Origin of the sequence: Legionella gresilensis, assembly GCF_900639865.1 — a bacterium.
Taxonomy (GTDB): Bacteria; Pseudomonadota; Gammaproteobacteria; order Legionellales; family Legionellaceae; genus Legionella_C; species Legionella_C gresilensis.
This window is the reverse complement of sequence record NZ_CAAAHX010000008.1, coordinates 115,344-173,014: the sequence shown is the minus strand read 5'-3', so window position 1 is coordinate 173,014 and position 57,671 is coordinate 115,344. Positions and strand designations below refer to the sequence as shown.

Below are 57,671 nucleotides of genomic sequence, written 5' to 3'. Positions count from 1 at the left end.
TACTCATAATTAGTCCTTACTAGATAAAATCTTACCGTGATAAACGGCATAAATGATCAAAAAAAAGCATATAAAGGGTAATATTGAATAAAATAAATAAAGAACAAAATTGGAATTAAAAATACCATCTCGAACTTGCTGTCCTGTTTCAGTAAGACAAATTGGGCAAGCAAGTGAAAATTTTGTAACTATCATACTGAAAGTAAAAACTAGATTTTTAAATACTTTCATTAACTATCCTTATTATAAGTAGAAGTTATGAGATAAAAATCTCAGATTAACTCTTTTTTCGTATAAAAGGTAGGAAGATTAGGCGTCGTAAGTTGAATTCATAGAGTAAACCGTTAATTTACGAGATTCAGTACCTAATCTGGGCTAGGTTACAGAAAGTAAAAATGCGAATTAACATCCAAATTAATATTTAACCTTAGCTGAGACTAACGTGTAATTTTTAAGCCTATGGAACGTAAAATACAACACATAGACTTATCAACATCTGTAACAACTTAATTAAAGCCAAAGTCACTTGAAATATTAGCAATTACTAATATAATTAAAATATGAATACTATTTCTTCTAATCCAAGCCTTGAGGTCATGATAAAAAGTGCCAATAAGGCAGAAACAATGCTTAAGCTTCTTGCTAATGGGAGAAGGCTTTTAATTTTATGTCATTTGCTAAAAAGAGAGTGTTCAGTTAACGAGTTGGCTGAAAGTATTAACTTATCTCAGTCAGCAATTTCTCAACATTTAGCAAAAATGCGCAATGAGGGCCTTGTTAAAACGAAAAAAGAAGGTACCACTATCTACTATCGTATTGGTCGACCAGAAGTAGAAGCCATTTTAGCTACGTTATATTTGATTTACTGTAAAGAGTAAAAAATTTATTTATTATATTAGGATTTGCTAATATTTTGGAGGTTATATGACTATAAAAAATGTTGATGCAAAAACAGTCAAGCAGTGGTTAGAAGAAGACAAAGCCGTATTACTTGACGTAAGAGAACCAGCAGAGCATGCCACTAAAAAAATTGCTGGAGCGCATCTTTTTCCTTTAAGCCAAATTGAAACAGGACAATTACCCAATATTGACTCTAAAAAGCTGGTGCTGCACTGTCAAGCAGGAAAACGAAGCACTACAGCCTGTCAAAAACTGATGCTTAAGCATCCTGAGGTTGACATCTATAATCTTGAAGGCGGCATTGGTGGTTGGATTGATTCAGGCTTCCCGGTGGACAAATCAAACCAATTTCCACTTCCTCTGGAACAACAAGTCCAGGTTTTTGTAGGAACACTTCTCGTTCTCTTTAGCATTCTAGCTTGGCTAATTTCACCATTTTTTATTGCCTTTACCATGTTTTTAGGCATTGGATTAGTGTTTGCAGGCATTAGCGGCTATTGTGGTCTCGCTTATGTCTTGGCCAAAATGCCATGGAATCAATCAAGCAGGAATTATGTCACTTGCAAAAAGGCTTAAAGAATGCTGTTTTTAGGTTATTCGTTAGCCTGCTGATTGGCCTAATATTAGGAATAATTGGCGCAGGCGGGGGCTTTTTAATAGTTCCTGCTTAATAACATTCTTCGATTTAGATGTTAAGAAAGCCATCGGGACATCGCTAGCCATCCTTACTATTAATGCATTCGCTGGTATTCATGGCGATATTGTAGCGGGCGTCGTTTTCGATTGGAGTTTACTGCTCTTTTTTACAGCGCTAGCCCTGTTAGGCTTAATAGTGGGCATGTTTATAGGCAGTAAATTGCAGGCTAAAAAGTTGCGAAATCTATTTGGCATATTTACTCTTTTTATAGGCATTAGCATTTTAATAAAAGAATTTATCTCATTATTTAGTGTTTAATTATTCACGGAGGCTGCCATGCACATTGAACCATTTTTTGATCCTATTACAGCCACTTATACGTATGTCGTGGTTGACGAAAAAACAAAACGTTGCGCTATTATCGATTCTGTTCTTGACTTCGACATATTCTCGGGAAGGTTAACGACTGCATCAGCAGACAAGGTCATTACATTTATCCAGCAAAATCAGTTACAAGTAGAATGGATTTTAGAAACCCATGCCCATGCTGATCATCTCACTGCCTCACAATATCTTAAAAAACAATTAGGCGGGAAAACAGCCATAGGCGAACACATTAAAAAAGTCCTAGAATTTTGGGTTCCTCTTTTTAACCTTTCAAAAAAACAATTACTGGAGGGAAAACAATTTGATCATTTATTCCAAGATGAGGAAATTTTTAACATAGGCACTATTCCTGTTCGTGTAATGTATACCCCTGGGCATACGCCTGCTTGTGTGACTTATCTTTTAGAAGACGCTGCTTTTGTGGGAGACACAATATTTATGCCTTATGTAGGAACTGCACGAACGGATTTTCCTGGCGGAAGCGCTGCCGAACTTTACGATTCCATTCAAAAAATTCTTTCCCTTCCAACTGATACAAGACTTTTTATGTGTCATGATTATCCGCCTGAAGGGCAACCACCCCAATATCTCTCCACTGTTGGCCAGCAAAAACAACAAAATTCCATGATAGCACATGGGGTTTCTAAAGAAAATTATGTCGCTGCCCGTTTAGCAAAAGATAAAGGAAAGCCTGTTCCCAAATTACTGCTACCTTCTCTACAAGTTAATATTAGGGCAGGCCACTTAGGTGAGACCGAAGAAAATGGCGTGCAATATCTAAAAACCCCCCTTAATCGCTTGTAGTGGCATTATATTTAACACTTACTTAGCATTATTTTGATAAATTGCTAAATAAACTCTTACCTAGTGATGATATCGTCATTACTTTAGGCATGTTTTAATACGTTCAATCGGAAAAAAGGTTCTTGTGAACTATGTATTAACTAAATTCACAATCAAATAAATTGCTAAAATAAACCCTGTTAAAAAAATGATTAAAGTTAAAGTGAAATTAAGAAAATTAGTAGGCTTAAATTGATTACTACTGATTTGCTCTCGAATTTGTTTATATTTAAGAAAAGCCAGTAAGCTTATTAAGGTGCCTAAGATAACAAGAGCTATACCAAAGCTTGCAGAGTAACTAGGAAGATGTTGATATAATGAAAGATTGTACTGTGGTGGTAATGATATAGAGGATTTTGTTAAAATAATTCTAAGTTGCTTAAGGAATAATGAAAATTTTTCTACTACAAACCCAAACGCAATTAAACCGATGCTCGTTCTTATCCATGCAAGAAAAGTTCGTTCATTGGCCAGGTGGTCTCTAATCTTACTCATCTCAGAGGTAGATTTGTCACTTGTGCAGTCCCTTGTTTTCATAACCGTAATTATCCGCTAATAACTTTATGTGCGCAAACAATAAAACAACAAGTCCGATATTGAATAAATCTAAAATAAAGAAAAAGGAATGCAGAAAATAGACATTATAGTTGCTTATATTTTAATCAAAATATCAACAAGTAGTTTACATTTAATAGTGGACTCATCTTGAATAAGTAGCTGTGAAGTACTAACTTTAATTAAAACATTTAAGGAGAAGGGTTATGGAACAAGACCACGTGAGGGCTAATACTTCATCTGCTGCTAATCAAGCTATTGATAATCAAATGGTAGCAACCCTTCAGACTTTTTCTACAGCAAGTTCAAATGAGATAAGCGAAAGAATTGATAAAATTGAAAAAGAATATAATGTAGAAAGAGTATTAGAGTTAAACGCTTCTATCTTGGCTTTTATTGGTGTTTTATTAGGCGCATTTGTAAATATCTATTGGCTTATCCTTCCAGGCTTAGTACTCCCATTTTTAGCTCTGCATGCAGTTCAAGGGTGGTGTCCTCCTCTGCCTATTTTAAGAGCATTAAAAGTTCGAACTCAGAAGGAAATTGATGTTGAAAAATATTCTCTAAAATTTTTAAGAGGTGACTTTGATAATTTGCAAAGGGAAAAGGACATACAAAAAATTTTACAAATAATATGGAAATAACTGTAGTTTGCTGATGAATAAGCTAAGTTACTCTAAAAAACAGTTTGTTCAGCTTTGTTTGCAGAATTTATTAAATCGAGAAGGGCTAGATTTGTCAGTTAGCGTTGAGAATGTGGCTTAAATATTGAGGGTGGATTATGGATGAATAGTTAATCTTCCCCACACAGGTGTGGGTGTTTCTAAGTCTTACTCACCGATTGAAATCACCGAAGAGTCTTCCTCACACTGCCGGGGCCTTTTAAACTTACATGCTTATCAATATTAGCAAAAAGTCTTACTTAATCAGTTGATGGTTTACAATTGTAATACTGGATTCAAGGAATGTAATACAAAGGCTTGAAAAATATTTTAAATGAGGTGATACAGATATTTTTCGCTAGCCTGATTAAGTTATATTTTGGCAAGTTGGCATGTTCAAAATGGAACAAGCTTACAAGAGTTACAGCAGCTAGGCGGATGGTCAAATTTTGAAATGTTGTTGCAATATGCACATCTTTCAAGTGCTCATTTACAAATAGCTGCAAATAGAATTAGTTCGTTAGCTTGTGGTACACATGGTTAAGTGTAACCAGTGTAGAAAAAGAAGTGTTACAATTTTGCTACACCACTTTTTTTACAAGTTTAAGTATTTTTATAACTTATTGATTATTAAGGCAAAAATGGCGCGCCCGGAAGGATTCGAACCTCCGACCTCCTGGTTCGTAGCCAGATACTCTATCCAACTGAGCTACGGGCGCGTAAACGACTGGCGGAGAGAGAGGGATTCGAACCCTCGATGGGATTTCTCCCATACTCCCTTAGCAGGGGAGCGCCTTCGACCACTCGGCCATCTCTCCAGGTAATGCGGCGAGTATATCAGTTATTTTGCTTACGTCAATCGCAGGTATAAAATTCATGATAAAAAATATTAATTTTTAATGATTATGTGGCATTTACATATTATTTAATTAACTGCTATCTTTCATATATAGTAATGAATAAGTTAAACTTAGCGCCATATCGATTTTCTGTATGTTGGACCTTGGCTCAACAAACGATTGCTCTTAAGAATCCATTTCATTCTGATTTTAACAAAATTTAGTGTAAACTCCTGATATTAAAAAATTAGTTTGGGGTACATCTTTATAAATTGAATGACTGGCTGTTACTTTGTGGCGCAGGATGAATGATAGGAGGATTAATGAAACACAAATCGTATTTAGATGGTAGAGAAGTATATGTTGTTGATGGGAATCGTACCCCTTTTCTTAAGGCTAAAAATATTGGACCCTTTAGCGGCTCGGACCTAGCTGTTGCCGCAGGTATGTCCCTGTTAAGCCGTCAACCTTTTTCTCCTACTGATCTAGATGAAGTTATTATTGGCGCTGCAATGCCAGGTCCTGATGAAGCGAATATTGCACGCGTAATCTCTTTACGCTTAGGCTGCGGCGAACGTATGCCTGCTTTTACTGTCATGCGTAATTGTGCTTCTGGCATGCAAGCATTAGATAATGCTGCCTTACAAATTGCTTCAGGCCGAAGTGATTTAGTTTTAGCTGGTGGGACTGAAGCAATGAGTCATGCTCCCTTGCTATTTAATCAAAAAATGGCTGCTTGGCTAGGTAATTGGATGGGCGCTAAAAGCACAGGACAGCGTGCACGGCTAATTATGCAGTTTAAACCTGGCTATTTAGCACCTGTTATTGCTCTTATGCGTGGTTTAACCGATCCAATAGTTGGTCTAAATATGGGCCAGACTGCTGAGAAGGTTGCTTATCGTTTTAATATTACTCGGGAGCAAATGGATGCGTTTGCCTATGAAAGCCATCAGCGTTTAGCACGTGCTTATGATGAAGGAAGGATGACTGAGATTACGCCAATTATTGATAATAAAGGGCAAGTCTATACTCAAGATACTGGTTTAAGAAAAGATTCAACACCGGAGAAGCTTGCCACGCTTAAGCCTTTCTTCGATAAAAAATACGGTATGGTGACGCCAGGTAATAGTTCTCAAGTAACAGATGGAGCTTGCTTATTAATTTTAGCGAGCGCTGATGCAGTTAAGAAATATAATTTACCTGTACTTGGCCGTATTGTTGATGTTCACTGGGCCGCTTTAGATCCCGCTCATATGGGATTAGGGCCTGTTCATGCAGCAACACCTATTTTAGAGCGCCATAATTTAAAACCTGCGGATTTAGATTGCTGGGAAATTAATGAAGCATTTGCAGCGCAAGTTCTAGGATGTTTGAGAGCCTGGGATGATGAAGATTATTGCCGTACGCAGCTAGGTTTAAAACAGGCATTAGGTGCACCATCTCTAGATAAAGTAAACAAAGATGGTGGGGCAATTGCTGTTGGCCACCCAATTGGTGCAAGTGGCGCAAGAATTGTTTTACATACTTTACAATCCTTACAACAAACAAATGGTACGCATGGTATGGCTGCAATTTGCATTGGCGGTGGCCAAGGCGGCGCAATGTATTTAGAAAGAGTGACCGGGGTGAAAGGATAATGAATAATTACAAACACTGGGAAATTGAAACTGACGCAGAGAATATTATTTGGTTAGGTCTTAATCGTGCTGATGCAGCATTAAATTCTATCAACTCAGAAGTCTTAGATGAATTAAATAGTATTTTACAAGAGGCTGTTAACCAACCTTCAGCCCAAGGATTAGTTATCTATTCAACCAAAGATAAAGGCTTTATTGCTGGCGCTGATATTAATGCATTTTCTAAATTCCAAACTCCTGATGAGGCAGTTGACTTTTTAAGAAAGGGACAAACTGTTTTTGCTCGTTTAGAGGGATTAAAAATACCTACGGTCGCTATGATTGATGGTTTTTGTATGGGCGGTGGTCTAGAGTTAGCTCTAGCTTGCGATTACCGCATAGCGTCTGATGAACCTGATACTCGCCTAGGTTTGCCAGAAATTTTATTAGGTATTCATCCAGGTTGGGGCGGAACAGTTCGCTTAGTACAATTAATTGGTGGCTTTGACGCATTAACAAAAGTCATTTTAACAGGGGCGCCTATTGCGGCTTACAAAGCGAAATCCATGGGTTTTGTGGATGATGTTGTCCCTATACGCCAATTAAAGCGTGCTGCGGTTTATTTTATTAAAAATAAACCTAAAAAACATCAACCCACTTTTATGCAATCTCTTACTAATTATGCTTGGGTTCGACCTATAGTTGCGCCAATCATACGCTATAACGTAGCAAAACGAGTTCGCAAACAGCATTATCCTGCGCCCTATGCTGTGATTGATTTATGGGAAAAGGAAGGAGGGTATGGGGAGCGGGCTTATTTAAAGGAAATAGATTCAGTTGAGCAACTAATTACACGTAATGAAACCGCTAAAAATTTAATTCGTGCGTTTTTACTAAGAGAACGTATGAAGGGTTTTGCAAAAGCTAGTGATTTTAAAGCAGAGCATGTTCATGTGATTGGTGCAGGTGTCATGGGCGGCGATATTGCGGCTTGGTGTGCATTGCGTGGGCTTAGAGTTACTTTACAAGATAAATCTTATGCACAAATCGGCGCAGCGAAAGCACGAGCTTATTCGTTATTTAAAAAGAAATTAAAGCAACCGCGCCTAATTCAAGCAGCAATGGATAGATTAATTGCTGATCCAGAAGGTTTTGGCGTAGCAGGTGCTGATGTAATTATTGAGGCAGTGTTTGAGAATTTAGAAGTCAAACAAACTATTATGAAGCACGTAGAAGAAAAGGCAAAAGCAGATGCTATCATAGCAACAAATACTTCAAGTATTCCTTTAGATGAAATTAGTCAAGTGATGACTAACCCAAGTCGTCTGGTTGGTATTCATTATTTTAATCCTGTTGCCAAAATGGAGTTAGTTGAAGTCGTCAGTAGTAATAAAACAGCAAGTGAGATCCGTGACAAGGCTTGTGCTTTTGTCAATCAAATTAGCCGGCTTCCATTACCTGTAAAATCAAGCCCTGGCTTCTTAGTGAATCGAGTTCTTATGCCTTATTTAATGGAATGTGTGCAATTACTTGAAGAAGGGTACGCAGGCGAAACCATTGATGAAGCAGCGAAAGAATTTGGTATGTTTATGGGGCCTGTTGAATTAGCAGATACCGTAGGTATGGATGTATGTCTAGCAGTAGCTGAGAATTTAACTAAATATTACGGTGGTAGTGTTCCGCAAAAATTACGTGATATGGTTAAGGCAGGTAAACTCGGTCGTAAAACAGGGGAAGGTTTTTATAAGTATAAAGATGGTAAGCCCATTAAGAAAAAGCCACAAACCGATAAATCTTATCCTGAAATTGCTAACCGTTTAATTTTGCGAATGGTCAATGAGTCAGCTGCGTGTTTACGAGAGGGCGTCGTAGCAGATAGTGATCTTTTAGATGGTGCAATGATTTTTGCGGCAGGGTTTGCTCCATTCCGTGGTGGGCCGATGAATTATGCCAAGCACTTTGGTCATGATAAATTAAATGAATTATTTGCTAAACTAGAAAATCAATATGGTCAGCGTTTTAAGCTTGATAAGCAATTTAGTAAGAGTTCAAATTAAAAGTAGTTAGGAAACCTGAATGCTGGAATTTTTCCAGTATTCAGGTTGGGCTATGACAAAGAGAGCAGCTTCAATGATACCTATCAAATATCTTATCTGCTTGTTGTTTTTAGTAATCACCTCTATTAATTACGCCTCGACTTGGGTTTTTTCAACGCATAGTGATTTAATTGGCAAAATACAGTATGCAACTGTACAAGCCGGAGAAACATTAAGTGATGTAGGAATACGTTACGATATTGGCTATCATGAGATGATACAGGCTAATCCTAAACTCGATCCATTGCGGCCACTATATCCTCAAACCCAAGTTATTATTCCCTCACAATATATTTTACCGCCTGGACCGCGCCAAGGTTTAGTTATCAACTTAGCTGAATTTAGGCTCTATTATTATGTACCAGGCGATAATATTGTTATCACGATGCCAGTAGGTATTGGTCGGGAAGGTTGGAAAACGCCTCTTGGCTTTACTAGAATTATTGCAAAAGAACGCGATCCTCATTGGCGGCCAACCGCAAATGTAAGGGCAGAAGCTGCACGGCATGGTACTCCAATTCCTGAAGAGTTTCCTCCCGGTGAGGGAAATCCTCTTGGTAGGCATGTATTAAGGTTAGGTTGGCCCACTTATTTAATCCATGGTACTAACCGCCGTGATATTGTTGGATCGCGTGTAAGTGCTGGATGTATTCGTATGATGCCAGAAGATATTGAATCTTTATTTGATTACGTAAAAGTAGGCACCTCAGTGAGAGTCATTAATGAACCTGTTAAACTAGGCTATGCTAGCGGTGCAATTTTTCTGGAAGCACATCCACTTTTAATAGAGCATAGAGGCACTAATTTAAGTAAATTAGTGGCTAATTTGCTAGCTAAACAAAGCAATATACGTGATAAGAATAATAAAGTAATTCAAACCGAAGTTAGTTTTCCTTCTGGTATTCCAGTAAAGATCGGCTGAGGTGATTTTTCTCTTTAAGATAATTATAAATAAAGTGGGTAATAAGGAGTACAACAATACTCCCAACTAAATCTAAGGGGTAATGCCAGCCTAATAAAATACAAGATAAAGCAAGAAAAAAATTAATAATTAGCATCATTATAAATAATGGCTTAAAACCTCTGACTACGTATAAGCATAACCAAGCCCAAATAAAATGAAAGGAAGGGAGAGCTATCATACCTCCTTCAAGTGAAGTAGGTTGTTGATGGTGGTGAATTTGCATAAATTTTATGCCAGTAATATATTGTTCAGGTAAAAAAAAAGGACTTTTTAAGATACTAGCTGGTGCAGTAGTTGGAAAAAAATAGTAAAACGTAAAGCCAATCAAAGCTGAAATTAATAATAAACAAAAATATTCCCAAACTTTAGAAAATTGACCTAATAAGGCAACTAACAGAGGTAGAAAACCCATTTGCCAAGCCAAGCTATCATAAGCCAAACCAAGTATTAATTTAAAATTAGGATATTGGTTGGTCCAAGCCATTAAAGCAGGTAAATCAATATAGAATTTAGATTCTAATGCAACGATATATTTGTCGATAGGAGGAAAGGGACTATATTGTGCAGCATTTGTTGCTAGAGCAACAAATAACATAGAAAAATAAATACCAGCAAAGGCACGTGTAATTTCAATGAAATAATCATTATGGCTAAATAGTAATCTTAAGCCGATTAAAATTAGACATAAACTAATTCCAGCCCATAACGTGAAAGGCGGGAGATAGTTATTACCTTTGTAATGGTAATAATGGGAGTTAACATAAAAAGCAAGACTTGAAAGTATAACTATTAATAAGCTTGTTATAATCGAGCAGGCTCTAGCAGGATGTTTAAAAACTGTAAAGTCAAGTAACTTCACTTTGTTTCTCTTTTAATTGAATAGCTTGATAAATCTCTTCTCGATGAATTTTTACTGAGCGGGGTGCTTCGACACCAAATTTAATGTTGCCATGTTCCAGGGTTTTAAACGCTACCAGTAAGATATTTGTATTTTTTACATTAATCACTAACGTTTCTTCAAAGTCTACTGTAATGATATCCATATAAAATCTCTTTTTTTTAAGACGTTATATCGTATGGATTAGGTAAAAGCAATGTTTTTGCAAGCAGAACATATACAGCCTGAAAAAAATTTATAGAAAATTTTTTGTCATATAAACTTATTTTTATTATTTTTATGATATAAAGAGGGTGCTTTGTGTAAGTTTATTTTTGCAATTGTCTTATAAATAAACGTTTTGTTTTCTTTCTGCATTTGCCTTTTAAATCATCATCTTAAATTCAGTAAATTATTTAATAAATTCATTTGTGAGATTTTTGCTACAATTAATTAAAATTATTGCAGTTTTTTCGCTGGTATCGAAGTTTGCTCCGTGCACAAAAATAAGTTAAAATCGCCCACTTTAAAACCTTGCCTTACTTTATCTTATTAAAGAAGGCTTTAATCCATAAGGAGAATTCATGAGACATTATGAAATAGTGTTCCTCGTTCACCCTGATCAAAGTGAACAAGTGCCAGGTATGATTGAACGTTACGAAGGTATTATTACCAAGCAAGATGGGGTTATCCATCGTCGAGAAGATTGGGGCCGTCGTCAATTAGCTTATTCAATTAAAGATGTTCATAAAGCGCATTACATTTTAATGAATGTTGAATGTAATCAAGCTGCAATTGATGAATTAAAAAACGCTTTTAAATTTAATGATGCTATCATCCGTAATCTTATTATCCTTAAGAAGGAAGCAGTAACGGGTGAATCGGCATTAATGAAAAAAGATAAAGATAAAGAAAAAGATACGAGAGCAGCCTAAGGAGAATTGAGATGTCAACTTATTTCCGTCGTAAAAAAATGTGTCGTTTCAATGCCGAAGGCTCTAGCGAAATCGATTACAAGGATATTAATTTATTAAAAAATTATATTACCGAAACTGGGAAAATTGTACCAAGCCGAATTACTGGTGTACCCACTCGTTTTCAGCGACAATTAGCACAGGCAATTAAACGTGCTCGATTTTTAGGTCTATTGCCTTATTGTGACAGTCATCGATAACAGAAATTTATGAATACCTTTTTGCGTAATCAAGGTCAATATATATTAAAAAATGAGATTTGTGCATTTTTTGTAGCTGCAATATTGGCCCTAATACCCCTTACTACTTGGTTATCATTAGCAGTGATAGCCTTAGTTACCTTACGGAAAGGAGTTGTTGATGGTGCTAAGGTATTTATTTGTGGAATTATTGCAAGTTACATTTCTTATCAGTTTAATACTAATTTAGGGCACGCTTTTTCTATGACTATAATAACATTTATTATAGGTTTTAGCGCTGCCTTAATATTAAGGTTAACTGCAAATTGGAAAATAGTAATATTTGGAATTTTAATTGCTGCATTAATAATTATTAGTTTGGTTCATGGGTTTTTACCGAATTATGCTAATGAACAATATGTTCTATTACTTGCTGCATTAAAAGAAGTAGATCCAAATCATATGCTGGTGCAACTTTTAGAAAGCCAGCAACGCACTAATCCAAATTTGATCATTAATTCTTTACTGGGTATTCGAGTATTAAGCCTCGTTTTTTCTGCCCTAGGCTCATTAATGCTAGCGCGAGGCATTCAATCGCTGTTGTTTTATCCAGGTGGTTTTAGAGAAGAAATGCTTGCTTTTCGAGCTAGTCGTGTCGGTGTATTGTTATTGATTGTTGCTGCTTTTGGAGTATATCAAAGTAATCCTATTGCCATTAGTTGTCTACCACTTTTAGTAGTTTACCTAATGTTTGCTGGGATTAGCTTATTTTTTAATATAATGGCTAGAAAAAGAGATTTAGTGACTATTTTTCTATTATTTGTGCCACTTATAATCGTGCCTTATATAATGCTCCCAATCTATGTATTTTTCGGCTCATTAGATAGTTTATTTAATCTAAGGTTACATTTATCCTTAGATAGAAAATTCAAGAATTAAGAGGTGAATGATGGAAGTTATTTTATTAGAGAAAGTAAGAAATTTAGGTAATTTAGGTGATAGAGTTGATGTCAAAGCAGGTTATGGCCGCAACTACTTAATCCCTCAGAATAAGGCTGTTTTTGCAACAGAGAAAAATATTGAATATTTTGAAAAACGCCGTACTGAATTAGAAAAGAAAGCTCAACAAGAGCAAGCCCGTGCTGAACAACGTGCAGCTAAGCTAAATGATACTTCAATTGTTATCTCTGCATTAGCTAGTGATGAAGGTAAGCTTTATGGCTCTATTGGTGCTAGTGAAATTAGAGATGCATTAGTTGCTAAAGATGTTGAAGTTAGTAAACGTGAAATCTCTTTACCCGAAGGCCCAATTCATTCTGTTGGTGACTATGTCATTGATATCCATGTACATAGCGATGTCACAGCTCAAGTTCAAGTACAGGTTGTTTCTGCAAAATAAAAGATGAAAGATGCCCGGAAATAATTATCCGGGCATCGTTTTTAATTCTGTCAGCCTTGATGTTGCTTTTTTAGTCGATGTTTCTGACTCTATTTCTACTCTTTCAGTTTCAGTAATTGGGCGTTCTCTTACTTGCGAGCTAAACATTGTATTATTCCCATTATTTTTATAAATAAAGGGAGGATCATGGTAGTTTTCTAATCATTTTTCGGGTATAGCGTTAAGGTTAATATCTCTTAAATGCTTGAACTTAAAAAATTGATTAGTCCTTGATAATGATTCTAAATATTGCATTAAGCTATTTTCATCTACCTCTAACATTTCTGCGATTTGATTTATATTTTTAGAAGTAATTTCTCTAAACAAAACCACAGCTTGTCATTAATGACCATCCGTGACATTTCCCTCTCCCGCAAAAAGTATCATCATACGAGCAAAACTCTTAGCGCGGGAGAGGGACGGATCGAAGTGAAATTGAAAAATCTATGCTCAATTCAAAATTAAATCTTGTCTAACAAAACTTCAGGGGCGTTGCCTAATTCTCCAATAGAAACTAATGCTTACTTATCTATTCCATGATTAAGGATAATACTTATGTAAATATTAGAAGCTTAAGTTGGATATATTATTTCTAGGAATGTAGTTACTAGAAAAGTAATTTCCTAAACTTAATAAAGATTTTATTTTTTACGCTTATTAGATTAAGTCTTAAAAATTTTCAATATAAACAACATCATAAGCGGGTTCTTCATAAGGATGATTTTCACGTAGTGCCTGGATAGCTTTTTTTATAATATTGCAATTACACAAAATTTCAACTTTATATTCAGGCACATAATTTAATTTATTGACTTCGCCGATACTGGGATTTGCATTACCTGTAGGGTGAAACTGACCTTGACCTAAGCATTGCCAACATGTTTTCTCATAATTGCCTTTCCTACCTGCCCCTACAGCAAATAATGCTTCCTTTACTATTTCTAAATGACTTTCTGGAACATAAAAAGATAACTTGTAATTAAAGTTTACCTTTTCCATTTAATGTTACACCCTAAACTAGGTTTTTGGATTTCAGAAACAGGTTGGTCAGCTAAAAGACAGTCAATGACTTGACGTAAAGATTCGCCCGTAACAGGAATTTGATTTCCTGGCCGTGAATCATCAAATTGACCACGATAAACTAAATTTAAATTTGTATCATAAACAAAGAAATCAGGCGTACAAGCAGCTTGATATGCTTTTGCAATTTCTTGAGTTTCATCGAAAAGATAAGGGAATGAATACCCCTCTTTTAAGGCTGTCAATTTCATATGTTCCGGCGAATCATCAGGATAGCTCTCAATATCATTAGAATTAATCGCAATAAACCGTACCTTATTTTGATAAGAGTTTGTTAGTTGAACGAGGCCTTTATTAAGATGTTTAACATAAGGGCAATGATTACAAATAAACATAATGACAGTACATTTAATATTTTCTCGTTTGTCTAAACTAATATTTTTTCCGCTAATAACATCTAGCAAACAGAAGGCAGGCGCTGTGCTGCCTAGAGGTACCATTTTAGAAGCTGTTTTAACCATTTTTTATCCTAATTAACTATGAAAAAAAATAATTCTAATAAGTGCCGTTAAAGCAAAAATTGTATTCATAATTGCCCATATTAAAGCAGGTGGCTTTTTGTATGAATACGAATAGGCAAAAATTGCAATTGCTGTACTACCAAGAAAGAAAATTCGCTGATCTTCATAGGATAATCCAATAGATAAAGCGGCAATACCCATAATTCCCATAAATAATAAAATATTACTTAATCGCCCACTTAAAAAATAAAAAACTAATAATTGAATACAAAGTAATATAGGTATAGCTGCTTGTACAATAGAGCCTATACCTAATAATTGTGCGCCATGCCCTGCGGCCATAATAATTTCAAGTGCAATAAAATAAAATAACTTAAAAAAAATAGCTGTAATAAGTAATAGGGTTGATCCAATAACATAAAAAATAGCTGCAAAGTTTTGTGTTAAGCCAATAAGTGAAATAAGCGCACCTAAAATTCCAATGCAAAGAAAAACAACCTCCTTTTTTAACATTGTATTCCTTTGTCTTTCCTCTACCATAAACACTATTTACTAAAGTTTATTGAAAATAATAGCTAGTTAATTAGGTTTATAATAGCTTTTCTAATATTAGCAGCGTAATTTAAATTTAAAATTACCAACGTAAATAGATGCCTTTAGCTGTTGAATCATTAATTACATTACGCTGTGCTTTATTAACAGAAACCCAATAATTGCCCATATTACTAAGTGCAAATTTTACTCGTGGATACTGACAGACATCTAAAACTTCCCTACAATCAACCTGTTTTGCATTATTTTCTTCAATATGAAAGCATTGAAAATATAAATTTTCTATGTCTGATGCAAAAGCTGCCCAGTTTTTGGGATTTATTTTAGCTGTTAGTGATGGGCTCATGAAGATATCTTCTGTTTCTACCCGCTTTAGCTCAATAAGATGCTCACTGCGATTTTGCATTAAATAGAAAGTTTGCCCACCCTTATCATTTACTACAAGATTTGGGCCATTGTAACCAAAACCTGTTACTTCACAGCCACGAGGAAAATTAGCATGAGTTAGTGTATTTAATGTTAAAAGTGCCGCCAGTAACGCTAATCTATTTATAAACATAATACCCTTTTTATTTTTACTTTAAGTAATGTTGTTATTTTAATGTGATTGAAAGTATTTTCAATGGCTGCTTACTAGTGAAAGCCTCTTTAAATAATAAGAGCCTAACCCCTTAAATTAATCTTTATAGGAGGCAATTTTTGAAAGCAACATAGGTGAGTAAGTTCGATAAACACTTAAAGTCAAATACATTATAATATAACCTAACGACAACACTAAACAGAGTCGATTAATAGTAGGGTAAGTCCATAAAACAACCCCGGAACAAATCCCATATAATAGAGAAAAACTATGCATTAATACTTTTAATAATTTTGACTCAGTAAGGTAATCTAATCGAGAAGGGTAAACGTATTTAATAGGCACAAAGATTAAAATACAAAGAATTGATAAAATTAGAGCATTCGTATTCATTGAGGTGTCAAAAATAAACATATAGAAAAGGGCAATATTCCAATAGCACGGAAACCCTTTGAAAAAATGATCCGGTGTTTTCGCATCAGCTTGGCAAAATTGATAAGAAGAAGTAATAATAATTGCCACAATAATTATAATTGCTAAATCTGGTGGCAGCATATCTGCTTTAACAAAGAGAAAAAAGCAAGGTGTAATGACATAATTTAAATAGTCAACTATATTGTCTAGCAAAGCGCCATCAAAGTAGGGTAGAACTCTTTTAACACCTACCAATCTGGCTAAAGTTCCATCCACAGCATCAATAACGACAGCAGCTGCCATAAACCAAAGAGCATGAATGTATTCATGTTGATAAATTTTGATAAGAGTAAAAAGCCCAGCACAGGCAGCACTTGCCGTAAAAGCATGTACAGCCCAAGCAGCTAGGTAATGAGTCGGATGGTAGCTTAGCGTTTTGTTGGTCATTTTATCCTAAGCTCCTAAGCAGTCGTTTTAATTGTCTAATTTTCATGCAGTTTTTAATTAAAATTATCTATTATAAAGTTATTCAAACAATTTGATTAAAAAATAATTTTTACAAAATAATGTTATTTTTCTAAAATATAAATTATTTTAAGTACAAATAATTCAACACGCAAAATAGTAACAACAATTAAATCGAATACGCAAGAATTTGCAAAGGGGAAGAATGATTTAATAAATTAATTGTTATATTTTAGTCAACTTATCACTTTTATCTATAGGACTTACGAAAAATACCAAGGTCAAGGCAAAAAATATTTTTAACAAAGAGCTTTGGGTTTTTCGTAAGTCTTAATTTATTGTTTACTTATTGCTCTTCTATTGGCTTCAGCTGACGCCTGGTCTACACTTTAAAAATAATTTGAAAGGATGAACTATGATTATTCAAACTATCAATCCGGCAACCGAAGATGTGTTACAAAGCTATACTGCTCTTAATGAAGATGAGATGTATCAGGTTATTGACCAAGGTTATGCGGCTTTTGAAGAATGGCGACAAGTACCTTTTTCAAAACGTAGTTTATTAATGACTAATTTAATAAATTTATTGCAAGCAAAGAAAGAAACTTTAAGTAACCTTATTACTCAAGAAATGGGTAAACCAATTTGTCAAAGTCAAGCAGAAATTGAAAAATGTGCATGGGTTTGTCAATACTATGCTGAACATGCAGAAGAATTTTTGAAGCCTCGTATTGTTCAAACAGAAATGACCAAAACATTTGTTGCTCATGAACCTATTGGTGTTATTTTAGCGATCATGCCGTGGAATTTTCCTTTTTGGCAGGTTTTTCGTTTTGCAATTCCCACCATTATGGCAGGTAACGCTGCTATTTTAAAACATGCACCAAACTCTATCGGTGCAGGAAACGCAATTGCGCAATTATTTAAGGAGGCTGGTTTTTTACCTAACTTATTTCAGCATATGATTTTAGAAAATGAAGTTACCGCAAAAGCAATTTCTCATCCTAAAATTGCAGCATTAAGCTTTACAGGGAGTGAAAAAACAGGCCGTTTAGTTGCAAGCCTTGCTGCGGCAAATTTAAAAAAATCTGTTTTAGAACTTGGCGGTAATGATCCTTATTTAATTTTGGCTGATGCAGATATTGAGTTAGCTGCGCAAAATATTTTGACATCACGTTTAAATAACTGCGGGCAAGTCTGTATTGCGGCAAAGCGTATTATTGTAGAAGAAAATATTCATGATGAATTAGTTGAAGAAATTTTGTCTTTATTACCGACTTATACATCAGGTGATCCTAAAAGTCATTCGACTAAGCTTGGCCCCATGGCGCGTAAAGACTTACGAGATACGCTACATAATCAAGTAGAAGAAAGTATTAAAAAAGGTGCTGTTTTGCTGGCTGGTGGGAAAATTCCTTCTGGAAAGGGCTATTATTATCCGCCTACTCTACTTATAGATGTAAAACCTGGTATGCCGGCTTTTGATGAAGAATTATTTGGCCCTGTGATTGCTATTAGTCGATGTAAAAATGAAGAAGAAGCGATTTCGCTTGCTAATAAAAGTCGTTATGGTTTAGCAGCTGCCATTTTTACACGGGACTTAGAACGCGGTGAAGTGATTGCTAAGAACAAGATAAATACGGGTGTTTGTTTTGTAAATGCTTTTGTTTCATCAGATCCTAGAGTGCCTTTTGGTGGTGTGAAATCTTCTGGTTATGGAAGAGAGTTATCAAGAGAAGGTATTCTTGAGTTTGTTAATACTAAAACGGTTTCAATTAAGTAGTGCTTAACTATTTATGGATAGATAATTAAATGACAAATCAGTTTATTTTCATTTCAATTAAAAAACAGCAATTATATTGCTATGATAATGATATCCTTTTAGAAATCTATGCTGTTTCAACAGCAAAAAATGGACTAGGGGAGTTAATGGGTACTGAATGTACTCCAAGAGGTTGGCATCGGGTTTATTCTCATATTGGAAAGGATACACCTATAAATAGTATTTTTGTAGGTAGAAAATGGACAGGTGAGATCTATTCACCTAAATTAAGTGAAAATCATCTAAAACGTGATTGGATTTTATCAAGAATTGTACAATTAGATGGGTTAGAAAAAGGACGTAATAAAGAGGGCAATGTAGATAGTTTGGCGCGTTATATTTACATTCATGGCATAGCGGATGATACTGATATAAATAAGCCCCAATCACACGGTTGTATACGTATGCGTAATATCGATATTATAAAATTTGCTGATTGGGTCAAACTTAATACGTATGTATGCATTGAGTAAGGCTAATATTAAATGTAAATGTAGAGTTAAGCAGGTAATTATTAGTCTTTTAAAGCTTCATTGCATGATATTCTCTAAAAGCTAAGAGAAAGAAGAAAACTAGCTGTTAAAAAATTAACAATTTAAGAACTTCATATATACCGTTTTATAGCAACAGTATATAATTCGTACAATTTTTTTCATGCCTAATGAGGTGAATGAATGTCTTACAAATTTGAAGAGAGCAAAGTCTTAATTATTGATGCAGTAGTAGCTAAAATTAAGCAAAAGATGAATTCAGAGCAGGCAGAGGTGTGTGCTACTTTTGTTCAGCAATTTTTAGGTACTGTAGCATTAGATGACCTTCAAGAGTGGGATATTGATGATTTATACGGTGCTACTATTAACTTTTGGACTTTCATGCAACATCGAGCGCCTAATGAAACAAAAGTTCGTATTTATAATCCTGAATTTGAACGGCACGGTTGGCAAACAACACATACTGTCGTTGAAGTAATTACCAAAGATATTCCTTTTTTAGTCGATTCATTACGTATGGTCATTACGCGGTTAGGGCTTGCTTCTCACCTAGTCATTTATTTAGGTGGCCTATGTGTTAAAAGGGATAAAGAAAATAATCTTGTAGCTGTCTTACCGCGTGGTAGTGGTAAGAAACAGGATGTGTTAGTTGAAGCCCCTATTTTTATGGAAATTGATAGGCAAACTAATCCAACTATTCTTGAAGAATTACATCGTAATATTGAAAGGGTTTTAGACGATAACCGTGCTGTTGTCGAAGATTGGCCAGAAATGCGTAAAAAAGTATGTGAAGCGATTGAAGAAATTGATCAACTCAAAGGTCTTGATCCAGCTGAAGCCGAAGAAACTAAAGCCTTTCTACACTGGATTGAAGACCATCATTTTACTTTTTTAGGCCTACGAGATTATGAATTAGTAAAAAAAGGTGAGGAAATGGTCTTGCAGCCTTTACCTGAGACAGGCTTAGGCGTACTTAGACCTAGTTTAAGTAAATCAAATGCACGTAGCATTTCATCAATGACACCGGAAGCGCGTGAGCTAACCCTATCGCCCCGTATATTAGTGATGTCTAAGACGAATACGGAAGCTACAGTACACCGTCGAACCTATACTGATTATATTGGCGTTAAACGTTTTAATAAGAAAGGCCAAGTTATTGGTGAGCGTCGTATTATAGGCCTTTATACCTCAGCTGCCTATAATACTAATCCTAAGCATATTCCATTTTTGCGTCATAAAGTGGCACAAGTAATGAAAAACTCTAACCTTGAGCCGCGAAGCCATGCAGGTAAAATACTTTTAAATATTTTAGAAACATTACCTAGAGATGAACTCATTCAAGCCTCTGAAGATGAATTATTAGAGATAGCAATGGGTATTTATTATATGCAGGAACGTAGACGTATTCGATTATTTGTACGAACAGATCCCTACCGACGTTTTATCTCTTGTTTAGTTTACGTACCTAAAGAACACTTTACTTCAGAATTGCGTCATGCAATGGAAAAGATATTAGCAGAAAGCTTTCATGCTTTAGAGATAACGTTTTCCACTACATTTACCGAATCCATTCTAGCTCGTATTCATTTTCTAATTAGAACTAACCCTGATGATGATACACAATGGGATTTTAAAGAGGTTGAGCGAAAACTAATTGAAGTTGGACGCTCCTGGACAGATGATTTGCTTCATTTTCTTAGTGAAGCATTTGGGGAAGAAATAGCTAATCGGCTTTATTCCCGATATAAAAATGCTTTTCCTAGTAATTACCGGGATAATTTCACCGCACGTACGGCAGTTTACGATATCAAGCATGTTGAGGCTTTATCTCAAGATAATCCGCTAGTAATGAATTTTTATCGCCCGATGCATGAAATGGCCGACAGTTTTCGGTTAAAAATTTATCAACATGATATCACTATTCCTTTATCCGACGTTTTACCTATCGTTGAGCACTTAGGTATGCGTGCTATTAGTGAAAGACCCTATGTTTTAAAATTTGAAGATGGACGTATTACTTGGATTAATGATTTTGCTTTGCAGTATACTAAGCAAATGGCTTTTGATATTGATGAAATTAAGGAACTTTTTCAAAATGCGTTTGCGAATATATGGACAGGCGAAGCAGATAATGATGGTTTTAATCAGTTAGTGCTCGGCGCTGGCTTAAATTGGCGACAGGTAGCTATTCTTCGTACTTACGCAAAATACTTCAAGCAAATTGGGTTTACTTTTAGCCAGGAATATATAGAGACTGCCCTCAATAATAATGCGCCAATTGCAAGGAAATTGGTTCAGCTTTTTGAGATTCGATTTAATCCTCAAGAAATCACTACCCGTGATATGCAGTTTACAGATCAGCTCAACCAAATTCTTAAGTCATTAGATGATGTCTCAAATTTAGACGAAGATAAAATTATTAGGCAATATATTCAAGCTATTACCGCAACTGTAAGAACAAATTTTTATCAGGTTGATAGTCAAGGCAAACATAAATATTGTATCGCTATTAAACTTAATAGTAAGTTAATTCCAAGGTTGCCTAAACCTTATCCAATGTTTGAGATTTTTGTTTATTCACCTCGCTTTGAGGGTGTACATTTACGAGGCGGTAAAGTTGCACGAGGTGGGTTACGTTGGTCTGATCGCCGTGAAGATTTCCGTACAGAAATACTAGGGCTAATGAAAGCGCAACAAGTTAAAAATGCAGTTATCGTACCTTCGGGCGCAAAAGGAGGATTTGTACCTAAGCGTCTACCTGTATCAGGTAATAGAGAGGATATACAAGCTGAAGCGATTGCTTGTTATCAATTATTTATACGCAGTTTGCTTGATATTACAGATAATTACAGAGAAGGTACAGTTATTAAACCACCACAAGTTATCTGTTTTGATGAAGATGATCCATATTTAGTTGTTGCTGCTGATAAAGGAACTGCAACCTTTTCTGATATCGCCAATGCTATTTCTTTAGAGTACAACTTTTGGTTGGGTGATGCTTTTGCATCAGGCGGATCAGTAGGTTATGACCATAAAAAAATGGGTATTACCGCCCGTGGCGCCTGGGAATCAGTAAAGCGTCACTTTTATGAAATGAATGTTGATATCAACAAAACTAATTTTACAGTCGTTGGCATTGGTGATATGTCAGGGGATGTCTTTGGTAATGGTATGCTGCTTTCTAAGCATATCAAGTTAGTTGCTGCCTTTAATCATGTTCATATTTTTATTGATCCTCATCCTGATACCGAGGTGAGTTTCCAAGAGCGCGAGCGTTTATTTCATCTTCCTCGTTCAACTTGGATGGACTATCAGAAAAAATTGATTTCTAAAGGTGGCGGTGTTTTTAATCGAACTGCAAAATCAATCCCAGTTAGTAAGGAAATGAAGCAGGTATTTGATATTACTGTTAGTGACATTGAACCCAATGAGTTAATTAAAGTTATTTTAAAAGCTAGAGTAGATTTACTTTGGAGTGCGGGAATTGGGACATTTGTTAAGGCTCAGAATGAGAGTCATACTGATGTAGGTGATAGAACGAATGATGCAACCCGTATAAATGCTAATCAGTTACGTTGTAAAGTAGTTGCAGAAGGAGGTAACCTTGGCTTAACTCAATTAGCACGGGTTGAGTATGCATTGAATGATGGCCTTATTTATACCGATTTTATTGATAATTCTGCTGGTGTAAGTTGTTCAGATAAAGAAGTCAATATTAAAATTTTACTCAACAGTATTGTAACAGCTGGGGATTTAACATTTAAACAGCGTAATGAATTATTAAGCGAAATGACTAATGAAGTAGCTGCTTTAGTACTTGCTGATAATTTTATGCAAACACGGGCTATTAGCCTTACAGCGGGACAAGGCTTACGTACATTTGAATTACATAATCGTTATATTAATGAATTAGAACGTACAGGTAAGATTGATAGAGCAGTTGAATTTTTACCAACTGAAAAGTTATTGCTAGAGCGAAAGCTAATGGGTAAAGGCTTAACGACCCCTACTATCTCTGTGTTGCTTTGCTATAGCAAAATGATATTAAAAGAGCAAATTTTAGCTTCGGATGTCCCTGAAGATCCTTACCTTAAAGCTTTGTTAATAAACTATTTCCCTAAGCCATTACAAGAAAGGTTTAGTAAAGAAATGCAAAATCATCCCCTAAAAAGAGAAATTATTGCCACTAAATTAAGCAATATTATCTTAAATGAGATGAGCTTTGTTTTTATATTTAGAATGCAAGAAGAGACAGGTGCCTCAGTAGCGGCTATTGTACGGGCATATATTATTGCTCGTCGTGTGCTTGAAGTAGACAATATTTGGAAGCAAATTGAAAGTATTGAATCGAGTGTGACCGCTGATAAGCAAATGGAATTAATCATGCTTTATATCCGCTTATTAAGGCGTGTTACGCGTTGGTTTTTACGTAATCAACGCATGCGCTTGAATATTGGTAAAGCCATTAAAGCCTATTCACCTGGGGTGATTGAGTTAAAAGGCGCAATTCCCCTTATCTTTGGTGAAAATAATCGGGTTCAATATGAAGAATATCTAAATCAGTATTTAGAATTAGGTATTCCAGCTAGTTTAGCGCACGAAATAGCTCTAACACGTCCCTTATTTTCTGCAATGGATATCATTGAAGTTTCTCAACAACTTGATATTAGTGTAACAAGCGTTGCTGAAGTTTATTTTGGTATTGGTGAATTTTTAGATTTAGCATGGATTCGTAATCAGGTTATTGCTCATCCAGCTGAGAATAATTGGGAATCATTATCGAGAGAAGCACTGCGAGATGACCTAGACTGGCAACAGCGTCAATTAACTGCTGGTATCATTAAGTTAGGTGATAATAAACGGGACTATATGACATGCTTTAGAGAATGGTCAGAGCAGCACGCAGGACTTATTAATAGATGGCGTCATATCTTAACTGATTTACGTTCTTCAACTGCGCTTAATTATACAATGTTTTTTGTTGCAATACGTGAATTATTAGCACTTACACAAACAACCATGCAAATGTCTGAAAAAGATACTACGGTCGTTGATGTTAAATAGTTACATAATCCTCACATACGTTCCGCGACTTGTTCGCGGAATCCAGTAGATTTTAATTGTTAGGAATCATTTATGAGTTACGATAAGTAAGCTAAGCTAACTTTTCTTTAATGTAATACTTTCCTTCTGGCCCTCAAAAATAACTTTATTAGGATGATTGTGTAGAATGCTTACCGCAATTAAAAATTTACCATCTGTCGATAAAGGGCAATAGTCAATAATTTCTCCTACTTCTCGTTGTGCTGATTCATCAAAGATTTTACTTCCTGCATTGAATGGTTCTTTAGTATCAATTGCAAAAATTGCTAATTGATGTTTGAGTTTAGCCCGATAATGAGTACGTGCAATAATCTCTTGCCCTTTATAACATCCTTTATTAAAACTAATATAACCTTGATGATGAAGCTCAAGGCGATGAGGTAAAAATAAACCACGCGTATTTGGATAAATCTCAACTTTTGCCTGTTTGATTCGTAAATAATGCCAAGCCAATGAACCACAAAATTGTTGACTACTTATAAATGGCGCTGTTAAAGCTTCTTGATTAGCTACAGAACTAATAATTAAAAAAGACGATTCGTCAATACAATAACAATAACCATCCTCAGTTATAGATAAACCATATTTTTCCGCAGGTAAGTGTATTTTAGGTGGCAATTTGTCATGCTTATTAGCTAAATAAAAGCCATACACTTTATAGTCATTCTTAATACTTAACTGCACGCGCGATAATATTGCCACTTTACTCAAACTTGTTTGCGTATCTGCAATGAGATCAGCGGGTAAAATAAGTTGGTAAGTTGTGGTCTTAACAATATCCAATAATGCTTGAATGCGTCCTTTTAAGTTACATAATGCGCCTTGCCGCATAGTTGTTTGGCTTACATCTCGCACATCACAAGTTAGTTGCCCTTGTAGAAAGGATTCAGCTTGATTACCTTCAACACTTAATATTGCCAAATAAGATAAATCAAAAAGATAATTTTTATCGCTATTTAAAATAAGTTCCTGATTGATATTTTGCAGTGCGGTATAGGCGCGTGTATTGATGAGATAAGATTCTTGGTTCATATTTATATTAACCTTAATTGCGATAAGTACAAATTTTAGTGTAATATCGCCTTTTTTGACAATTAAAAGACGATGATTGATCAAATTCGAAAAGCTAGAATAAAGTGGCACTGCCGGCGTGGAATGCTGGAGCTTGATTTGCTACTTAACCATTTTATTGAACAATCATTAGATAAACTACAAGATAATCAAGTTAGTGTATTTGAGCAATTACTTAATACGTCCGATCCTGAATTATACTGTTGGTTAATGGGTAGTGAAAAACCAGCTGATAGGGAGATGTTAGCCATTGTTGAACTTATCCAGATGCATAATCGAACTAAATAAATCAACGACTTACTTTCGAATTACTTTTATAATCTATAGTTTTGCAGCTTATATGTTAGTTAATAGTCAACTAGGGTGGACTATTAATAGTTGTTTAACATTATGCTTAGTCTTAAATCTTATTTCTGTTTATCATAATCCTATCCCGTATAAACATTTTAAGAAATTAATTTTTTTAAAAGATGAATGGATTTTAATTAGTAACTCTGATTTAGAAATTAAATATGAAAAAATGCGTATCATTTTAGATTGCGGCATTTTCTTTTTAATGGAATTACGTAGCAATGTAACACGTAAAGTTATGGTTATTTTTGCAGACCAACTTTCACATGATAAAAGACGTCTTTTAAGATTAATTGACAAAGTGCATTAGAAATTAGTAGTTAATAGGGTGTTATATTAAATAAAATTAATTTGAACTCAGTTACGTCCTTCAAATATAGATAATAGACAAAACATATTTAAAACTTATTATTAAATATAAATAAACCTAACCAATATAAATACAAAAAGCCCATCAACCTAGCTAAAGAAGTATGTTAGAATGCAGCAAAATATATTATAAGAATGAAAATTATGCTGCAAAGTGATCGCCTCATAAGTGCCACCGCTGGCCAAGAAGATGCTATTGAGCGAGCTATTCGGCCTTTAAGCCTTGAAGACTATATCGGACAAGATGCGGTTCGCCAACAAATGCGTATTTTTATAGATGCTGCCAAAAATAGGCAGGACGCTCTTGATCATGTATTAATTTTTGGACCACCAGGATTAGGAAAAACAACATTAGCGGGTATTATTGCTCATGAGCTTGGCGTCAATTTAAAACAAACTTCAGGTCCTGTTTTGGAGAGAGCTGGTGATATTGCTGCACTTCTTACTAATCTTGAAGAAAATGATGTTCTTTTCATTGATGAGATTCATCGTTTAAATCCCGTCATTGAAGAAGTACTTTACCCGGCTATGGAAGACTATAAATTAGATATTATGATCGGTGAGGGGCCGTCAGCCCGTTCTATTAAACTTGAACTGCCACCTTTTACTTTAATTGGAGCTACGACTCGAGCAGGGTCCTTAACCTCGCCTTTACGCGATCGCTTTGGTATAGTTCAGCGTTTAGAATTTTATTCAGTAGAAGCGCTAACAAAAATTGTAGCGCGATCAGCTCGTTTATTGAAAGTTTCAACAGACGAAGAAGGCGCACGTGAAATTGCATTACGTTCACGGGGAACGCCTCGTATTGCTAATCGCCTTTTAAGACGTGTGCGTGATTATGCTGAAGTATGTGGCAAAGGTATCATAACCTTAGAAATAGCAAAACTTGCCTTAAAAATGTTAGATGTTGATCAACATGGCTTTGATATTATGGATAGAAAATTATTACTTGCCGTGATTGAACGATTTGCTGGCGGACCTGTAGGCGTGGAGAGTATTGCTGCTGCTATTGGTGAAGAAAAAGGAACAATTGAAGATGTTATTGAACCTTATCTCATTCAGCAAGGATTTTTAATGCGCACCGCTCGAGGTAGAGTAGCATCTGAGTTGGCTTACCAGCATTTGGGAATAGCATCATCCAATTATGAGCGCGTTGATGAATCTTAAAGAGATTTACCAAACTAATTTTCGAGTCTACATTGAAGATACTGATGCTATGGGTATTGTTTATCATGCTAATTATCTTCGTTTTTTTGAGCGTGCACGTTCAGAAATGTTACGACAAGCTGATTTACCTTTGACTAAGCTCGCAACGCTTGATTATTATTTTACAATCTCAGATATTAAGTTGCATTACTATTACCCTGCGCGCTTAGATGATGTATTATCTATCAGCACTTTTATCACAGATAAAAGTAACTGTAGTTTGTTGTTTGAACAAAGAATACAAGTTAAACAAAAGTTGCTTTGCCTGGCCAATATTAAAGTTGTATGTGTAAATAAAGGAATGAAACCGAAGCGTTTACCAGAAGAGTTTAGATAACGCTGTAAATTAATTTTAACATACCTATTATGTGGAGGAATAAAAACATGGGTAGCCATGCCAGTGTTTTGGGTTATTTTGTACAAGCAGGTATTGTAGTAAAACTTGTGATGCTGATTTTACTTGTTGCATCAATTTTCTCATGGACACTTATTTTACAACGAGCTTGGTACTTTAGTCGTAAACGACGCGAATATAATGATTTTACTAAGCGTTTTTGGGAAAGCACAGATTTAAGTAAGTTATACAGTGACATCGATAGTAACCCTCGCGAAAAGCATGGATTAGCCTCAATTTTTCATGCTGGTTTTAAAGAATATATTCGTTCCAGAAAACATGGTTCTGTCATACTTGAACCTATTCAACGAGTGATGCAAATTAATCATGCTAAAGAAGCCAGTAAACTCGAGCGTCACCTTCCATATTTTGCCTCAGTAGGATCAATTGCGCCCTATATCGGTTTATTTGGAACCGTTTGGGGAATTATGACTTCACTTCAAGCATTAGGCCAAGCTCAACAAGCAACAATTGGTATGGTAGCACCTGGTATTTCAGAAGCACTAGTTGCAACAGCATTAGGCTTATTTACAGCTATTCCTGCAGTAATTGCATATAATCGTTATTCAACTCGGGCTAATCATTTATTAAATCAATATGATTTATTTCAAGATGAGCTAGTTGCTCTAATCGAACAGCAAACTGCCGTGCCAGTTAGAGGATAATATGTTAAGAAAAAAGCGAACTAGTATCCGTCCAGTAGCTGAAATAAATGTGGTGCCTTATATTGATGTTATGCTTGTTTTATTAGTTATCTTTATGATTACAGCGCCTCTATTAACACAAGGGGTGACGGTTGACTTACCTAAAGCTGCTAGCGAATCTCTAGCATCTGGTGATCGTGAACCCATTATTGTTTCTGTTAATCAGCAAGGTGATTATTTTCTAAATATTCATAGTCAGCCTAACAGTCCTATTGAACCACACGCTCTCATGGTACGCGTTGCTGCTGAATTAGAATTAGCGAAACAAACACACCAGGCCTTGAATGTTCTTGTTAAAGGCGATCAAGGTGTTTCTTATGGTAAAGTTGTTGCTGCTATGGGGTTGCTTAAACAAGCAGGAGCAGAGCAGGTTGGCTTATTAACGGATTCTTTAAAAGCAACACAGGAGTATCAGGGATGATGGATAATAGTTATCGTAAATCATTTTTCGTTGCTCTTTTTTTACATCTTATTTTAGGTATTTTACTATTAACTGAATCAATGAGTGCCAGACCTGTTTTAGTCAAAGAAACTGAAAATAAGCCAGGCCAGATAATGCCTGCAGAGGTAGTAGATCAGCCTAAACCTGAGATTGTAAAAGCAGTAAGTGTTGATAGTAAAGAAGTCATGGAAACAGTAAATCGCTTAAAGGAAGAGCGGGTCAAGCAACAAAAAGCGGAGCAGGATCGTCAACTTGCGTTAAAAAAGCAAGCTGAAGCTGCCCGTAAGGCACGTTTGCAAGAGCAACAACGACTAGCCAAATTAAAAGAAGAGGCTGCTAAATTAGCTCTAGCTAAAAAGAAAGCGATAGAAGAAGAACAAAAACGTTTAAAACAATTGACTCTGCAAAGAGAGCAAGAAACTAAGCGTTTAGAGGACCTTAAAAATAAACAAAAGCAATTAGAACAAAAACAGCGCCAAGAGGCAGAAAAACTTGCATTGCTTAAACAAGAAGAACAAATAAATTTAGCTCGAGCAGAGCAAGAAAAAAAAGAAAAAGAAGAGCTTGAGAAGGAAGCAAAAGCCCAAGCAGCGCGATACCGTGCAGAACAAGCAGCAAAAGAAGCTGCAGACAAAGCAAAAATTGCAGGCGAGGTAAATAAATATAAGGCAATGATTATTAATGCAATTAGCCAACAATGGATTCTGCCTGAGAATGTAAATGATAACCTATCTAGTCAATTTAGGATTCGTTTAGCACCCAGTGGAGAAGTTTTGGAAGTAAGTTTAATACGCAGTAGTGGCGATCCTATACTCGATCGCTCAGCACAAACGGCTATTTATAAAGCATCACCATTACCTGTGCCAACTGACCCAACAACTTTTGATTTATTTCGTGATATTAGTTTAACCGTAAGACCTGAAAATGTTAGGGGGTAGGTAAATGCTTAAGAAAGTTATAGCACTACTATTTATTGTGTTTGCAAAATCCTTGTTTGCCTTAGATTTGGAACTAACTCAAGGTGTTAATTCCGCCTTACCAATTGCTATTAACTCTTTTGGTTATGATAGTGTAAGTCAAGAATTAACTAATGTTATTAATAATGATTTACGTTTTTCTGGGCGCTTTAAATTAGTCACCCTGCCAAGTAACTCAGCGGAAGATGTGTCATTTAATGTATGGCGTCAGGCCGGAGCAGATAGCTTATTAACAGGCCATGTTTTAAAGGCTGGGTTTAATCATTATGAGGTTAGTTTCAAGCTCATTGATGCAGTAGCGCAGGGCCGCGTATTGTTAACGCAAAGCTTTCAAGTAAGTGCTAAAGAGATGCGTTCATTAGCTCATCATATTAGTGACTTAGTTTATGAAAAACTAACGGGTGAAAAAGGTGTTTTCTCTACTCGTATTGCCTATGTATTAGTACAACGACAAGACGGGCGTTCAAAATATTTTCTTGAAGTGGCAGATGTTGACGGTCATAACCCGCAAAGTTTACTTGTATCAACAGCCCCACTTATGTCACCTTCATGGTCTCCTGATGGTCGTCACATTGCCTATGTTTCTTTTGAAAAGAAAAAAGCCCAAGTTTTTATTGTCAATGTTGCCAATGGGCGAAGAACATTAGTCACTGATTTTATGGGGATAAATGGTGCGCCATCTTGGTCACCTGATGGGCGACAACTTGCTGTAGTGCTTTCTAAAGGAGGCAGCCCTAAAATATATAGTGTCGACCTAAGCAGTGGTAGTTTAAAACAGTTAACGTTTGGCGAGGCAATTGACACTGAGCCAAGATTTGCGCCTGATAATCGTTCTTTATTATTTACTTCTGGGCGTGGAGGCTCACCTCAAATTTATAAGTTATCACTTACCGATGGTAATATTAGTCGAATGACTTATGAAGGTAATTATAACGCTCGTGCCTCTTATACGCCTGATCAAAAACATATTGTTATGTTGCATCGTGATGACAATAGTCGCTTTACCATTGCGGTACAAGAGATTGGTAAAAACTATATAAACCAGTTAACGTTTTCGCCGGTAGCTGAGTCACCTTCTGTTGCACCGAATGGTCGACTTATTTTATATGCGACTCGCTATCAAGATAAAGGTATATTAGGGATGGTTTCAATTGATGGCCGCGTTAAGGTACGTCTTCCTACTCGCGAAGGTGATGTACAAGAACCCGCATGGTCACCGTATTTAGGATAGATAATGAAAAAACAATGTTTTGCAATAATAGGTTTAGGGATAAGTTTAGGTTTTAGTGTAAGTGCTTACGCATGGAATAATGTAGGTCATCGCATCGTTGCTCAAATTGCTTACGATCAACTAACACCGCAAGCAAAACAAATTTATAATGCATATAACCATGCACTTGATGAAGTGTATGGTCCTAAATCACTGGTTAGTGCCGCACCTTGGCTAGATCGCTTACGCTACCGAAATGAGCTATGGTTGCAACCACTACACTATGTTGATATTCCTTACTCCATTGATAACACGCCTATTACTGAGCCAGATAAAATTAATGCCATTTTTGCTATTAATGAAGCTACTGCTATTTTAAAAAACGAAACAGCCACTACTTACGATAAGGGTTTTAGTTTGCGTGTTTTGTTACATGTTATTGGTGATATTCATCAACCAATGCATGCAGTTAGTTTATTTAGTAAAGCTTATCCCAACGGTGATCAGGGCGGAAATTTGATTATATTAGCACCTAATCCCGTAGCTAATAATTTACATGCTTATTGGGATAATGGTGGTGGTTATTTAAAGACGCAATATACATATCAGGATATAGTAAAAAAAGCTCATAACTTAGAAAAGCGCTGGCCCTGTGATGCGAATTCTGATGTATTAAATCCTAGCCAATGGGCTGAAGAATCGCATCAATTAGCAGTTGAATTAGCTTATCTAATAAAAAATGGAGATAAACCATCTAAAGCATACCAGCATACTGTTAAAACGACAGTTAAGCAACGGCTAGCTACAGCTGGGTGCCGCCTTGGAAATTTATTAAATAAACTTGCTAAAAATTAATATAATCAGCTATTTTTATTGATTTATGCAAAAAAAATGCTCACAATTGTCGAATTTTAGTTGAAGAACAAATTAAACTTTTGTGAGCTTTACTATGCCTTATACAAATGTAACAGATAGCCCCCTTAATCAATTACTTTCATTAATAGAAGCGCGTCTTAAATTAGCCAAAAGTGATAAAGAGTTTAAAGCAGATAAAACAGAATTAGCAAAAGAAACGGCTAGTCAAATCAATAAATTGTTAAAGCTAATCGATCAATTGCGTAGTGTTATGGGTATTTACAATCAGGGAAGTGGGCCTGGTTTAACTGACATATTGGTAATTCCAAAACTGGTAAGCTTAAAGAGTTCAACTAAAGATTACACAAGTCCTACTTATAAGTTATATCGTTTTCTTAAAAAGAATTTAGCTAATATCATTCAAACAGCTGTAGCACAGAGTTTACGAGAAATTCCACAGAATGAACAGAATTTAGCAGGAACTATAAATGAATTAAAGATACAAATAAAAGCAAACCTTTTAAAAAATTCAACTGTGCAAAGTTTTGGCGTCGAAACACTCATTGAAGATTTGTTGAAAAACATTAATTTTCCTTTTTTAACCTTAAACTATATTAAAAACCAAAATAAACTTATAAGTGACATTACTCAAACATTCTTAAGAAATTTTAAACACCTGTATTTAAATTCATTATTACAGCGGTATGCTTTTCAAATTAAACATCCAATTATGTTTGATATTGTAGCTGACGTATCTCAATTATTATCGACTGTACCTAAAGATGACCTTGCAAAGTTAGTTTCTTTTTTAAATCCTATGGCAATTGAGGATACTTCAAAATTACTAGGCAAACCAATTATTCATCAAGGCAATTTTGCTTTTGAACTCAGCGAGACGAAACAATTGGTTGATATCAATGGATTATATAAACAATATGCGCCGCAAAGTTACCAATTAATTGATGTAACAATTGCAGATTATTTTAGAGATTTTGCTGAGACGCCTAAAGTAAAAAGTGAAAAAGCAAAGACTGAATTGATTCAGGGAACTATTAGTTATTTAGTGCAAGGTTATAAAACAAAGTTAACTGATATAACCTCAAAGATTACAGACTTAGTAGTTGGCGAGCTTACCGAGTCTAAAAATTCTAAAACAACTTTATATGACTCAGTTAATAAATTAAAGCAAATAGAACAGCTTGATTTAGTTGCGCATGAGCATTTAATTCAAGATAAAAACGATTTGCTTAATAGATTACGGACAAAAACAGTTTTAAGCGAAGTGATCAAAGAATCACAAGGTCATTTAGCTTCCTTGCTTGTTAATTATCACCAATTTGGTCTTGCTCCACTTTTCATGCAGCAAGAACTGTTAACAACTAAATTTGTTGTGACTTCAGGAGCTATAACCCACTTAACAACTGTTAAAGAATACATCGATAATATTTTTAAATCCTTACAATCTGAAATTGAACAACCACTTAACCAAGCTAAAAAAGAGATAATTGCTCAAATGAATGAACTATGGCTTAGGTGGGTAGAGGAAGAAAGGCAAGAGCATCTTAAGGCAACGACAGCCATAGGCGCTTCTTGTCAAGAAATAAAAATACAAGCAGAGCAAATTAGGTTTGAAATAGGCATTTTACCTGAGGATTTAGAATATAAACTAGATTACGTTGCTAAAAAAATTATTGAGTTAGATAGTAAAAAACAGGCAATTCATACTTTACTGCAGGAGCTTGATTTACAAGAAAAACATTTAAAAGAGCTCAGTGTAAATGCAGTTATTGCAAAAGACTTAGTCACTCTATTCGGTGATGGAAATCAAAAAGAGTTTCAGCATTTGTATGAAATAGAAAATAATCAGTTAGTTGAAATAAAGAGAGTTATTAAGCAAATCGAAATAACTCTAATTGAACAAGATAGTATGTTAAAAAAGCTAGAAGAAAAAGTTCAATTTGAGAAAAAAATGAGTGAAGGCAATGTTAATGAACTTAAGAATATATTAGAAAATAAACTGCACTCGATAAATGAATTACGTAAAAATTTTAAACCTGAGCAGTTACAAACAGAGCAAGACGAACTTGCATCAGTTCAAGCATTAAAGCCTAAAGAACAGATAGATATTTTACACAAAAGAGTAAATGATAGCACGTTAGATTTTAAAGAAAGTCTGGCAGATTTTTCTAAGTCTTTAGCTATTCTTAATAGAAATATGCCCTTAGAAAAGAGAAGTGAAATTATTGAGATTTTAGAACAATTAGCGGATACAGAGCGCCAAGCCGTTATAACCTATATTGAAACATTAGAGAAGGCCCACGAAGACGATATCAAAAATGAAGGATTAGCTGAGTTATACAAAATTTCTTCATGGATAGATAAAAAACTGATTCCAGCAGCTAAGGGCGATGTACCTCTTAGTCAAATTGGAGGTGTATTTGAAGAAACTAAGGCATTTAATAACCCGCACATAAAAAAATTATTTTTTGATATTATTTGTCCAGATGTAGTCGTTACGGCTCCAAATCATTGGAAAGAATTTTATCAACGCTTAAGAAAAATTTTTAATCCTTCCATTTTCCAAAGTGAATCGACAAAGGCAAATAATGCGTTAAAGTTACAAAGGCTAGAAAAATTAGCATCAGATACTCATAAGATTTTATCAATAACTAACCCTTTAAAAGAAATAATTAGTAAATTAAAAAATATTGATAAAGAAATTACAGCGGATAATTTAAGTATTGCTGCTCTACAGCAAGAGATACAATTACACGGAAAAATTAAGGATGTAGAAAACAAAGAAAAAGAATTATTTACTTTGCATCAAGAAATTCAAATTTTAGATAAGTTAATTACTTTATCAGAAGAAATGCAACTTTTGGGAAGTGAAATTAATGATTTAAAAAATAAATTAGATGACTCCCCCGATTTAATCGAAAACTTTAAAAACAAGCAAGCTTCTGTTGAAGTTTTTCAAACAAGTTTAAAAGTTATAAGCAAAGAATTACAAGAATTAAGTTTATTATTAAAATTAGTTGATTCTAGTAGCTATGAAGCCAAATTTAAGCAGTTAAATAGTCTTTGTTTATTACTACAAAAAGATTTAACCGAGCTTGCGAATTCTTATCACAAAGAAATAGTCAACTTATTTGATGCAGAAATTACCAAAGTACAAGTAACCAAAGCGCAATTTACTGAACTGTTTAAAACGTATCTGCAGAATTCAGAACCTAGTTTTGCTAGTTTTAATATACTAATGAATAAGATTAAGGATATAAAAAACGAAGTTAAAAAAATTGAAGAAAATATTAGATCTATAAGGGTTTTGTCTTTACAAGAAAAACTGGATGCAATAACCGCCAATTTTGATGAATTAACTATTTCCTTAGTAGGAAAATTACAAAACCAAATTCAAAGTTTAATTCATCAAGCTAAAGAAAAAAGCGCTCGAGTGACTATTAACATTATTGATGTGCATAAAGAAAATATTAATGAAGCATATAGACAAGAAATAGAGGAAGCAAATTTATTTATCAAAAAAGCGAGCTCGGAAATAGCAAAATTAAAATCCTTTTTATCAGAAGATAAATTAGCAGCTGAAGGTCAAGAGTTACTTAGAGTCATTGAGGATACTGAACAAAGCCGTAATAAAGTCAAAAAAGAATTAACTATTAAAGAGAGTTGTGTATTTAGCGCGCAGAGCCGTATTGCAACGCGTATGATATTAGCAAGTGATTTCAAACAAGAGTTAGATGATTATCTGGTAAATCGTACAAAAAGATTTAGTTTTAAAGACACGTTGCTTTGGAAGGATAGTCAAGCTCGTGCGTTATTTATTAATGGTTCCCCAACCAAAGAAGGATTAAAAAGCGCTTTAGAAAACTATGTTAACGATGGTAATAGCAAAAAATTAATAAAATTTATTAACACTAATAAATTTAACTTTCCTGGCCAACACTTACAGCCTTTATTGAATAGATTAATAATAGCTGTTAGAGATTATGATAAGACCTTGCCTATTGACTACAGTGACGATTTTAGTTCGGAAATTTATGCACCCATCGTTAGTCTTAGGAACGCTAACTCTGTCTTAAAGAGATTGTTTAATAATAATGATACAAAAGACCTGGCTTTGGGAATAAAAAGCTTGTATAGCGATATTGAAGGTATGCATAAGTATGGTATTGATATAAATGATAAAGAGTATCTTAAAGGCAACAAAACTAACCCCGGTCAAACTGCTATAGACTTAGCTTACCGTTTAAAAGATAGTTTAGACGAATTTTTGGTGAAAAATGAAGACGAACTAATCAGGGGAGGAATAGTTCGTAAACAGCGGCTTCTTTCTTTTCATGAGAATTTTAAAACACTTTTACATAGTGAAGATGATAAGTTAAGTAAACATAGGGAAGCATGGAAACCAATAGTAGCAAACATTGCATTAAATATTTTTAGTCTTATAAAACTTGCTATAAGTAAAATAACAACGCGTCAAGCTACATTTTTCTTCCAGCGAACTCAGCGGATGCAAAAGGTTGATGCAGTAGAGCATTCGTTGGATAGCGTGGTGCAGAATAATTTAAGCATAACTTAAACAATTTTAAATAAATTATTTTAGTTAAGACGAATACTCTTAGTTAAAACAAAACGTTCTGTCACAACCTACAGGCCCTGTTGAGTAAATAATAGGTGTCTTTTTCTATATAAATCCCTCGTACAGGTGGGAACCCATGGTGGAATTTAGCTCAGTGCTTATTAATGAATGGATCCCAGCCTGCGCAGGGATGACAAGGGCTAATTTGGTTGTAATTAGGTCCGAAATATATCCATGCAACACTATACCCAGCCAACGTGCCTCGGCTGGTTTGAGGCATCCAGTAGATGCCTAATTTAAATTTTTATTTTAATAAATCTCTCATTCATTAATAGATAAAAATCTCAAGGTTAATGATGGCATGTTGTTTTAGTTGTTTTCCTATGTAATTAGAGTCGGTGACATGATACCTTTCCTGTCGAGTCCAAACTCGATAAAAGGGAAGCGAAATGAAATCATTTTATGTGTATATCATGGCAAGTAGGCGTAATGGTACTCTGTATACCGGCTCAACATCAGATCTTATTAAACGTGTCTAGGAGCATAAATATTCGGTGATTAGAGGCTTTACAGCTAAATATAATGTACATATGTTAGTCTATTATGAAATACATGAGTTTTATGTGGTGGCTGCCGGACGTGAAAAACGCTTTAAAAACTGGCCTAGACAATGGAAATTAAATTTGATTGAAAAATTAAATCCTGCTTGGGAAGTTTTATATGATAAAATTTGTTCTTAATTGAATATTCCCTTGGATGCCTCGGGCAAGCCAAGGCAAGTAGGCCTTAAAGGCGAAGTGTCAACATGGACGCCCTAGAATAACAGTTTATGGTTGAATTAGGAGACGATTGAACTGGAGAGTTTAGTGTTAAATGAAATTAAGCCATTTACAATATTATTTTTTATCATTCTCTATTTAACTATATTTCTAAGCTTATATATATTACAAAAATTTATCCGCACTCACCCAGAATACTCAAGAAAATTTATCCATATATTTTGTGGTTTAACTTGCCTAACTTTTCCCATTTTATTTAATAATATTTTATCTGTTATCGTTATTATGGGTTTAACTATCGTATTTTTTTTAATACTACGTCTGCCTTATCTTAAACATACTTTTAATCCAGTTTTTAATTTAAGACATTTATCTTTAGGAGAAATCTATTTTCCAATCAGTATCATTTTGCTTTTCTATTTAACAAAAGAAAATTATTTACTCTTTGCTATCCCTGTTTTAATTCTTTCTCTTGCTGATGCTGCAGCGAGTATTATCGGCGTTAAATATCACCGTATTCAATATACCCTCTTTAACAATAAAAAATCTTTAGAGGGATCAGCGGCTTTTTTTATCATTAGTTTTTTCTGTATTGTTATTCCAATTTACTTAATAAAAGATTCATTTCCTTTATTAAGTTCATTGTTGCTTGCACTTATTCTTACTTTGTTAGAAGGGGCTTGTAGCAAGGGTTTAGACAATTTACTGCTGCCTATTTGTACTTATCTTTTACTTTATTATTTTTTTTAAATTTTAAAATCAAAAAATAACGTAATTTTACATTATATGAATCGCGCATACTTAATTTTATTATATGAAGGAAAGCCTTAACTAAAATAAGGAGGTTTATTATGACTTCAAGTTTAAAACGTTTAATTAAAGTATTAGTATGGTCTGAAGGAACAGAACCAAAAGAAGTATACCCTATAGGCATTAATGGTCATATTGCTAGTTTTTTAACAGAAAAAGCTGACATAGATAGTCATGCTATAAGTTTTAATGATGATAGCTTTGGTATTAAAAAAGATACGCTCAAACAAGCGGATGTATTAATTTGGTTTGGTCATAAAAAACATCATGAATTACCAGATGAAATAGCTAATCAAATTACGGAAGCTATCGAACACGGCATGGGATTTATTGCTCTGCATTCCTCACATTTTTCTAAACCCTTTAAAAAAATTCTCAAGGCAAGCGGTCAATGGCAAAGCTACAAAGACACCGGCGAGCCTGAACACATTGAAATATTGCTACCGCATCATCCTATCGCCGCAGGCATAAGTAACTTTACTATTCCACAAACGGAAATATATGAAGAGCCTTTTGAAGTGCCGACACCTGCTGAAGTCATTATGCAAGGCAAATGGAATAATAATCTAATAAGTCGAGAAGTGTTAACTTGGCAAATTAATCAGGGTAAAGTTGTTTATATTCGTGCTGGCCATGAAGATTATCCAATATATTTTATGCCACAAATGCAGAAATTAATTGTAAATGCTGTATATTGGACAGTGAGTTTTAATCATTAGAGTTTTTGCCTAACCTGCGTCTTTTACTTTATTGCCGCGTTGTAAACGTTTCTGCGGTGCTCATTTACTTCATGTAAACTCCGCTCCTCGAAACTTTTACGCCTTGCACTAAATTAAAATTCACAGGTTAGGCAAAAACTCTTTAAGTGATATTAAAATAAAGTTAATCAAATTCATTTGCTTGCAAAAAACGATTCGCTTTGATAATTAGTTCAGCTTTATTTCGACAAGCCAGTTTCTTGCGTAAAATTTGTAAATAATACTCTATTGTTCGGTGGGAGAGATCCATCTTTTTTGCGATCTCTTTTGCGGATAATCCTTGGATAAGATACTTAAGACATTTCCTTTGTTGCCCATAAATTGCTAGTGAATTTGTCTCTAAATAAATATTATTGGCTTTAACATAAGGTTGCATAGTGTATAAACCTATAATACCTGTAATTTCTCCAGCGGCATTAATTAAAGGAGATTTATTGACCAAAACCTCAAAATAGGATGAATTCACATGACAATGCTGTTCTAAGTGATTCATTAAAAAATAACCTTTGGCTACTTTTTGATCCCAACGTAAGTATTCCAACGCAAGAGTCGCCCATGGTAAATCAAAATCAGTCTTGCCGCTTATATCGCGCAATGTCTTATAGCCTGTCGCTGCTATAAAGGAAGGGCTTGCGTTAATGATTCGACCTTGTAAATCTTTGACAAATAAAAAGCCAGGAATTTGTTTAATAAGGTCAGAATCCTTAAAAATATAATTATTAAGTGTTTCCATACTGTAATTTTCCTGTATTTCAAATAAAGCTAAATTTGCTAAGCTAACCATTTATAATATAGGACTCACAAAAAATACCAAGGTCAAGGCAAAAAACATTTTTAATGAGGGAGTTTAGATAACTTAGGACCGAATTAAAAATGTTTTTTAACGAAGAGATTGGTGTTTTTCGTAAGTCCTATAATAATTATAATTTTTACTAGGGACAAATTAAATACTATGAAAAAACTGCGCTGGGGAATGATTGGTGGTGGATTGGGCTCAATGATTGGTCCAATCCATCGTTATGCTGCGAGATTAGATAATGTATATGATTTAGTTGCTGGTTCCTTTAGTCAAGATATTAATAAGTCAAAACAATTAGGGCAAACACTAGGCTTAGATGAATCAAGAATTTACCCAGATTACCAAACAATGTTAGAAAAAGAAAAAAGCTTACCCCAAGAGCAGCGGATAGAGGTTATCTCTATTGTTACACCTAATCATCTCCATTTTCCTATTGCAAAAGTCGCCCTAGAGAATGGCTTTCATATCATTTTAGAAAAACCAATGACCCTTAATTTAGAAGAAGCAATCATTTTAAGGGATTTAGCCAGAGAGAAAAATCTTTTGGGCTATGTTTTATATACTTATGCTGGTTACCCAATGATTAAAGAAATGCGTGAACAAATTAGAATGGGTAAAATAGGTGCGGTAAGGAAAGTACATGTGAGTTTTACTCAAGGCTGGTTAAGTCAGTTTAATGAGCCAAGTAATAAACAGGCAAGTTGGCGGCAAAATCCAAATTACGCAGGTGTATTAGGCACAATGGCTGATATTGGCATTCATGCGTTTCATTTAATAGAGTATGTTACTGGCTTACGAACAGAATCTCTCTTTGCTGAAATTAATACCTGTGTGCCTAATCGATTATTAGATGATGATGGCACTATTTTATTACGATTTACCAATGGTACTAAAGGTATTTTGCTTGCCTCTCAAATAACCATTGGTGATAGCGCCAATTTAACTATTCAGGTAGTAGGCGAAGAGGGTAGCTTACAATGGGAACATACTAACCATCATCAATTAAAATACGCCAACCTCAATGCCCCAATTCAAATTTATGAAGCAGGCAATAACAATACCTATCTTTCAGAAAATGCTTTAGCTAACTGCCGTCTACCAGCCGGCCATCCCGAAGGAATGATTGAAGTTTTTGCTAATCATTATTATCAATTTTATTTAGCTATCAAAAATTTAGAAAAGCAAGAAAGAGAGTTAAATTATCCAGATTTAGATGCAGGTATAAGAGGCATGTGTTTTTTAGAAACGATACATTTGGCAATGCGGGAGGGTAGTTGGGTAGATTTAAATTTATTTTAGCAATATCAATTTGCCTAAACAATTTTATATTTTAAGTGAGTTGTCATCCCAGTTTTTCAAACAGTTTTATGTTTGATAAAATACTTTTCTAAAATTGCTAAGTTAGTCATGTTAGCAAAAACCCCAACTAAAGCGGGGTTTTTTATTTGAAATATAAGATTAAGCTTGTTGCAACGCTTTAATCACCGCCCCTAAAAACCGGGTCGCTTCACCACCAGTTACCGCACGGTGATCAAAACTTAATGATAAGGGTAGCATGCGATGTGCGACAACTTTTCCATTGTCTACTACTGGTGCTTCATATAAACGACCAACGGCAAGAATAGCAACTGTCGGTGGTACGATAATAGGACTGGCAAAGCGGCCGGCAAATTTACCAAAATTAGATAAAGTAATGGTCGCACCTTTTAAATTATCAGCAGGGACCGAGCGCTCACGGACCGTTTCCTTATACTCATCAATCTGTTTTCGTAATTCAGTTGCTGATAAGGTATTTGCCTGATGAATTACAGGTACAAATAGCCCATCTTCGGTATCCATGGCTAACCCTAAATGCATTTCTTTAAAACATTTGCGGGCATTATGTAGTGTATCAAACCAAGCATTTAAAGCAGGCTCTAATTGACAAGCTTCAGTTAGTGCTGCAATAAGGCGAACAGTAATATCACTTTCAGAGGTCCATGCATGAATGTCTGCTTCATCAAAAATAGTAACAGGTACGACATCGCGATGAGATTGAATCATGCTATTTAGCATGGTTCTTCTAACGCCCCGTAAGGCTTCAAAACCTTCTGGAAGCTGCGTTTGATTAGAGGCCGCGCGTTCCACGTCTTCACGGGTAATCATGCCATGTTCGCCACTTCCTAATAAAGTAGCTAAGTTAACGCTTAGTTTTTTTGCTAGCATGCGTACCGTGGGAGTTGCTTTGGCGCGAGTTGTATTTGTTTTACTTGCGCCAATTGTAAAGTTATCTTCACTTACATCATGACTTTCTTCTAAGTTGCCAACTACGGTTCCTTTATCTGCTTTTGCTGCAGCAGTTGCTTCGAAAGCAACAAGCGGCGTACCTGTTTTTAATACATCGCCCGGTTTACCATAAAGCTTGGCAATCACCCCGTCTTGTGGACAAGGCACGTCAACAACGGCTTTTGCGGTTTCCATAGATACTAATGGTTGATCAGCTTTAACGGTATCGCCTTCTTTGACAAACCATTCATGAATTTCTGCATCGGGTAAACCTTCACCTAAATCAGGTAAATTAAAAATATTCATTATTACTCCATTATGCTGATAACAGTGTCTTTGATTCGTTTAACACTAGGGATATAGTATTTTTCTAGTTGAAAATAAGGCATCACCGTATCATACCCAGTGACTCGTTGAACAGGCGCAAGCAAACTATCTAGGCAATTTTCCATGAGCTGAGCTGAAATTTCAGCGCCAACGCCCCCTGTTTTAGCTGCTTCATGCACAATCACACAGCGGCCTGTTTTCTCAACGGAATTTAAGACGGTCTCAATATCTAATGGCTTAATCGTTGCCACATCAATCACTTCACAAGATAAGCCCTCTTCATTTAATTGTTTGGCTGCCTGCATCGTTTCATGAATACTAGCACCCCAGCTTACTAGAGTTACATCATCACCTTGCATAAGTGTAAAACACTTGCCAATAGGTAATGCTTCACCATTATCTTCTACAGGTTGCTTAACTAATCGATAAATACGCTTAGGCTCTAGAAAAATAACTGGATCAGGATTTCTAATAGCAGCAAGAAGTAAACCATAAGCACGCTTTGGCGATGAAGGAATAACGACTTGTAAACCAGGAATATGCGCAAATAAAGCTTCAGTACTTTCGGAATGATGTTCTGGTGCGCGGATACCACCACCAAAAGGCGCCCGAAAGACTAAAGGGCAGTGTAAGCGACCACGGGTACGATTACGCATTCTAGCAGCATGCGAAATAATTTGATTCATAGCAGGGTAAATAAAACCCATAAATTGAAATTCAGCAACTGGCTTTAAGCCTTGAATTGACATGCCGACTGCAAGCCCGCCAATCATTGATTCAGCCAAAGGGGAGTCAAACACACGGTGTTCACCAAAGCGTTCTTGTAAACCTACAGTCGCACGAAAGACCCCACCATTTTTACCGACATCTTCACCGAATACAATGACATTTTCATCCTCGGCTAATTCGTAAGCTAGCGCTTGGGTAACTGCCTCAACAAGGGTAATATCAGGCATTTGTGGCTTCCTCCATAGCTATTGCGCGCTGTTCAACTAAATAATCGGGTAGTTCTGCATAATGATAATCGAATACTGTATTAACAGTTTGTGGCGATTTCTTTAAGTAGTCATCAACTTGTTGCTGAACAAATTCGTTACTTTCATCGATTAATTGTTTTTCTTGGTCATCATTCCATAATTTTCTTTCGATTAGAAAGTTTTTGAGTCGTGCGATAGGCTCTTTTAATTGCGCTTCTTCAACTTCACATGCAGGTTGATAACGGGTAGCATCATCAGCAGTAGTATGGTCACACAAGCGATAAGTAAGTGCTTCAATTAAAGTTGGACCACCACCTTGGCGCGCTTTTTCGATAGCCCGCATAACCACATCGCGACAAGCTATGACATCATTCCCATCTACTTGAATACCTTCAAAACCAGCAGCAATAGCTTTTTGCGCAATAGTTTTGCAGGCAGTTTGTTTGGCTAAAGGTACAGAAATAGCCCAACGATTATTATTAACTACAAAAACTACAGGTAAATGCCAGGCACCAGCAACATTAATTGCTTCATAAAAGTCGCCCTCTGATGTTCCGCCTTCGCCAATACATGTCACGGCAACACGTGGTTGTTTACGATATTTAAAAGCGAATGCTACACCTGTAGCATGAAGACATTGAGAGGCAATAGGTACACAAATGGGTAAATCTCCCGAATTACAGTTAAATTGGCTACCTCTTTCATCACCACCCCAATAGGCTAAAATTTCAGCCATTTTAACGCCGCGTTGTAGTTGAGCTGCATAATCACGATAATAGGGAATTAAGACATCCTCTTTATGCATGACATGGCCAATGGCGGTGGAAATGGCTTCTTGACCGTTAATCGGCGCATAAGTACCCATCCTACCTGTACGCTGCAGTGCAATTGCTTTTTTATCAAAGATGCGTGTACGAACCATAATACGGTAGAGCTCTTGTAAAATAGAGCCATCTTCTGCCCATGTGGGCAGTGAATTATGTAACTTTCCTTGTTCATCTAAAAATTGTTTAAATGCTATTTCAAAATGTGCGATTATTGTCACACTACATCTCCTTTTCTAAGCATAGAGACATAGAATACTCATAAATTTTAATAAACACCATCTTTAGACGTTCGGATTAAATCTTTGCTGTCATTTGTGCCACTTACCTTATTAACTTTTTTTGAATTTTACTTAGAAAAGCTTGGATTAGATTATCACTTATGCAGTTACTCTCATTAAGTGACCAAACTATATAATAGTAGTGGTATTTAACTTAATGGCTTTTGTAATTTTTTTTACTTTTGTGAAAAAAAAAGGCAACATTGCAGGGCAAACTAAAATATCAAGTAGTTTTGGTAGAGAATTATGACGAAGTTTTCAATAATTGATATTCCCTATACTAATAAAGTCAGCGACTATTATACCAAGTTAACCCAGTTGCCTGGATTTGTTCTGTTAGAAAGCGCTGATTCTACTCGAGGTCGCTATGATATTATAAGTGCTTACCCTTATAATACTCTCTCCACCAAGCATTTTACAGCCAATGCATTTTTAGATGCACTACAAAGAAATATACCTTTAGTAGATTATCAATTAGATTTACCATTTCAGGGTGGAGCAATTGGTTTTTTTTCTTATGATTTTGGTTGTGAATTAGCTGACGTTTCTTGTAAAAAACAAAAATCATTAGTCAGTATGCCAAGCGCTCAAATTGGTTTATATGATTGGGCAGTTATTGTTGATCATCATTTAAAAAAAATTTCCCTTTTTGCTGCTAACACGCAAGCTGAAACCCCTGCAATTGTTCAAGAGGTTTTGCTTAAATGGCATGGTCAGAAAATAACGGTAAAGGGTATAGTTCCTCAAAAAACATTTACTCCTTTAATTACAAAAGCACAATATCAAAAGGCTTTTGTTAATATTCATCAAGCGTTAAAACAAGGACGTTGCTATCAAGTTAACTACACACAGCCTTTCAAAGCCTACTTCGAGGGTGAGCCTTGGGCAATTTATAGCAAGATAAGAGCAGGCAACCCTGTGCCATTTGGCGCTTTTATGAAAATAGGCGACGTAATTATTTTGAGTTTTTCGCCGGAACGTTTTATTAAATTCGAAAATGGGCAGTTACTTGCCTCGCCCATTAAAGGAACAAAACCGCGTGGGCAAACTAAAGCAGAAGATATTAAGTGGCAACAGGCATTAAGTGCCTGTCCTAAAAATCGTGCAGAGAATGTGATGATCGTTGATTTAATGCGTAATGACTTAGGCAAAATTGCTAAAGTAGGTACAGTTAAAGTACCTGCTTTATGTGAAGTAGAAAGTTATCAGGCGGTACACCACCTAGTGAGTCACATTACAGCAGAGTGTGTTGATATTGTTTCGCCGGTTGCCGCCTTTGCAAATTGTTTCCCCGGTGGTTCAATTACAGGTACACCAAAGCGTGAAGCTATGCACATGATTGCGGAACTTGAGCCTTATCGACGAGGTGTTTACTGTGGCAGTATAGGTTACTTCTCTGCTCATGGCCGATTTGATACAAATATTGCCATTCGAACTATTGTTGCTGCTGATAATGAACTTTACCTTGCTGCAGGTGGAGCTATTGTTATTGATTCAATTTGTGAAGATGAGTATGACGAATGCTTCACCAAAATTGCTGCTATTTTAAAGGGCTTATAATTAAGTAAGACTTCTCAGTTGGGCTTGTAATTTATTTAATAGGCTTAAGAACTAGTTTCCATACTGGATCCCGCGGACAAGCCGCGGAACGTAGGCGTAAAAGTATTCTTGCCAATAGAATTAGGTATTGACATATTCCGCCCAATAACTTTCCGTGACTTGCTTTGTAGAAATCCAGTTGCTAATTGCCTAAATGAGTCCTGCGGAAAAGCTGCAGGACGTAGGTAGAGAAGTAATCTTACCAATAGAAAGTAGGTAGACAGTAGGCATTAAAATATGCTCCCGCCTACGTTCCGCGACTTGTTCGCGGGATCCAGAGTTTAACCACTGGATTAGATCTTGCAGATGCGTAGGATGCAGTTGGAAAGATAATAGATAACACAATAGTAGGTTTGTGCGCAGATAAGATATGTTTAAAGAAACAGGGTGCTAGTCTTAGATAAAAAGGCTATTTAATAGTTCTTCAATTTTAACTTGTCTTATACTTAAGCTCTAATCAATAAATTAATAGTGTTTAAAAGGATAACGCATGCAACGTCGTAATGCAGCTGTACTTGTTTTGCATGAACGAGTAACTAATTCAATTATACTGACTGAGCGTAGTAGTCAATTAAAAAATCATCCTGGTGAAATATGTTTTCCTGGCGGACTATGGGAAGAGGAGGATAAAACTCTCTTTGCTACTGCATTAAGAGAGCTTCAAGAAGAATTAGGGATAACGGCAGAGCGTGTCACATTATTAAAATCCTTAACACCAGAGCAAACCTTAACTGGCTATCTAATCTATCCTTGGTTGGCATCCATTGAAACAATTGAACCTTATGTGCTTAGTGAAGAGGTGACCGATGTATTGCGAGTTCCAATTGATAAAGTCTGCAACATAGATCATTATCAAAAAATAGAAGTAGAAAGGCGTGGGTTTAAATTTATGTCTTATCAATTTACTGCAGAAACGCGTTTCGTATGGGGTGCAACTGCACGAATTATGATGCAATTGTGTTAAAGTAAAAATAAATAGCCGCTAGATTAAATTTAACTTGCGGGGAGTTGCTATAGTGTAATAAAACTTATTACTTTAGATACCAATGGCTAATGATATAATTCATTTAATCACCCATAGCAGCTGTCTTTTGCATGAAATGGGCCATGGGCACCCAGAATCTCCAGCGCGACTTAGTGTATTAATTGATGAGTTAAAAACATCTGCATTGCCATTAAACTGGCATGATTCCAAGGCTATTTCTTATCAATTTTTAGAAAGCATTCACGCTTTGCCTTATTTAAAAAGGTTAGATTCGTCAGCGCCGACTGAGGGTTATATTTCTGTTGGTTCAGACGCTATTATGAATACACAAACCTTAACAGCAGCCCTGCATGCAGCAGGGAGTGTCATTGATGCAGTTGATAAAATTTATCAAAATGAAGCAAAAAAAGTATTTTGCTTAATTAGGCCGCCTGGCCATCACGCGATGCGTGCGCAAGCAATGGGTTTTTGTTTTCTTAATAATCTTGCTTGTGGGGTTTTATATGCTATACAAAAATATCAAGTACAACGTATCGGTATAGTTGATTTTGATGTACATCATGGTAACGGAACACAAAACATGATACAAAGTAATCCACATGTATTGTTTTGTTCGTCTTTCCAGTATCCTTTTTATCCTTTTGATCCCGTTATTATTGAACATCCAATTATTGCGCATTTACCTTTAGCAGCAGCTACTAGAGGTAAGGACTATCGTCAGCAGTTTGAAAGGGTATTTCTGCCACGTCTTGAGCAATTTAGACCTGAAATTTTATTTGTTTCAGCGGGCTTTGATGCGCATCATCAAGATCCTATAGGTGGTCTAAATTTAGATGAAGAGGATTTCTTTTGGTTAGGCAAAAAATTAAGTGAAATTGCTAATCGGTATGCAAATGATACTATCATTTCAGTGCTTGAAGGAGGATATAACTTGCAGGCGTTGGCAAGATCGACGCATGCGTACTTACAAGGTCTTCAATCTTAATCATTCAGCCTTATTCCCCGAACAGCTGTATTTGGAGCATCTTGCGAGAAAAAAATAGCAAAAAATTGCTCACATAGATAGCTAATGCTGCGCTTTTTTTGCCATTTTTTTCGTAACTTAATCGTAAATTTAACTATTCACCTAATAACGTCAACTTAAAGATTTTGTCATTTCCGCGTAGGCGGAAATCTATCTGAACACTCGCACTGTGCCTGCATAAAGATGGATTCCCGCCTACGCGGGAATGACAAAGCTATTCTTAAGTTGACGCCATTAACTGTTCACAAGGATTCACTATTTTGTGAACAATATATCAAGCTTTCTAATATTTAATAGAACAGCTAACTTTGCCATATATTACGTCAAAAGCAGCTGCCCTTTAGTAGAGGTTTATGGCTATTAATGTAAAGCTCGTCTTAAGATTTTACCTACATTTGTTTTAGGTAATTCTTTGTAAAATTCAATTTCTTTAGGTACTTTATAGGAAGTTAGGTGTTCACGGCAGTGGGCAATAAGGTCTTCTGGTGTTAGTTTTTCATCCCGTTTTACGACACATGCTTTAACGCGCTCGCCAACTCTGTCATTTTTTACACCGATGACGCCTACTTCAAGAACGCCAGGATGTTGACTAATGACTTGTTCAACTTCATTAGGATAAACGTTAAATCCTGAAACAATAATTAAATCTTTCTTTCTGTCGACTAAATAAATGTAACCATTCTCATCTATTCTAGCAATATCGCCTGTTTTTAAGAACCCATCTTCGGTCATAACGAGGGCTGTTTCATCAGGGCGTTGCCAGTAACCGGCCATGACTTGAGGCCCCTTTACACAAAGCTCACCGATTTCATTGATATCAAGCTCTTTCCCGCTATCATCACGAATAGATACTTCTGTTGACGGTAGGGGAAGACCGATGCTGCCATTATAATCTTCAAGATACATAGGATTAATGGTTACCGCAGGGCAAGTTTCTGTTAAACCATAAGCTTCTAAGATGCGAGTTTTAGTCATGTCATGCCATTTTTTTGCGACACTTTTTTGTAAAGCCATACCACCTGAAAGGGTAAGCTTAACATGGGAAAAATCAATTTCTTTGAATTTGGAATGATTTAATAAAGCATTAAATAAGGTATTTACGCCAGTAAGTGCTGTAAATTTACTATTCTTTATTTCATCAATAAAATGTGGGATATCGCGAGGATTAGTTATTAAAATATTTTTAGCGCCTATTTTTATAAAGGTTAAGCAATTAGCGGTCAAAGAAAAAATATGATAGAGAGGTAAAGCTGTAACAATAATATCTTGTTTAGTAAGGTCTAAAGGTTTGATCCAGGAATAAGCTTGTAAGACATTCGCGACCATATTGCCATGAGTTAAAACGGCACCTTTAGCAACGCCTGTGGTCCCGCCTGTATATTGTAGAAAGGCAATATCTTTATGGCTAAGTGGTGGGATGGTTAGAGGTTTATCTGCTTTATGCTTAAAAGTAGCATTAAATTTTATCGCTTGTGGTAACTTATAAGCTGGAACCATTTTTTTAACGTATTTAACAACCATATTAACAATGGTTCGCTTTATAGGCGATAAAACATCACCAACCTCAGTGACAATTACATGTTTGATCGTTGTATGGGGTAATGCCTTTTCTACTGTCTTTGCAAAATTCGCTAAAACGATCAGGACTTCTGCGCCTGAGTCATTCATTTGATGAATAACTTCATCGGCTGTATATAAAGGATTAGTATTAACAACAATCAATCCTGCTCTGAGTATGCCAAATAAAGCAATTGGATATTGCAATAGATTAGGCATCATGATTGCAACACGTGATCCTTTTTTTAACCCAAGGCTTTGAAGAAAATGGGCAAATTGCCTGCTCTTTTTTTCTAATTGTGCATAAGTTAATTGATAACCTAAATTAACATAAGCAACCCGATCAGCAAATTGTTGACAAGATTTCTCAAATAATTCGATTAGCGAGCTAAATTGACTAGGATCAATTTCATGGGGTACGCCTTGCTGATAATTTTTTAACCAAATTTTCTCCACGATGATGTCCTTCTGTTATGAATCCCCACGTGTTAGTATAAACAAAAATGGAGGCCATGGATATTGTAAGCATGATAGATAATTCATTGAAAACACAAGTATTTAAGCTTAAAGGTAGATTATATACCTTTACGGTCCTTCAATTGCTAAGTACAGATAAAGATTTATTTGCTCAGCAATTAGATGAAGTTGTAGCACAGGCGCCTAAATTGTTCAATAAAACGCCAGTTGTTATTGATTGTAGTGCCTTACAAAATGAAGACCTTGATTTAGACGCCTTTTGTCAATATCTACGTTTGCATAGTATTTTCCCAGTTGGAATTCAAGGTGCTAATTCATTTATTGCAACATTAGCTCAATCACGGGGTATGGCTGTTTTGTATGCCTCTTCTTCGCATGATAAGCCATTGGCTGATACTTCTACAGAGCAAATAGTAAGTGAAGAAACGGCGATGGTAAGTTCTGATGAGACAAAGACAAAATTATTAACCAGCCCGGTGCGCTCAGGACAACAAGTTGTTAGTAAGGGCGGCGATCTTATTATCACTGCTTCTGTGAGTCATGGGGCTGAATTATTGGCTGATGGTAATATTCATATTTATGGCGCTTTACGTGGCCGCGCCTTGGCTGGTATCTCTGGTGATAAAAATGCCCGTATTTTTTGTCAATCATTGGAAGCAGAACTTGTTTCTATTGCAGGGTTTTATCGGTTAAGTGACGCAATTCAGCCACTAGATAAGCCTTGCCAAATTTTCTTGCAAGACGAGCATATTTTAATTGAGCCACTATGTTAGAAGCTGTATTTATTTCAGATTTACATCTTCATCCGCATGAAGAGTTAATCTATGACCGGTTTAAATCTTTTATTAGTTGGGCGGCTGTAAGTACACGCACTGTATATATATTAGGTGATTTTTTTCATGCTTGGGCTGGTGATGACACGCTAGAGGAGTGGAGTCTAGATATTGCGACTGCACTTAAATCGCTAGTAAATCAAGGAATTAATGTATTTTTCATGCATGGTAATCGAGATTTTTTAGTTGGAAGACAATTTGCAGCGAAGGCAGGTATGACATTATTAACAGAGCCTACGATTATAACTTTAGCAGGCAGACCTGTTTTATTAGTTCATGGCGATCGGTATTGTATCTATGATAAAGCGCATCAGCGATTTCGTAAATTAACACGTAATGCCTTATTTACTTCACTATTTTTATGTATACCGAAAAAAATAAGGCAAAAAATGGTCCAGCGTGTAAGGCAGCATAGTCAGAATAATCGTGTTAAATCACCAGTTATGATGGCTATTGAGCCTAAAGCCATGTTACGTCATATGCAGCAACATCAAGTCAAGATCATTATTCATGGTCATACACATCAGCCTGGCTTAACAGAACATACTTTTCAGGATGCTCAATTTGAGCAATATGTGTTGAGTGACTGGGATGACAAGCCAAAAATATTGTGTTATCATAGATCAAAAGGTTTTTATTTTAACCAAATATAATCGTTAAAGGTTTATTACTATGCATAGTCCACAAGAAATAGCAGAAAGAAATAAGCAAATAAAAGAAAACTTACACAAGATGATTTGCCTATCCGAGGTTGAGGCCAATCGAGCCTATCAAGCAGTGTCTCGGAACGCAAGATTTGAAGCCGGTCAGGCAGCATTAAGTGAGGAGACAGATAGCAAAGGTAACAAAGTTCCTTATTGGGAGCTGATTAAGTCAAAAGCCAAGGAATTTACCACACCCTCTGGGCAGAATTCCTATATAGAGTGGCATACAGGTATTATGGAAATTTTTGCTGCTATGTGTACACTTTCCAAAGCATCGTATCATTCACCTTCGCTTGTAAAAGAAGGTTTAACCTGGGTAGGGGAAGCCGTAAAAAATAAACTTCATAAGAAGCCATCAGAACCAATAAAATTTGATATCAGTGTGGATGACAACGGTGTTTTAAAAACCCAATTATATTTAAATAATAAATTGGTTTCCCCAGATGATCCAAAACAAGAGGCAATAAAACAATATTTTGATATGGGTGTAGCTGCCTGGCTTGAACAGCGTGGATATACTGTAGATAAGGACACAGGTGTTGTCACTAACGCTCAAACTAATGAGAAGATGACGACTGCTAAGTTTAAAGAAGTTAACCAGGATGATGATGAGGGACTTAAAGCCTTCTTTTCAGGTACATACAAATTAAATATTGATAAAGCGCCTGACGCGCCTTCTCCAAGGTTAGGTGGATAAAGCTGGTATTCCGCTATGAAAGCGGAATACGGTATCTGAACCTAAAATCAATTCATTTTCAACACTAAGAAAATAATCTAAACGCTTTTCAGTATGTTTACCATATAAATGAGCAAGCTTTAAATAATCTTCAAAATGTCGTGCTTCTGCTTTTACCAGAGTTGCATAAAACCGTGCTAATTGAGGTTCGCTAGTTAGTTTAGGCACTAAGGCATTAAAGCGTTCACAAGAGCGGGCTTCAATGATGGCGCCAATTAATAATAAATCGCATAAACGTTCAGGTGTATTTTGCTTAGTTGCTAAAAAATGGAGTTGCTGGGCATAATTTGATGGTGGTAAAGGGCCAAAAGCAATATTTCGTTCAGCCATAATAGTCAGAACCTTTTCAAAATGAAGTAATTCTTCCCGTGCTAAAGGTGACATCATATTGACTAATTCTGGATAGCCTGGATACTTACTCATAAAATTTATGGCATTAGCAGCAGCTTTGCGTTCGCAATGGGCATGATCAAGCAGCAACAATGGAATATTTTCTATCGCTATTTCAAGCCACGCTAATGGCGTAGATACGCGTAAAAAAGACGAAAAATCAGGTATACTTTGAAGAGGTACGCTTAGCATATAAAATAAAAAATAAGTAATATAGGCGGCGTTATATCATACATAATTGTAAAATCAAGTTGGATTGATAATGAGTGAACAATCAGAAAATGAGTTATCTGGATGGTTTTCAACCTACGGCTTAATTACTGCACAACGTATTCTTGAACGCTATAGAATAAATTTACAACAAGAAGATTTGCTCTGTGCATTAAAAACCCCCGAGACTTTTTATCATCAATTATTGCGGCTGCCTTTACGGCATGTTTTCAATGGTATCATTTTACAGCAAGTGCAAGATTACCAGCTTTATGCCCAAAAACTAATAATTGATTATTTATTGTCGGGTGAAAGCAGCCGAGAAGAGGGCACGCCGGGTGAGGGGGCAAGGAATGATTTAGAAAAAGAAAGGCAGATTTTAATTAATTTAAACGCAGAATTTCATGAACTTGAACTTGAGCATGAAAAATTAATTGCCCACAGCCAAGCAAAGTTAATAGAAAGAGCTAATGATTGGCATAAAAAGCTAATGGCTATTGTTAGGGAAATCAAGAGAGACCTGCAAGTAGGAGGCCTTTCTATAGGTGAAGAAGTTATTAATCAAGCGCTTCCAGCCTTATTATGTAATTTTAATTTTAAAGCGAATACATTAACTAAACCTGACGCTTGGCAGCGTACAGAAAAAATTTTAAACACCCCACTTAATGAAGAACTCAGAAACCAAATCCTTGATAAACTTAGCGATCTTGGTGATTATACTGAGGATTTTGATAATAACCTTGCTGATTTTGCTGAGCAAGTGAGTTATATTGGCAAGCGATTACGTGAATTTCGCGATAATTTTTATAATTTAATTTTACGCGCGAAAGATATTATTTATTTATTACCCGATTATCGTCTTGATTTAGCTCAGGAAGCAGAAAATAAAGAATCTCTGTTTTTTAATACTAATTTAGGTGACACTGAGAGTTAATTGATAACTGTCATTCTTGTTTTCCCGCGCAGGCGGGAACCCATTTATCAACCGTGCCCGGTTGGCTCTTGTTGGATAGGTTCCTATCTTTAGGGAAACGACAAAGCTGAACGTAGTAAAATTTTATTCTTCCCGAGCTTCATTCTTATTTACAAAACAGGATTTTACCCTGACTGCGAATTAATATTATCCATATTGATAATTGTTCATGTATAATAGCGCCTTTTAATTAATCATGGAGTACATGAATGGCTGCTGAATTTACTTTGTCTATAATTAAGCCTGACGCTGTGAAAAAATCAGTAATTGGTGAAATTTATACGCGTTTTGAAAATGCTGGCTTAAATATTGTTGCTGCAAAAATGGCACAATTGACACGTGAGCAAGCAGAAGGTTTTTATGCAGTGCATAAAGAGCGTCCTTTTTTTAATGATTTAGTGACTTTTATGATTTCTGGCCCTGTTATGATTCAAGTCTTACATGGTGAAAATGCGATTGCTAAAAATCGTGAAATTATGGGTGCTACGAATCCAAAAGAAGCAGCTAAAGGAACCATTCGTGCTGATTTCGCTGACAGCATTGATGCTAACGCTGTACATGGTTCAGATAGCGCTGAAACAGCAGCGCAGGAAATAGCCTTTTTCTTTGAACCACATGAAATTTGTGTAAGACAATAAACTGTGAGTGATAATAACTAGTAAAACCTGTTAATAATTCATTTTCAATGCTTTAAAACGACTACCTTCCGCGGTTTGTCCGCGGAACCTATGATTTCGGGACGGCGTAGCTAAGCCATGGCAGGTTGGGATAAAGCAATTGTTAACCGGCTATATATAATTTGATCGATACTACTGACAAATTGCTAAACTTAAGTTAGGTAGTAGATTTTGAGGATGGTTATGGGTAATAAGATTAACTTGTTGAATTTTAACTATCAACAGATGCGAGAATTTTTTCACCAATTAGGTGAAAAACCATTTCGTGCCCAACAAGTTATGCAATGGATTCATCAATATGGTTTTGATGATTTCTCTCAAATGACTAACCTTGGTAAATCGCTTCGTGAACGATTATCTGAAGTTGCTGAAATTCGTTTACCAGAGATCACTTCCTGGCAGAAATCAAATGATGGCACCTATAAATGGCTATTAAAACTTGAGTGTAATAATTGTATTGAAACAGTTTTTATTCCTGAAAAAAACCGTGGGACCCTTTGTGTATCTTCCCAGGTAGGCTGCGCATTAAATTGTAGTTTTTGCTCGACTGCTAAGCAAGGTTTTAATCGCAATTTATCGACCGCTGAGATCATTGGGCAAGTATGGTTGGCGGTACGTGAACTTTCAAAAAATAAGGGTATCCATGATAAGCAAGTCACCAATGTGGTGATGATGGGTATGGGCGAGCCCTTACTTAATTTTGATAATGTAGTGACTGCGATGGATATTATGATGGATGATTTTGCTTATGGTCTATCTAAACGCAGAGTTACTCTCAGTACATCAGGTGTATTACCTGATTTAGAACGTTTGCGAGAAGTAAGCCCAGTTGCGTTAGCTGTTTCCCTGCATGCACCAAATGATAAATTGCGCAATGAATTAGTTCCAATTAATAAAAAGTATCCTCTTGCTGAATTAATGGCACTTTGTAAACGTTATTTTAAAGATGAGCCACGTCGCAAAGTGACCTTTGAATATGTCATGCTTAAAGGCGTCAATGATCAACCTGAACATGCTTTCCAGTTAGTGAAACTTCTCCATAATATACCTGCAAAGGTTAATTTAATTCCATTTAACCCTTTCCCCTTAACGCAATATGAACGCTCCCCAGAAGCTACAATTAATAAATTCCGTGATATTTTAATGGCGAAAGGCATTAATACAATTACTCGTAAAACGCGAGGGGATGACATTGATGCAGCATGCGGTCAATTGGCAGGTTCCGTGAAAGATAAAACTAGTCGTTCGTCAAGATGGCAAAAACTACATTTCAAACCGCTTGATACTGCAAAACAATAAGAACAGTAAAAATATTTATTTTAGGTTACTGATGGTCCTATCTAGTAGCAACTGTTTTGAATTAAAATTCAAAAAAGTTACTACCTTCGCTATGTTTCATCCAGGGTACGGTTATAGTTAGTTAGGCTAGCTTAATTCTATGTCTAAGTTCCGCGACTTGTTCGTGGGATCTAGGAATCAGCCCTATCACTGGATCCTGCGGACAAGCCGCAGGACGTAGGCCGGTAAAGGGTGCTACCAGTAATGATTAGTTAGTACAAAGTTAGTTGCTGGTTTGTATGCGATAAATTTACTCAAAGACAACGATCTTTTAAGTAAAATTAGCTAAAATTTTTAATTATTAAATAAAGTTAAATGATATGAATAAGACTACTTATACTAATAAGTATCGTAATATAGACTTTAGAGCGCATCCCGAGCTTTACACCATTGGGAAGGGCGAGCAGGGTGTATTAATTGCTGAACCTTATAAAAGTGAAATTCTTCCTCGTTGGCGATTTAAAACACCTGAAGTTGCGCAAAAATCTGCCGAAGAGATTTATGATTTATATCTAAACTATCGTGAAAACAATGATTTTGTGGGCATGGATATGACAAGAAAATTTCTTCAAATGGGTTTTACGCGCTCAAGACGCTATGCCAATCATGCTGATGGACGTAAGTATAATAAAGATGGGACAATAAAAGCGCAGGATAGTAATTCTGAAATTTCCCCCAAAGCGCAATCGGCTCGAATTTTCCTCTCTTTTTATCATAAGGTGATAAACGATAATCAATATCAAAAAATGAAAAAGGCACACTTGTTGTTAGAAAAAAAGCGAAGGATGTAATAACCTGTGACTAAATAAGTTTACAATCATGTTGTTTATCAAGTGACCTATTATAGAATTTGCCTCCTGGCTATTACTTATAGCTAGATTAGTAGAGATGAAAGTTTTTTGACTAAGAATAGTCTTTTTTAATTTTACTATTCGCGGTTATAATGCCCAATTAATAATGAAGCAGGATGGATAGTACTTTGTTTAAAGTAGTACAGTTATTATTTTTACTAATTCTAGTAGGCTTACAGGGATGCCAAATTAATAGTGAAGAGAAGGCTGAAAAAGCTTTGCAGGTTACTAAGCGTAATAATACCGCAGCTTATAATATTCAGCTAGGTTTAGGCTATCTTCAGAAAGGTAACCGCCCTAGGGCAAAAAAGAAACTTCTTAAAGCTTTAGAGTTATCACCAAAATCGCCTGAAGCAAATGCAGCAATGGCGTTTTATATGGAAAAAACAGGCGAAATCAATGAAGCTAAAGTCTTTTATAAAAAAGCGCTTGCTCTAGCGCCTGACAGTGGTGTGCAGTTAAATAATTACGGTACCTTTCTTTGCCGTATTGGTTCTTACCAAGAGGCAGAAAATTATTTTCTTAAAGCTGTAAATGATGTTAAGTATATTCATACTTCTGGTGCTTATGAAAATGCGGGTTTGTGTGCTGCCGCTATTCCAGATTATGAAAAAGCAGAAAATTATTTTCTAAAAGCTTTAGAGCAAGATCCAGGACGTAAACAGTCACTCGTTGAATTAGTATCTATTCAGCTAAAGCAAAGTAAACCTGAAAAAGCACTGGCTTACCTGCAAAAATATCATGAAATATCACTAAATGATCAAGCTTTATTAAGATTGGCTGCAGAAGTGGCGAATAAAGCAGGAAAAGCTGATTTAGAAGCTGATTATAAGTTACGGTTAAGTAGATTTTCTTACTTAACGAATAAGTCTGGAGTAATAAATGAGTACAACAATAATAATGGATGAGGTGAATCAAACATCTGACAGTCCAGGTTTGCAATTAGCGCGACTTCGCGAAAAAAAGGGGTTTACTCAAGAGTATGTAGCAGGAAAATTGCATTTAAGAGTAAAAGTAATTGAGTTATTAGAATCTGATGATTATGACAATATGCCAGAGCCAGTGTTTATAAAAGGTTATCTGCGTGCTTATGCAAAATTATTAGGCGTTTCTCCTGAACCTTTTCTACAAGTTTTTAATAGTCGCTATACCTTTGAGCGGAAACCTGAAAAAGCTTTATGGCAAAGTAGGCGAGAAACAAATAAAGGCGAGCGTTTCGTGCGTTGGTTTACAGGGTTTGTGGCTATTGCAGCGATAATTGCTATTGGTTTATGGTGGCAGAAAAATAAAGATAGTATGCAGCCTGTGTTTACTAAGCATCAAGAAACAGTAAACCCAGTCAAACCTACTATAAATGCACAAAATGAAGTGCCTGAAACAAAACTAACA

The 57,671-nt window shown here is 35.7% G+C and carries 57 protein-coding genes, 2 tRNA genes and 2 pseudogenes (2 of these 61 cut by a window edge); 42 read left to right on the top strand and 19 right to left on the bottom strand.

Features of this window, described 5'->3' with window-relative positions:
• On the bottom strand, positions 1-7 hold the 5' end (the start) of the coding sequence (locus E1P04_RS11705; RefSeq protein WP_131783081.1) for a DUF2243 domain-containing protein. It extends 461 nt beyond the left edge of the window; only the first 7 of its 468 coding nucleotides appear in the window; the start codon lies at positions 5-7; its stop codon lies beyond the left edge, outside the window.
• A gap of 553 nt (positions 8-560) precedes the next feature.
• Here E1P04_RS11705 and E1P04_RS11700 point away from each other — a divergent pair.
• From E1P04_RS11700 to E1P04_RS11685, 4 genes are read left to right on the top strand one after another with little or no spacing between them, the layout of a single operon-like run.
• Entirely contained in the window at positions 561-878 is a 318-nt protein-coding gene (locus tag E1P04_RS11700) for an ArsR/SmtB family transcription factor (RefSeq protein WP_131783080.1), read from the top strand.
• A gap of 46 nt (positions 879-924) precedes the next feature.
• Positions 925-1,476: a rhodanese-like domain-containing protein gene (locus tag E1P04_RS11695; RefSeq protein WP_131783079.1), complete on the top strand. Its 552-nt coding sequence runs from the start codon at positions 925-927 to the stop codon at positions 1,474-1,476.
• Positions 1,477-1,522: 46 nt separating this feature from the next.
• Positions 1,523-1,855, top strand: coding sequence for a TSUP family transporter (locus E1P04_RS18385; RefSeq protein WP_131783097.1), 333 nt, complete (start codon positions 1,523-1,525; stop codon positions 1,853-1,855).
• Between the two features lie 18 nt (positions 1,856-1,873).
• Positions 1,874-2,728, top strand: coding sequence for an MBL fold metallo-hydrolase (locus E1P04_RS11685; RefSeq protein WP_131783078.1), 855 nt, complete (start codon positions 1,874-1,876; stop codon positions 2,726-2,728).
• 129 nt (positions 2,729-2,857) lie between these two features.
• Here the strand turns inward: E1P04_RS11685 and E1P04_RS11680 are convergent, their stop codons facing one another.
• Positions 2,858-3,304, bottom strand: a complete 447-nt coding sequence (locus E1P04_RS11680) for a YidH family protein (RefSeq protein WP_207386017.1) — start codon at positions 3,302-3,304, stop codon at positions 2,858-2,860.
• 224 nt (positions 3,305-3,528) lie between these two features.
• Here E1P04_RS11680 and E1P04_RS11675 point away from each other — a divergent pair, with 224 nt between their 5' ends.
• Positions 3,529-3,966 (top strand): hypothetical protein, encoded by a 438-nt coding sequence (locus E1P04_RS11675; protein WP_131783077.1) that lies wholly within the window; start codon positions 3,529-3,531, stop codon positions 3,964-3,966.
• A gap of 385 nt (positions 3,967-4,351) precedes the next feature.
• Positions 4,352-4,528, top strand: a pseudogene (locus E1P04_RS11670) (site-specific integrase); the annotation flags it as partial.
• Between the two features lie 98 nt (positions 4,529-4,626).
• Here E1P04_RS11670 and E1P04_RS11665 read toward each other — a convergent pair.
• Together E1P04_RS11665 and E1P04_RS11660 are read right to left on the bottom strand one after the other, a co-directional pair.
• Positions 4,627-4,703, bottom strand: a tRNA-Arg gene (locus E1P04_RS11665).
• A 9-nt stretch (positions 4,704-4,712) separates the two neighbouring features.
• Positions 4,713-4,802, bottom strand: a tRNA-Ser gene (locus E1P04_RS11660).
• 344 nt (positions 4,803-5,146) lie between these two features.
• On the opposite strand from E1P04_RS11660, the gene E1P04_RS11655 reads away from it, so the two are divergent.
• From E1P04_RS11655 to E1P04_RS11645, 3 genes are read left to right on the top strand one after another with little or no spacing between them, the layout of a single operon-like run.
• The gene (locus tag E1P04_RS11655; protein WP_131783076.1) at positions 5,147-6,460 is read left to right on the top strand and encodes an acetyl-CoA C-acetyltransferase; all 1,314 of its coding nucleotides are present in this window, start codon (positions 5,147-5,149) and stop codon (positions 6,458-6,460) included.
• Positions 6,460-8,496, top strand: a complete 2,037-nt coding sequence (locus tag E1P04_RS11650; protein WP_131783075.1) for a 3-hydroxyacyl-CoA dehydrogenase NAD-binding domain-containing protein — start codon at positions 6,460-6,462, stop codon at positions 8,494-8,496. Before E1P04_RS11655 ends, E1P04_RS11650 begins: the two co-directional genes overlap by 1 nt.
• 19 nt (positions 8,497-8,515) lie before the next feature.
• The gene (locus E1P04_RS11645) at positions 8,516-9,457 is read left to right on the top strand and encodes a L,D-transpeptidase family protein (protein ID WP_242604447.1); all 942 of its coding nucleotides are present in this window, start codon (positions 8,516-8,518) and stop codon (positions 9,455-9,457) included.
• On the opposite strand, the gene E1P04_RS11640 is transcribed toward E1P04_RS11645, so the two are convergent.
• Positions 9,420-10,358 carry a phosphatase PAP2 family protein gene (locus tag E1P04_RS11640; RefSeq protein ID WP_131783074.1) on the bottom strand — a complete coding sequence of 313 codons (939 nt, stop codon included), beginning with the start codon at positions 10,356-10,358 and terminating at the stop codon, positions 9,420-9,422. The genes E1P04_RS11645 and E1P04_RS11640 overlap by 38 nt on opposite strands.
• The gene (locus tag E1P04_RS11635; protein ID WP_131783073.1) at positions 10,345-10,542 is read right to left on the bottom strand and encodes a carbon storage regulator; all 198 of its coding nucleotides are present in this window, start codon (positions 10,540-10,542) and stop codon (positions 10,345-10,347) included. Before E1P04_RS11635 ends, E1P04_RS11640 begins: the two co-directional genes overlap by 14 nt.
• 418 nt (positions 10,543-10,960) lie before the next feature.
• Between E1P04_RS11635 and rpsF the strand changes: the two genes are divergently transcribed.
• From rpsF to rplI, 4 genes are read left to right on the top strand one after another with little or no spacing between them, the layout of a single operon-like run.
• A complete protein-coding gene (gene rpsF / locus E1P04_RS11630; protein WP_131783072.1) occupies positions 10,961-11,311 on the top strand; it encodes a 30S ribosomal protein S6 in 351 nt (116 codons plus the stop codon).
• An 11-nt stretch (positions 11,312-11,322) separates the two neighbouring features.
• A complete protein-coding gene (gene rpsR, locus E1P04_RS11625; RefSeq protein ID WP_115331351.1) occupies positions 11,323-11,550 on the top strand; it encodes a 30S ribosomal protein S18 in 228 nt (75 codons plus the stop codon).
• A 9-nt stretch (positions 11,551-11,559) separates the two neighbouring features.
• Positions 11,560-12,468: a hypothetical protein gene (locus E1P04_RS11620; RefSeq protein ID WP_131783071.1), complete on the top strand. Its 909-nt coding sequence runs from the start codon at positions 11,560-11,562 to the stop codon at positions 12,466-12,468.
• A 10-nt stretch (positions 12,469-12,478) separates the two neighbouring features.
• Complete coding sequence (gene rplI, locus E1P04_RS11615; RefSeq protein WP_131783094.1) at positions 12,479-12,928, top strand: 50S ribosomal protein L9; 450 nt, start codon at positions 12,479-12,481, stop codon at positions 12,926-12,928.
• Positions 12,929-12,952: 24 nt separating this feature from the next.
• Here rplI and E1P04_RS18250 read toward each other — a convergent pair whose 3' ends face one another.
• The 6 genes from E1P04_RS18250 to pcsA form a co-directional block, all read right to left on the bottom strand.
• Positions 12,953-13,075 carry a hypothetical protein gene (locus E1P04_RS18250; protein ID WP_282433119.1) on the bottom strand — a complete coding sequence of 41 codons (123 nt, stop codon included), beginning with the start codon at positions 13,073-13,075 and terminating at the stop codon, positions 12,953-12,955.
• A 561-nt stretch (positions 13,076-13,636) separates the two neighbouring features.
• On the bottom strand, positions 13,637-13,966 hold the full coding sequence (locus tag E1P04_RS11610) for a YqfO family protein (RefSeq protein ID WP_131783070.1): 330 nt from the start codon (positions 13,964-13,966) through the stop codon (positions 13,637-13,639).
• Entirely contained in the window at positions 13,954-14,508 is a 555-nt protein-coding gene (locus E1P04_RS11605) for a thioredoxin family protein (protein ID WP_131783069.1), read from the bottom strand. The genes E1P04_RS11610 and E1P04_RS11605 overlap by 13 nt, the downstream gene beginning before the upstream one ends.
• Positions 14,509-14,520: 12 nt before the next feature.
• A complete protein-coding gene (locus E1P04_RS11600; protein ID WP_131783068.1) occupies positions 14,521-15,021 on the bottom strand; it encodes a hypothetical protein in 501 nt (166 codons plus the stop codon).
• Positions 15,022-15,142: 121 nt separating this feature from the next.
• Positions 15,143-15,619: an enhanced entry protein EnhB gene (locus tag E1P04_RS11595; RefSeq protein WP_131783067.1), complete on the bottom strand. Its 477-nt coding sequence runs from the start codon at positions 15,617-15,619 to the stop codon at positions 15,143-15,145.
• A gap of 117 nt (positions 15,620-15,736) precedes the next feature.
• Positions 15,737-16,501, bottom strand: a complete 765-nt coding sequence (pcsA, locus tag E1P04_RS11590) for a phosphatidylcholine synthase (RefSeq protein ID WP_131783066.1) — start codon at positions 16,499-16,501, stop codon at positions 15,737-15,739.
• A gap of 433 nt (positions 16,502-16,934) precedes the next feature.
• Here pcsA and E1P04_RS11585 point away from each other — a divergent pair, with 433 nt between their 5' ends.
• From E1P04_RS11585 to E1P04_RS11575, 3 genes are all read left to right on the top strand, one after another.
• Entirely contained in the window at positions 16,935-18,302 is a 1,368-nt protein-coding gene (locus tag E1P04_RS11585; protein WP_131783065.1) for an NAD-dependent succinate-semialdehyde dehydrogenase, read from the top strand.
• A gap of 29 nt (positions 18,303-18,331) precedes the next feature.
• Complete coding sequence (locus E1P04_RS11580; protein ID WP_131783064.1) at positions 18,332-18,814, top strand: L,D-transpeptidase; 483 nt, start codon at positions 18,332-18,334, stop codon at positions 18,812-18,814.
• Between the two features lie 201 nt (positions 18,815-19,015).
• Entirely contained in the window at positions 19,016-23,896 is a 4,881-nt protein-coding gene (locus tag E1P04_RS11575) for an NAD-glutamate dehydrogenase (RefSeq protein ID WP_131783063.1), read from the top strand.
• A 96-nt stretch (positions 23,897-23,992) separates the two neighbouring features.
• On the opposite strand, the gene ygfZ is transcribed toward E1P04_RS11575, so the two are convergent.
• Positions 23,993-24,967 carry a CAF17-like 4Fe-4S cluster assembly/insertion protein YgfZ gene (ygfZ, locus tag E1P04_RS11570; protein ID WP_131783062.1) on the bottom strand — a complete coding sequence of 325 codons (975 nt, stop codon included), beginning with the start codon at positions 24,965-24,967 and terminating at the stop codon, positions 23,993-23,995.
• A 75-nt stretch (positions 24,968-25,042) separates the two neighbouring features.
• Here ygfZ and E1P04_RS11565 point away from each other — a divergent pair, with 75 nt between their 5' ends.
• From E1P04_RS11565 to E1P04_RS11505, 13 genes and pseudogenes are all read left to right on the top strand, one after another.
• Complete coding sequence (locus E1P04_RS11565; RefSeq protein WP_207386020.1) at positions 25,043-25,294, top strand: succinate dehydrogenase assembly factor 2; 252 nt, start codon at positions 25,043-25,045, stop codon at positions 25,292-25,294.
• 52 nt (positions 25,295-25,346) lie between these two features.
• Positions 25,347-25,667, top strand: a complete 321-nt coding sequence (locus tag E1P04_RS11560) for a hypothetical protein (RefSeq protein ID WP_131783060.1) — start codon at positions 25,347-25,349, stop codon at positions 25,665-25,667.
• Positions 25,668-25,870: 203 nt separating this feature from the next.
• The gene (gene ruvB, locus E1P04_RS11555; RefSeq protein ID WP_131783059.1) at positions 25,871-26,893 is read left to right on the top strand and encodes a Holliday junction branch migration DNA helicase RuvB; all 1,023 of its coding nucleotides are present in this window, start codon (positions 25,871-25,873) and stop codon (positions 26,891-26,893) included.
• Entirely contained in the window at positions 26,883-27,269 is a 387-nt protein-coding gene (locus E1P04_RS11550; protein ID WP_131783093.1) for a YbgC/FadM family acyl-CoA thioesterase, read from the top strand. The genes ruvB and E1P04_RS11550 overlap by 11 nt, the downstream gene beginning before the upstream one ends.
• A 47-nt stretch (positions 27,270-27,316) precedes the next feature.
• Complete coding sequence (gene tolQ / locus E1P04_RS11545; protein ID WP_131783058.1) at positions 27,317-27,991, top strand: protein TolQ; 675 nt, start codon at positions 27,317-27,319, stop codon at positions 27,989-27,991.
• Position 27,992: 1 nt separating this feature from the next.
• On the top strand, positions 27,993-28,451 hold the full coding sequence (gene tolR, locus E1P04_RS11540) for a protein TolR (protein WP_131783057.1): 459 nt from the start codon (positions 27,993-27,995) through the stop codon (positions 28,449-28,451).
• Positions 28,448-29,410, top strand: coding sequence for a cell envelope integrity protein TolA (gene tolA / locus E1P04_RS11535; protein WP_131783056.1), 963 nt, complete (start codon positions 28,448-28,450; stop codon positions 29,408-29,410). Before tolR ends, tolA begins: the two co-directional genes overlap by 4 nt.
• A gap of 4 nt (positions 29,411-29,414) precedes the next feature.
• Positions 29,415-30,680, top strand: coding sequence for a Tol-Pal system beta propeller repeat protein TolB (tolB, locus tag E1P04_RS11530; RefSeq protein ID WP_131783055.1), 1,266 nt, complete (start codon positions 29,415-29,417; stop codon positions 30,678-30,680).
• Positions 30,681-30,683: 3 nt separating this feature from the next.
• The gene (locus tag E1P04_RS11525; protein ID WP_131783054.1) at positions 30,684-31,514 is read left to right on the top strand and encodes a S1/P1 nuclease; all 831 of its coding nucleotides are present in this window, start codon (positions 30,684-30,686) and stop codon (positions 31,512-31,514) included.
• 94 nt (positions 31,515-31,608) lie between these two features.
• Positions 31,609-36,108, top strand: coding sequence for a coiled-coil domain-containing protein (locus tag E1P04_RS11520; protein WP_131783053.1), 4,500 nt, complete (start codon positions 31,609-31,611; stop codon positions 36,106-36,108).
• 449 nt (positions 36,109-36,557) lie between these two features.
• Positions 36,558-36,848, top strand: a pseudogene (locus E1P04_RS11515) (GIY-YIG nuclease family protein).
• 126 nt (positions 36,849-36,974) lie between these two features.
• Positions 36,975-37,637, top strand: a complete 663-nt coding sequence (locus E1P04_RS11510; protein ID WP_131783052.1) for a diacylglycerol/polyprenol kinase family protein — start codon at positions 36,975-36,977, stop codon at positions 37,635-37,637.
• 101 nt (positions 37,638-37,738) lie between these two features.
• Complete coding sequence (locus E1P04_RS11505) at positions 37,739-38,416, top strand: ThuA domain-containing protein (RefSeq protein ID WP_131783051.1); 678 nt, start codon at positions 37,739-37,741, stop codon at positions 38,414-38,416.
• A gap of 163 nt (positions 38,417-38,579) precedes the next feature.
• Here E1P04_RS11505 and E1P04_RS11500 read toward each other — a convergent pair whose 3' ends face one another.
• Complete coding sequence (locus tag E1P04_RS11500; protein ID WP_165482761.1) at positions 38,580-39,188, bottom strand: PAS and helix-turn-helix domain-containing protein; 609 nt, start codon at positions 39,186-39,188, stop codon at positions 38,580-38,582.
• Positions 39,189-39,407: 219 nt separating this feature from the next.
• On the opposite strand from E1P04_RS11500, the gene E1P04_RS11495 reads away from it, so the two are divergent.
• On the top strand, positions 39,408-40,553 hold the full coding sequence (locus E1P04_RS11495; RefSeq protein ID WP_131783049.1) for a Gfo/Idh/MocA family protein: 1,146 nt from the start codon (positions 39,408-39,410) through the stop codon (positions 40,551-40,553).
• A gap of 159 nt (positions 40,554-40,712) precedes the next feature.
• Here E1P04_RS11495 and E1P04_RS11490 read toward each other — a convergent pair whose 3' ends face one another.
• From E1P04_RS11490 to pdhA, 3 genes are read right to left on the bottom strand one after another with little or no spacing between them, the layout of a single operon-like run.
• Positions 40,713-41,825: a dihydrolipoamide acetyltransferase family protein gene (locus tag E1P04_RS11490; RefSeq protein ID WP_131783048.1), complete on the bottom strand. Its 1,113-nt coding sequence runs from the start codon at positions 41,823-41,825 to the stop codon at positions 40,713-40,715.
• A gap of 2 nt (positions 41,826-41,827) precedes the next feature.
• Positions 41,828-42,802 (bottom strand): alpha-ketoacid dehydrogenase subunit beta, encoded by a 975-nt coding sequence (locus E1P04_RS11485; protein ID WP_131783047.1) that lies wholly within the window; start codon positions 42,800-42,802, stop codon positions 41,828-41,830.
• Positions 42,795-43,868, bottom strand: coding sequence for a pyruvate dehydrogenase (acetyl-transferring) E1 component subunit alpha (gene pdhA / locus E1P04_RS11480; protein WP_131783046.1), 1,074 nt, complete (start codon positions 43,866-43,868; stop codon positions 42,795-42,797). The genes E1P04_RS11485 and pdhA overlap by 8 nt, the downstream gene beginning before the upstream one ends.
• Before the next feature lie 306 nt (positions 43,869-44,174).
• Between pdhA and pabB the strand changes: the two genes are divergently transcribed.
• The 3 genes from pabB to E1P04_RS11465 all read left to right on the top strand — a co-directional run bounded on the left by pabB (position 44,175) and on the right by E1P04_RS11465 (position 47,497).
• On the top strand, positions 44,175-45,488 hold the full coding sequence (gene pabB, locus E1P04_RS11475; protein ID WP_131783045.1) for an aminodeoxychorismate synthase component I: 1,314 nt from the start codon (positions 44,175-44,177) through the stop codon (positions 45,486-45,488).
• A 529-nt stretch (positions 45,489-46,017) separates the two neighbouring features.
• Positions 46,018-46,491, top strand: a complete 474-nt coding sequence (locus tag E1P04_RS11470; RefSeq protein WP_131783044.1) for an NUDIX hydrolase — start codon at positions 46,018-46,020, stop codon at positions 46,489-46,491.
• Positions 46,492-46,573: 82 nt separating this feature from the next.
• Positions 46,574-47,497 carry a histone deacetylase family protein gene (locus E1P04_RS11465; protein ID WP_131783043.1) on the top strand — a complete coding sequence of 308 codons (924 nt, stop codon included), beginning with the start codon at positions 46,574-46,576 and terminating at the stop codon, positions 47,495-47,497.
• Between the two features lie 399 nt (positions 47,498-47,896).
• On the opposite strand, the gene E1P04_RS11460 is transcribed toward E1P04_RS11465, so the two are convergent.
• Entirely contained in the window at positions 47,897-49,549 is a 1,653-nt protein-coding gene (locus E1P04_RS11460; RefSeq protein WP_131783042.1) for an AMP-binding protein, read from the bottom strand.
• 71 nt (positions 49,550-49,620) lie between these two features.
• On the opposite strand from E1P04_RS11460, the gene minC reads away from it, so the two are divergent.
• Genes minC through E1P04_RS11445 form a run of 3 tightly spaced genes read left to right on the top strand, consistent with a single transcriptional unit; the run spans position 49,621 to position 51,804 of the window.
• A complete protein-coding gene (minC, locus tag E1P04_RS11455) occupies positions 49,621-50,343 on the top strand; it encodes a septum site-determining protein MinC (protein WP_131783092.1) in 723 nt (240 codons plus the stop codon).
• Positions 50,337-51,056, top strand: coding sequence for a UDP-2,3-diacylglucosamine diphosphatase (locus E1P04_RS11450; RefSeq protein WP_131783041.1), 720 nt, complete (start codon positions 50,337-50,339; stop codon positions 51,054-51,056). Before minC ends, E1P04_RS11450 begins: the two co-directional genes overlap by 7 nt.
• 19 nt (positions 51,057-51,075) lie before the next feature.
• Positions 51,076-51,804 (top strand): hypothetical protein, encoded by a 729-nt coding sequence (locus tag E1P04_RS11445; protein ID WP_131783040.1) that lies wholly within the window; start codon positions 51,076-51,078, stop codon positions 51,802-51,804.
• Here the strand turns inward: E1P04_RS11445 and E1P04_RS11440 are convergent.
• A complete protein-coding gene (locus E1P04_RS11440) occupies positions 51,793-52,425 on the bottom strand; it encodes a MiaE family protein (RefSeq protein WP_131783039.1) in 633 nt (210 codons plus the stop codon). The genes E1P04_RS11445 and E1P04_RS11440 overlap by 12 nt on opposite strands.
• 70 nt (positions 52,426-52,495) lie before the next feature.
• Between E1P04_RS11440 and E1P04_RS11435 the strand changes: the two genes are divergently transcribed.
• The 6 genes from E1P04_RS11435 to E1P04_RS11410 form a co-directional block, all read left to right on the top strand.
• A complete protein-coding gene (locus E1P04_RS11435; RefSeq protein WP_131783038.1) occupies positions 52,496-53,377 on the top strand; it encodes a hypothetical protein in 882 nt (293 codons plus the stop codon).
• A gap of 248 nt (positions 53,378-53,625) precedes the next feature.
• Positions 53,626-54,054: a nucleoside-diphosphate kinase gene (gene ndk / locus E1P04_RS11430; protein ID WP_131783037.1), complete on the top strand. Its 429-nt coding sequence runs from the start codon at positions 53,626-53,628 to the stop codon at positions 54,052-54,054.
• Positions 54,055-54,276: 222 nt separating this feature from the next.
• Positions 54,277-55,392 (top strand): dual-specificity RNA methyltransferase RlmN, encoded by a 1,116-nt coding sequence (rlmN, locus tag E1P04_RS11425; protein WP_165482760.1) that lies wholly within the window; start codon positions 54,277-54,279, stop codon positions 55,390-55,392.
• A gap of 359 nt (positions 55,393-55,751) precedes the next feature.
• Positions 55,752-56,222: a DUF4385 domain-containing protein gene (locus tag E1P04_RS11420; protein ID WP_131783035.1), complete on the top strand. Its 471-nt coding sequence runs from the start codon at positions 55,752-55,754 to the stop codon at positions 56,220-56,222.
• A gap of 176 nt (positions 56,223-56,398) precedes the next feature.
• A complete protein-coding gene (gene pilW, locus E1P04_RS11415) occupies positions 56,399-57,190 on the top strand; it encodes a type IV pilus biogenesis/stability protein PilW (RefSeq protein ID WP_165482759.1) in 792 nt (263 codons plus the stop codon).
• A protein-coding gene (locus E1P04_RS11410; RefSeq protein ID WP_131783034.1) for a helix-turn-helix domain-containing protein crosses the window boundary here: on the top strand, positions 57,165-57,671 show its 5' portion. Its footprint extends 78 nt past the window's final position; 507 of the gene's 585 nt are visible here — the first part of the coding sequence; it begins with the start codon at positions 57,165-57,167; its stop codon lies beyond the right edge, outside the window. Before pilW ends, E1P04_RS11410 begins: the two co-directional genes overlap by 26 nt.

What these genes read in the sequence shown, in the direction of transcription:
- E1P04_RS11700 (WP_131783080.1), top strand. Translation starts at nt 561, where the DNA reads ATGAATACTATTTCTTCTAATCCAAGCCTTGAGGTCATGATAAAAAGT.
- E1P04_RS11695 (WP_131783079.1), top strand. Translation starts at nt 925, where the DNA reads ATGACTATAAAAAATGTTGATGCAAAAACAGTCAAGCAGTGGTTAGAA.
- E1P04_RS11685 (WP_131783078.1), top strand. Translation starts at nt 1,874, where the DNA reads ATGCACATTGAACCATTTTTTGATCCTATTACAGCCACTTATACGTAT.
- E1P04_RS11680 (WP_207386017.1), bottom strand. Translation starts at nt 3,304, where the DNA reads ATGAAAACAAGGGACTGCACAAGTGACAAATCTACCTCTGAGATGAGT.
- E1P04_RS11675 (WP_131783077.1), top strand. Translation starts at nt 3,529, where the DNA reads ATGGAACAAGACCACGTGAGGGCTAATACTTCATCTGCTGCTAATCAA.
- E1P04_RS11655 (WP_131783076.1), top strand. Translation starts at nt 5,147, where the DNA reads ATGAAACACAAATCGTATTTAGATGGTAGAGAAGTATATGTTGTTGAT.
- E1P04_RS11650 (WP_131783075.1), top strand. Translation starts at nt 6,460, where the DNA reads ATGAATAATTACAAACACTGGGAAATTGAAACTGACGCAGAGAATATT.
- E1P04_RS11645 (WP_242604447.1), top strand. Translation starts at nt 8,516, where the DNA reads ATGCTGGAATTTTTCCAGTATTCAGGTTGGGCTATGACAAAGAGAGCA.
- E1P04_RS11635 (WP_131783073.1), bottom strand. Translation starts at nt 10,542, where the DNA reads ATGGATATCATTACAGTAGACTTTGAAGAAACGTTAGTGATTAATGTA.
- rpsF (WP_131783072.1), top strand. Translation starts at nt 10,961, where the DNA reads ATGAGACATTATGAAATAGTGTTCCTCGTTCACCCTGATCAAAGTGAA.
- rpsR (WP_115331351.1), top strand. Translation starts at nt 11,323, where the DNA reads ATGTCAACTTATTTCCGTCGTAAAAAAATGTGTCGTTTCAATGCCGAA.
- E1P04_RS11620 (WP_131783071.1), top strand. Translation starts at nt 11,560, where the DNA reads ATGAATACCTTTTTGCGTAATCAAGGTCAATATATATTAAAAAATGAG.
- rplI (WP_131783094.1), top strand. Translation starts at nt 12,479, where the DNA reads ATGGAAGTTATTTTATTAGAGAAAGTAAGAAATTTAGGTAATTTAGGT.
- E1P04_RS18250 (WP_282433119.1), bottom strand. Translation starts at nt 13,075, where the DNA reads ATGTTTAGCTCGCAAGTAAGAGAACGCCCAATTACTGAAACTGAAAGA.
- E1P04_RS11610 (WP_131783070.1), bottom strand. Translation starts at nt 13,966, where the DNA reads ATGGAAAAGGTAAACTTTAATTACAAGTTATCTTTTTATGTTCCAGAA.
- E1P04_RS11605 (WP_131783069.1), bottom strand. Translation starts at nt 14,508, where the DNA reads ATGGTTAAAACAGCTTCTAAAATGGTACCTCTAGGCAGCACAGCGCCT.
- E1P04_RS11600 (WP_131783068.1), bottom strand. Translation starts at nt 15,021, where the DNA reads ATGTTAAAAAAGGAGGTTGTTTTTCTTTGCATTGGAATTTTAGGTGCG.
- E1P04_RS11595 (WP_131783067.1), bottom strand. Translation starts at nt 15,619, where the DNA reads ATGTTTATAAATAGATTAGCGTTACTGGCGGCACTTTTAACATTAAAT.
- pcsA (WP_131783066.1), bottom strand. Translation starts at nt 16,501, where the DNA reads ATGACCAACAAAACGCTAAGCTACCATCCGACTCATTACCTAGCTGCT.
- E1P04_RS11585 (WP_131783065.1), top strand. Translation starts at nt 16,935, where the DNA reads ATGATTATTCAAACTATCAATCCGGCAACCGAAGATGTGTTACAAAGC.
- E1P04_RS11580 (WP_131783064.1), top strand. Translation starts at nt 18,332, where the DNA reads ATGACAAATCAGTTTATTTTCATTTCAATTAAAAAACAGCAATTATAT.
- E1P04_RS11575 (WP_131783063.1), top strand. Translation starts at nt 19,016, where the DNA reads ATGTCTTACAAATTTGAAGAGAGCAAAGTCTTAATTATTGATGCAGTA.
- ygfZ (WP_131783062.1), bottom strand. Translation starts at nt 24,967, where the DNA reads ATGAACCAAGAATCTTATCTCATCAATACACGCGCCTATACCGCACTG.
- E1P04_RS11560 (WP_131783060.1), top strand. Translation starts at nt 25,347, where the DNA reads ATGTTAGTTAATAGTCAACTAGGGTGGACTATTAATAGTTGTTTAACA.
- ruvB (WP_131783059.1), top strand. Translation starts at nt 25,871, where the DNA reads ATGCTGCAAAGTGATCGCCTCATAAGTGCCACCGCTGGCCAAGAAGAT.
- E1P04_RS11550 (WP_131783093.1), top strand. Translation starts at nt 26,883, where the DNA reads ATGAATCTTAAAGAGATTTACCAAACTAATTTTCGAGTCTACATTGAA.
- tolQ (WP_131783058.1), top strand. Translation starts at nt 27,317, where the DNA reads ATGGGTAGCCATGCCAGTGTTTTGGGTTATTTTGTACAAGCAGGTATT.
- tolR (WP_131783057.1), top strand. Translation starts at nt 27,993, where the DNA reads ATGTTAAGAAAAAAGCGAACTAGTATCCGTCCAGTAGCTGAAATAAAT.
- tolA (WP_131783056.1), top strand. Translation starts at nt 28,448, where the DNA reads ATGATGGATAATAGTTATCGTAAATCATTTTTCGTTGCTCTTTTTTTA.
- tolB (WP_131783055.1), top strand. Translation starts at nt 29,415, where the DNA reads ATGCTTAAGAAAGTTATAGCACTACTATTTATTGTGTTTGCAAAATCC.
- E1P04_RS11525 (WP_131783054.1), top strand. Translation starts at nt 30,684, where the DNA reads ATGAAAAAACAATGTTTTGCAATAATAGGTTTAGGGATAAGTTTAGGT.
- E1P04_RS11520 (WP_131783053.1), top strand. Translation starts at nt 31,609, where the DNA reads ATGCCTTATACAAATGTAACAGATAGCCCCCTTAATCAATTACTTTCA.
- E1P04_RS11505 (WP_131783051.1), top strand. Translation starts at nt 37,739, where the DNA reads ATGACTTCAAGTTTAAAACGTTTAATTAAAGTATTAGTATGGTCTGAA.
- E1P04_RS11500 (WP_165482761.1), bottom strand. Translation starts at nt 39,188, where the DNA reads ATGGAAACACTTAATAATTATATTTTTAAGGATTCTGACCTTATTAAA.
- E1P04_RS11495 (WP_131783049.1), top strand. Translation starts at nt 39,408, where the DNA reads ATGAAAAAACTGCGCTGGGGAATGATTGGTGGTGGATTGGGCTCAATG.
- E1P04_RS11490 (WP_131783048.1), bottom strand. Translation starts at nt 41,825, where the DNA reads ATGAATATTTTTAATTTACCTGATTTAGGTGAAGGTTTACCCGATGCA.
- E1P04_RS11485 (WP_131783047.1), bottom strand. Translation starts at nt 42,802, where the DNA reads ATGCCTGATATTACCCTTGTTGAGGCAGTTACCCAAGCGCTAGCTTAC.
- pabB (WP_131783045.1), top strand. Translation starts at nt 44,175, where the DNA reads ATGACGAAGTTTTCAATAATTGATATTCCCTATACTAATAAAGTCAGC.
- E1P04_RS11470 (WP_131783044.1), top strand. Translation starts at nt 46,018, where the DNA reads ATGCAACGTCGTAATGCAGCTGTACTTGTTTTGCATGAACGAGTAACT.
- E1P04_RS11465 (WP_131783043.1), top strand. Translation starts at nt 46,574, where the DNA reads ATGGCTAATGATATAATTCATTTAATCACCCATAGCAGCTGTCTTTTG.
- minC (WP_131783092.1), top strand. Translation starts at nt 49,621, where the DNA reads ATGATAGATAATTCATTGAAAACACAAGTATTTAAGCTTAAAGGTAGA.
- E1P04_RS11450 (WP_131783041.1), top strand. Translation starts at nt 50,337, where the DNA reads ATGTTAGAAGCTGTATTTATTTCAGATTTACATCTTCATCCGCATGAA.
- E1P04_RS11445 (WP_131783040.1), top strand. Translation starts at nt 51,076, where the DNA reads ATGCATAGTCCACAAGAAATAGCAGAAAGAAATAAGCAAATAAAAGAA.
- E1P04_RS11440 (WP_131783039.1), bottom strand. Translation starts at nt 52,425, where the DNA reads ATGCTAAGCGTACCTCTTCAAAGTATACCTGATTTTTCGTCTTTTTTA.
- E1P04_RS11435 (WP_131783038.1), top strand. Translation starts at nt 52,496, where the DNA reads ATGAGTGAACAATCAGAAAATGAGTTATCTGGATGGTTTTCAACCTAC.
- ndk (WP_131783037.1), top strand. Translation starts at nt 53,626, where the DNA reads ATGGCTGCTGAATTTACTTTGTCTATAATTAAGCCTGACGCTGTGAAA.
- rlmN (WP_165482760.1), top strand. Translation starts at nt 54,277, where the DNA reads ATGGGTAATAAGATTAACTTGTTGAATTTTAACTATCAACAGATGCGA.
- E1P04_RS11420 (WP_131783035.1), top strand. Translation starts at nt 55,752, where the DNA reads ATGAATAAGACTACTTATACTAATAAGTATCGTAATATAGACTTTAGA.
- pilW (WP_165482759.1), top strand. Translation starts at nt 56,399, where the DNA reads ATGGATAGTACTTTGTTTAAAGTAGTACAGTTATTATTTTTACTAATT.